Below are 46023 nucleotides of genomic sequence, written 5' to 3'. Positions count from 1 at the left end.
AAATATATCGAAAAACTTTTATGAATCGTCGGTTGACACTCTTAACGAGTGCCCACACAGATTGTCTTGTTATAAATTTTTAAAGAACAATGCTAAGAATTTTCTTAGCTGCTTCAGTGTTTCTCCCTGAAGCGGGACGCGCATTCTACGCGCTTCGTTTTCAGTGTCAACAACTTTTTGAATTTAATTTCGAATAGTTGCTTCTGAAAACTGCTTATTGAATTTAGCCCTAAGCCTTATTCTATAAGCACTTCGCGGTGTCTGTCAGTGACGTTCCCCGTCGAAGTGGTGCGCATTATAGGGAGTTCAGTTCGCACGTCAACGGTTATTTTCAAAAAACTGAAACAATTCATCTGAACGCTTATTTCTTATACTTTCACGCCTATAAAGCGAGCGATCACACGGGTATAGTACCGTTATTATTGATTATGAGAGCTTTACTATGCCTGTCAGAAAGTACAATTCTGTTTCCCCTTCTATTGCTGATAACTGTTATATCGATGACTCAAGCGTGCTTGTCGGAGATATCGCTATAGGATCAGATTCAAGTATATGGCCACTGGTTGCAGCCAGAGGCGATGTTAATTATATAAAGATAGGCGACCGCACAAATGTTCAGGACGGTTCAGTGCTTCACGTCACCAGGAAATCTGCCGGTAATCCTGAAGGTAACCCACTAATTATTGGTGATGATGTAACGATAGGACATAAATGCATGCTTCACGGATGCACACTGGGCAACCGTATACTCGTCGGTATGGGTGCCATTGTGATGGATGGTGCTGTTGTAGAAGATGATGTGTTTATCGGAGCAGGTACATTAGTCCCGCCAAACAAGCGCCTTGAGAGTGGCTACTTATATGTAGGCAATCCAATGGTGAAAAAGCGCCCGCTCAAAGAGAGTGAACAGGCCTTTCTTAAGATTTCGGCAGACAACTATGTCCGGCTGAAAGATGAATACCTTACACAAGGCTGAATCTGAACTACCGTTTAAGGACGAAGTTTCTGAATAACACCGGCAGTCTCCGGCCTTTTACCTGTCCAGATGGTGAATGCTGCAGCTGCCTGTTCCACCAGCATACCAAATCCGTCTTTGGTTCCTGCAGCCCCTTTCTCAGCAGCATACTGCATAAAGCGTGTTGGCTGACTACTGTATACCATGTCGTAAGCCAACTCGCATTTACCGAACATACTGTCGGACACAACTGGCAGATCGCCCGTCAAACTCGCTGACGTGCAATTAATAATAATATGGGCTTCAACGCTGACGAGCTCGTCAGCCGTTATCGCTTCAAACTTAGGGTTTGCTATATCTGACACAATCGCCTGTGCTTTGGCAAAAGTACGGTTAGCAATAAATAATGACTCCGGATTTTCTCTCAATAATGGCCCTGCTACACCGCGGGTAGCGCCACCGGCACCAATAAGTAAAATACGCTTTCCGCTTAAAGTTCCTATTGTACTGAGTAAGTCCGCAACCAGTCCCATGCCGTCAGTCGTATAACCATTCAGGCAGCCGTCTACTTTATGCAGGGTATTAACGGCTTTTGCGGTTGCCGCCTCTTCATTACAATTTGCTTCACTTAATTTGAACGCTCTTTCCTTGAACGGGACTGTAACATTACATCCCAAAGCCCGCTCATCAGCAAAAAAATTCGTAACTGTATCTTCGAAACCTTCAATGGGCGCTTCAATCTTTTCATATTGAATGGTCTCCCCGGTTAAATCAGCAAACATATGATGAATTGCAGGTGATAAACTCTGAGAAATCGGGTTTCCAAATACAGCGAATTTTTTCATGGGTCTCTTTAGCTTATTAAACAAATCAAAGAAAACGTCTTCAGACACAACCCCCTCCACACCCTATGAAGCAATCGGGGGAGAAGAAACGGTAAAACTTATTGCCAACCGATTCTATGACATCATGGAACAAGATCCTATGGCTGAAGAGTTACTTGCAATACATCCGCAACCAATGGACAGAATAAGACATGTCTTTTTTCTTTATTTAACCATGTGGCTTGGCGGTCCCAATGAGTTTGAAAAGCAATTTGGTCATCCCCGCTTGCGTGCCAGACACCTTGGTTTTGCTGTGACACCTGCACTGAAGCGTCAATGGATGTATTGCATGCGAAAGGCAATGTTGCAATCGGTTCACGACATTGCTCTTGCAGAGAAGTTACTGGAAGCACTGGATCAACTCGCAGAACATATGATTAATACGGAACAATAAAAAAGCCCTCCGGATAAGGAGGGCAAAAGGCAAGTGCGAAAAACGCATGGAAACTAAATGTCAGATGCTCAGAATGTGTAACCTACAGAAATAGTGTAAACCCAGGGATCAATCTGAATATCGTTTACGCTTCCCTGAGCTTCACCCACATTGAAGGTGGCTTCGGTATCAATATCAATCCACCTTACCGACGCATTAATGTGCCAGTCGTTATTCAGCATGTAATCCGCACCGATTTGTGCAGAAACACCAAAGGAGTTATCCAGATCTAAATCTGTCAGTCCTGCATCCCCGTTAGCTGAAGTGAATTCCTCGTCAAAAATGAATGTATAGTTCAGACCCGCACCGATATAAGGCTGGAACACTGCCGCGGGATCATTGAAGTAGTAATTAACGGTTAATGTAGGGGGTAAGTGTGTCACTTCTCCCAGCTTATCACCTGTGCCCAGCGGGTCAGACACACCAAAACTGACGTCATGGCTGAATGGTGTCGCTGCGAGTAATTCGATATTGATATTGTCGGTTATGAAATACGCAACATTCAGACCCAGTTGGGTATCGTTATCAACCGACAAATCTACGCCTAAATCTGCACCACCGGCAATAATGGTGGATGTTTCGTCGTCAGGTGCAACCGTTGTAAGACCGCCACGTACAACCCAGTCGCCTTTTTCATATGCTTGAGCGGCAGGAGCAGCAATGAGGGCTGCGAGGATAACAGTAGCCAGAGTGGTTGTTTTCATTTCGATTCTCTCGTGTGTTTAACGTTGATGTGCGTACTGTACGCCTTAGGAGAATCAAAATGTTGATCTGGAACAACAGAAAAAAATGGTTTTAAAATCAGCTTCCTGACCATTGATCTGAATCAATAGTCAGGATAAGCAGAGCTTACCAGTCTGTGGGTTTCAGCCAGTTAGCCAGCTTCGCTTCAGCGCTGCCTGCGGGCGCTTCGAAGCCATATTCCCAGCGGGCAAGGGGCGGCATGGACATCAGAATGGACTCTGTACGGCCACCGGTTTGTAACCCGAACAACGTGCCGCGGTCATACACCAGATTGAACTCGACATAACGTCCGCGACGATAAAGCTGAAATTGGCGTTCACGTTCTGAGTAAGACATGCCTTTACGGCGTTCAACGACCGGAACATATGCGTCCAGATAGCCATTACCTACTGACTGCATAAATTCGAAGCTTTTATCAAATCCCCATTCATTAAGGTCATCAAAAAAGAGACCGCCAACGCCACGGGTTTCGTCACGATGTTTCAGATAAAAATAGTCATCACACCATTTCTTATATCTGGCATAAATATCATCACCAAAAGGAGCACAGCACTTTTTAGCGGTGTCGTGCCAGTGCTGAACATCTTCTTTAAAGGGATAGAAAGGCGTGAGGTCAAAGCCACCACCAAACCACCAGATGGGTGTCTCTCCCGGCTTTTCAGCAATAAAAAAACGCACATTGGCATGAGAGGTGGGTACATAGGGGTTGTGGGGATGAATAACCAGAGACACCCCCATTGCCTGAAAACTTCTGCCGGCCAGCTCAGGACGTGATGCAGTTGCTGAAGCCGGCATGGCTCCGCCGAACACGTGACTGAAATTGACACCGCCCTGCTCTATCACCGCGCCGTTTTTAAGCACTCTTGAGCGGCCACCGCCCCCCAATTCTCTTTCCCAGCAGTCTTCTACGAACTGACCTTTGCCGTCAACCAGCTCCAGTGTCTGACAGATGTTATCCTGCAAGGCCAGCAGGAAAGCTTTAACTTTTTCTATTGCCTTGTTTGTGTCTTCAATATTCATTGTTTGCATTTTTTAATCTCTGATCACCCGGCCGGAATCGCAATCCCGGATTGTACTGGGCCTGTCCAGTCCGCCCACATCGCCGTCAATGTAGATAACACTGTCTGCAAAGTATGCTCTTGCTTCACCCTGTGTTCTTGCAGGTTCTTCACCGGAAGGATTGGCGCTGGTAGAAACCAGAGGCTTGCCCAGCTTTTCACACAATGCTTTCACTACCGGATGTGTTGTCACCCGAACCGCTATTTTTTCGTGAGAACCTGTGATCCAACCGGGCGCTGTTTTGGACTTCGGCAAAAGCCAGGTATTCGGCCCGGGCCATGATGAGAAAATTTGCGCTCTGCGATCAGGAGGAACAGCATTGTCATTAACGTAAGGCAGCAAACGGGAATAGGTATCAGCAATAAGGATCATGCCTTTTTCAACCGGACGTTGCTTCAGTTGTAATAGTTTGTGAACCGCCAGCTCATTATCAGGGTCGCACCCTATCCCCATTACCGCTTCGGTGGGATAAACAATTAACGCTCCCTGTTCAAACGCTTCTTTTACAGGGTCAATCTGTTGTTCATTACTCATTTTCGGGCTCTGCCTGATAATCGCATTTAACTTGCGGGCAGCACACTTTGCCTTTTTTATTGATCAAAAGGCCCCAGCCACAATCTGGACAGCTACCCGGAACGGGCGGGAAATTTACCACATACTTGCATTGAGGATAATGATTGCACGCATAAAAGCGCTTTCCGTATTTATTTGTGCGCTCAATGATGTGTCCGGTATTACATTGGGGACAAATGATCTGCGTGTCCTCCTGCTGTTTTACCGGCTCAATATGATGACATTCAGGAAAATTTGTACAGCCAATAAACATACCGTAGCGACCTTTTTTAATGGCCATCGTACTACCGCAGTCGGGACACATCGTGCCGGCGATTTCTTTTAACGTTGTGGTTTGTTGATCGTGTAACGGCTTACTGAAATGACATTCGGGATAAGCCGTACACCCAAGGAAAGGGCCACTCTTGCTATTTCGGATTTGAAGATGACTGCCGCATTCCGGGCAGTCACCGAAGGCGTGCTCAAGCGCATGCTCATGAGCACTGAATAAGGAATGATCTATTTTTGACATGAACCCCTGATACCTTAGAGCACAAATTCAGGAGGCATCCCGGGGACCATGCCGGTACTACTCCTGATTAATGCAGCGTACCATCAGATTCTTCAAACAGAAGATCTTCCATCTGTGCATACGCATTCTCTTTACCGGGCACGTTGAATAACACCATCAACACGACCCATTTTAAATCTTCAAGACAGAACTCAGGAGAGTCTATTTCCATCACTCTGTCGATAACCATTTCACGTGTAGAAGCGTCGAGTACACCAACCTGCTCTAAAAACAGCAGGAATCCCTGGCACTCCACATCCAGACGCATTTGCTCTTCCTGGGTATAAATGCGGCTGACGCCAGATGATATACGCTGACAGAAATACGGCTTGTTATCCGTTTCCTGGAGCGCAGCCAGTTTCTCCAGCCATGCTAACGCCTTATAGATTTCATCATGATGAAAGCCAGCGCGTATTAACTCATCCGTCAGTTCGTCCTGATCGACGCGGATTTCCGTTTCGCTATGAATGAAGTTCTCAAACAGATACATGAGGATGTCGAACATGGTTTATTTCCCCCTCAATTTGACGTAACCACCGGGAACGGGGGTTACGAGACCACGCAGTTCATATTCTAATAATGCCGCCATAACCGCTGATACAGGCAGTGCGCTGCGTTCGGCAATGATGTCAACGCCAGTTACATCAAAGTCCACACTATCTAATAATTTATCGGTTGCCAAGTTTTGATCTTCACTTTTTTGTTGTTGCTCAGCTGCGGCAGCAACGGGCGATCTGGCAAGATGGTTAAATTCCTCCAGGATGTGGTCTGCAGTTACCACAAGTTTAGCACCTTGCTGAATAAGTGCATGACAACCTTCTGTCTGCACATTTGCGATATTGCCCGGCACAGCGAACACTTCGCGTCCCAGATCTGCGGCCAGATTGGCAGTTATCAAGGTACCACTCTTTATTGTTGCTTCGACCACCAGCGTACCGGCTGAAATGGCAGCGATTAAGCGGTTTCTGCCAGGAAAGTGATGACGCTTCGGTGGTGTGCCGGGTGAAAACTCAGACACGAGCAATCCATTATGACTGACGATTTCCTCTGCCAGATGAATGTTCCGGCGGGGATAGATAACATCCGGCCCGCTTCCCAGAAAGGCTACCGTTCTGCCCTCTATGGCATTGGCAGCCTTATGGGCTGCGGCATCAATTCCGCTGGCAAGGCCGCTGGTCACAGTGACGCCGGCAGCGGCCAGCTGTGAGGCAAATAATGCAGCATTTGAAAGACCTGCCCGGGTAGCCATTCTGCTGCCGACAACCGCAATCTGCGGATCGCCAAGACGTGAAGTATTCCCTCTGGCAAACAAGAGTAATGGTGGTGATGTCAGACTACTGAACCCTGATGGCCAGTCCGGCATGTCCCGGGTAATGATCTGATTCGCCGGGTCTCTGTCCAGCCAGCGATAAGCCTGTTCATGAAGCTTGTCATTTGCAGATGTCCGTAACTGGCGAATCTGTGCCAGCTGTTCAGAAGTAAGAGGATGGTCAGGATTTGTCATCCACTCATCGGAATGGAGAAAGGCCCGGGCTGAAATGCTATATTTATTGAGTAGCGCATTCCATTTCGCTGTAGTCATGGCCGGCACTGATGCCAGTGTCAGCCAGGAATGTATTGAAGTGTTTTGATGATTTTTCCGCATACCGCAGCCCCTCAGCTACGGTATGGGTTATCCTGGTTAAGGATTAGCGACAATAGCGCCCGTCTTCACCAGTTCTCTGGCACGGGTAATGATGCCGTAGCTGGCTTTATCAAATGTTTTGAAAATGACGATTTCGCCGATTTTAATGGCCGGCTGATGCACCGTGCTGCCATCGTTAAACACGCTGTACATGGCATTATTTTCGCCAGCGTATTTGGGTAATTCACCGTCAATAATATCTGGCCCCTGAGAATAAAGTCCCATCACAGTGCCGGGAGACACTTGCTCAGAACCTAAATCTACAATGACCACATCGTCTTTACCCAGCAACTGATGCTGATGAAGGTTTCCTACCACAAAACCCCGCTGTTCAGGCGTTGCAGCCTGCAGCACGAGATCCTGCCGGTCTGTGAAATCTCCGTCATACAGCCGGTCGCCACGGGCTGCTTCAAAGTTTGATTTGGTGACTTTGACCAGCCACTGGAACGGCACGGTATCGTCAATCATATTGGCATCAGCAACATGATGAACCTGAATCCCGAGGATCTCTCCGTCCAGGTTTTCAATAGTAGATTGTCTGCGGACTACACGATACTGATCTGAAGATCGGCCGTAACTCCGGCTGATCACTAAATCGTCGGTAACAAAACGGATATCGCCGGTTTGATTACCGAGAATATGGGGCAGCTTTTCATAGACCTCTTCATCCAGTAATTCATTTTGATTGATGTAAGGAGCAATAACGGACCAGGGCAACATACTGATGGGGTCAGGCTTATTTTGTTTACGCAGGGACGGTCCGAGGGTGATGTGTTTTTTATCCCGCTGAACTACCAGTACCGGCTGACCGTCGACAATACGTATTACAAGAACGTCGCCGGGGTAAATCAAATGAGGATTGATAATTTGAGTATTGTTACGCCACAGCTCCGGCCATAGCCAGGGCTTGTCCAGAAACAGGCTGGCAATATCCCATAACGTATCATTGCGTTTCACTGTATAGGTTTGCGGGGCATCTTCTTTTAACGTGACTGCCTGAGCTAACCCTGTAAGGCAGCTTAAGATCACTGTCACTGCGGTCAGGGCAGCGGCAAAGCGCTTTCTAATCAATCCGGTTGTCATGTTTGCTCCAACCACTCCTGTTGAAATTTTCGACATTGACTCTATATCGGCCATGTATCCGCTATTTCCAGCAAAAAACTGCACGGCAGTTACCGTTATACGATAGAATAGTATCAGAAACCAATGTGTAAATAGCGCTGGCTATTGGATCGTATATTAATTCATACACGCAAGCGAAGCAGAACGACAGATGGCAATTTTAGACGTATTAAGTTTTCCTGACGAACGCCTACGTACCGTAGCGAAGCCCGTTGAGTCAGTAGATGAAGAAATTAAGCAACTGATCTCGGACATGTTCGAAACCATGCGCGATGAGAAAGGCATCGGCCTTGCCGCCACGCAGGTAGACAGACATGTACAGGTTGTAGTGATGGATGTATCTGAAAATCAGGATACGCCCAGAGTATTCGTGAACCCTGAAATCACAGCGAAAGATGGTTCCACCATCAGTGAGGAAGGCTGTTTATCGGTACCCGGTAATTACGCCAAAGTAGACCGTGCAGAACGGGTGACTGTTAAAGCACTGGACGGTGAAGGGAATCCTTTTGAGCTTGAAGCTGACGGTCTGCTGGCTATCTGTATTCAGCACGAACTGGATCATCTGAAAGGTAAATTGTTTATTGATTACCTGTCACCGCTGAAACGCCAGCGTATCCGGAAGAAGTTAGAAAAAGAAGCAAGACTGGCTGCTAAGGCCTAGGACTATTTGTGACCACACCACTACGAATCATTTTTGCCGGTACGCCGGATTTTGCTGCCGACCATTTACGCGCCCTGCTCGGTTCTGAGCATGAGGTTATTGCTGTTTATACGCAACCTGACCGTCCTGCCGGACGGGGCAAAAAGCTGACGCCCAGCCCTGTAAAAGTATTAGCTGAAGAAAATGGCATCGATGTTTATCAGCCTGCTTCTTTAAAAGCACGGGAAACTCAGGAAACGCTGAATGAGTTGAACGCTGATGTGATGGTAGTAGTGGCTTATGGTTTGTTACTGCCGCAGGCTGTTCTGGATATGCCCCGCTCAGGCTGCATAAACGTACATGGCTCTATTTTACCGAAATGGCGCGGAGCGGCACCTATTCAACGCTCTTTGTGGGCAGGCGATGAAGAAACCGGCGTGACCATTATGCAAATGGATGTTGGCTTAGATACCGGCGATATGTTGCATATTGCCAGGCTGCCTGTTGAACCGGAAGATACCAGTGCCACGCTCTACGATAAGCTTGCGAAGCTGGGGCCTGAGGCTCTGGTTAACGTGCTGAACGATTTGGAAAGCTATACTGCAAAAGCAGAAAAGCAGGATGATAATCTGGCCTCCTACGCGAAGAAGCTCAGTAAAGAAGAGGCTCTTATCGACTGGCAGGACAGCGCAGAGCAAATTGAAAGAAACATCCGTGCGTTTAATCCCTGGCCGGTGGCGTGGATGCAAATCGGCAAGGATAACGTGAAAGTATGGTCTGCACATGTGAGCGACAATACGTCAACACAACAACCGGGCACAGTGGTAAGTGCCAGTAAACACGGTATCGTTATTGCCACTGCCACGAAAGATTTAATCATCACCCAACTACAAATCCCCGGCAAAAAAGCGTTGCCGGCAGGCGATGTTGTGAATGCACGGCAGCAATGGTTTGTGGCCGGTAAACTGGTTGGCGGAGAAGCATAATGGCTTCGGTTCAGCCGGTTCCCCTTCCAAGACAAAAGAATTTACGCGCCGATACTGCCTGGGTAATTTTTCAGATCCTGGAAAACGGCAAATCCAGCAGAGAATGTCTTGCTAAAGTACAACGCCGGCATCACGGAAAGGATAACGCCTGGATTCAGGAAATGTCGCTGGGTGTCATGCGTCAACTACCAGTTCTCCAATTCTGGTTGCGGGGATTACTCGATAAGCCTCTGAAAGGGAATAAGAAGATCCTGGAGCACCTGATGCTGCTTGGTCTCTATCAACTGGCTTTCAGCCGGGTATCATCTCACGCAGCAGTAAGCGAAACAGTGAATGCTGCTTCTTATTTGGGTGGTATGTCTTTAAAGGGACTGGTTAACGCTATCCTGCGTAACTTCGAACGTCAGGGGCTGGCAGATAAGCCGGTAGACGATCCCATTATTACAAGCGGATTACCCAAATGGCTATTTAAACGCATTCAGGATGCTTACCCACAGGTGGCCGACCGCATTATTGAACAAACCAATGATCAGGCGCCTATCTGGTTAAGGGTGAATACGTGCCAGGTTTCACGTGAAACCTTTTGTGATGCCCTGACTGAAATGAACATCCCGTTTGAAACAGTGGCTTCCCACCCTCAGGCGGTAAGACTTATCACCCGCAGCGACATTACTGCACTGCCGGGTTACGACAAAGGCTGGTTTGCGGTGCAAGATGGCGCAGCTCAGCTTGCCGCACCTTACCTGGACCCGCAACCCGGTGAAACCATACTGGATTGTTGTGCTGCTCCGGGCGGCAAAACCGGTCATCTGTTTGAAGTTCAGCCTGAACTGGCCCGCTGTATTGCGATCGACAGCGATGCAATACGCCTTGAGCGGGTTAAAGAGAATATGACGCGGTTAAAGCATCATCCTGAAATTAAAACCGGTGATGCATTGCGTCCCGATCAATGGTGGGACGGGAAATTATTCGATCGCATTCTGCTGGATGCGCCCTGCTCTGCAACCGGCGTTATCCGTCGTCATCCTGACATTCGCTGGCTGAGAAAGCCGGCTGATATTGCAGCACTTGGTGCATTGCAGTCGGAAATTCTCGATGTTATGTGGTCATTGTTGAAGCCGGGTGGCACCTTGCTGTACGCCACCTGTTCCATTCTGCCTGACGAGAACCGTGAACAAATAAAGCAATTCCTGGCACGTACTACAGATGCGGAATTGTCTGAGCTTTGTGAGGGTGAAAGCAGAGATTTCCCGGGCCGGCAAATAGCAACCGGTGAGGAACAAATGGATGGTTTCTATTACGCGAGACTGATAAAGTCTTCTCATTAAACTAGTAAGAGTCTGAATTACATCAATGAAAATCATCATTCTTGGCGCGGGACAGGTTGGCGGTACTCTGGCAGAAAACCTGGTTGGTGAAAAGAACGAGATCACAGTAATTGATTCAGATCCCTCTATACTGCGAGCCCTTCAGGACCGCCTTGATCTTCAGGTAGTCGAAGGCGTGGGTTCCCACCCTGATATTCTCAAAAAAGCCGGCGCTGAAGACGCCGATATGCTGATCGCTGTTACAAATAGCGATGAAAGTAACATGCTTGCCTGTCAGGTTGCATACAGTCTGTTTAAAACCCCGACTAAAATTGCCCGCGTTCGCAGTGAGCAATACATCATTTATCAGGAACAGTTGTACCAGGAAAATAACATTCCTGTGGATCACATCATTGCGCCTGAGCAGTTGGTAACCACTGCAATTAAACGTCTTATTGATTATCCCGGTGCGCTTCAGGTGGTGGAATTTGCCGAAGGTAAAGCGAGCCTTGTTGCGGTTAAAGCCTACTATGGCGGTCTGCTGGTTGGACACGCCTTATCAGCCCTGAAAGAACATATGCCCAACGTGGAAACCCGTGTTGCGGCAATTTACCGTCGCGGCCGTCCAATCCGCCCGCTGGGCACGACGGTGATAGAGGCTGATGATGAAGTATTCTTCATTGCTGCCACCAAACATATCCGTGCGGTAATGAGTGAACTGCAGAAACTGGAATCCAGCTACAAACGCATTATGATTGCCGGCGGCGGTCTTATCGGTGCTGGCCTGGCAAAACGTCTCGAGCACAAACACAACGTGAAGCTGATTGAATTCAGCCCTGAACGCGCACAGTATTTATCTGCGAATCTGGATAAAACCATCGTATTTTGTGGTGATGCCTCTGATCCTGAATTACTGAATGAAGAGAGTATCGATCAGGTAGATGCCTTTATTGCTGTCACCAACGATGATGAAGCAAACATCATGTCAGCGATGCTGGCTAAGCGTATGGGTGCACAAAAGGCCATGGTGCTTATCCAGCGCAGTGCTTATGTGGACCTGGTACAGGGAGGTGAAATTGATATTGCATTCTCACCCCAGCAGGCTACGATTTCCGCATTGCTTACCCATATTCGACGCGGTGATATCGTTAACGTATATTCTCTGCGCCGTGGTGCCGCAGAGGCCATAGAAGCCATTGCCCACGGTGACGAAAACACTTCAAAAGTGGTGGGCCGTGAAATCGGCAATATCAAATTACCGCCCGGCACAACAATCGGAGCTGTCGTCAGGGAAGATACGGTAATCATTGCTCACAGTGATACGAAGATAGAAGCCAACGATCACGTGATTCTTTTTCTGGTAGATAAGAAATACATCAATGATGTAGAGAAGCTGTTCCAGCCAAGCGCATTCTTCTTCGGCTGATAACTAGTGATCTACTGATACCACGTTCCGCGCAGTGTGTTTGCGTCAGCTGCGCCAGAACGTAGGTGAAAACAATACCAGCAGTGAGAATACTTCCAGCCGCCCGAATACCATAGCCAGTACCAGCAGCCATTTACCGCCGTCACTCACCTCGGAATAAGTACCCGCTACGCTGCCCAGTCCGGGGCCAAGGTTATTCAATGATGCAGCGGTCGCCGTAAAAGCAGAAATGTTATCCAGACCCGTAGCAATCATACCAATCATGATCACCACAAACACAATGGCATAAGCAGAAAAGAATCCCCACACAGCCTCTACCACCCTGTCAGGCATCGCTCTTTCGCCCAGCTTTACCGAATAGACAGCTTTAGGATGAATGAGGCGGTCAACTTCACGTTTACCCTGCAGGAACAATAACAGTACCCGTACGACTTTCAGACCACCGCCTGTTGAGGACGCACAGCCGCCGATAAAACTGGAGAATATCAGCAAAATAGGCAGGAACGCCGGCCAGGATGAGAAGTCAGTGGTGGCAAAACCGGCAGTGGTACTGATAGACACCGCCTGAATCATAGCCTGATCCAGCGCTTCCTCTGCAGAGGTGTAATAGCCGGATAATGTAAGCACCAGAAAGCAAATCATGATCAGCGTAAACTGAATAAACAGAAATGCCTTAAATTCCGGATCCCGTAAATACCCTTTCAGGGAACGGGAACTTACTGCTGCGTAATGCAAAGAGAAATTCAGTGCCGCAATCAGCAGAAAGACAGAACAAATCACATTCACCATGGGACTATCGAAATAGCCCAGGCTGGCATCATGGGTCGAGAAACCACCTATCGCGACGGTGGCGAAGGAATGACATATCGCATCAAACCAGTCCATACCGGCCAGCCAGTAAGCCACCATGCAGGCAATGGTTAGGGATAAATAAATATACCAGAGATGCTTGGCAGTATCGGCTATACGGGGTGTCATCTTGGAATCTTTCACAGGACCCGGCGTTTCTGCACGGTACAACTGCATGCCCCCGACCCCCAGAATTGGCAGGATAGCCACCGCCAGTACAATGATACCCATACCGCCCAGCCACTGTAATTGCTGACGATAGAATTGAATTGAATGGGGTAGAAACTCTATACCTTCTATCACGGTGGCGCCCGTGGTAGTGAGACCGGAAAAAGATTCAAAAAATGCGTCGGTCACGGTCATGCTGGGCTGTTCAAGCAAGATAAACGGAATCGCACCGAAGCTTGCCAGTACTGTCCAGAACAGGACTACGATAAGAAATCCTTCTTTCGCACGCAGTTCTTTGCGGTGATAGCGGTTCGGATACCACATCATCATGCCCGTGCCCACACAAAGCAGGAATGCAATGATGAAAGGCAAGCCGCTTCCATCTTCAAACATCAGCGATATCAGTGCCGGTGGGATCATTGTCACGCTGAACAATGCAACAAGTAATCCGAGAATCCTTACGATTGCACGATAGTGCATGTGCCGTTGAACCTTATTGTTTTTTTCCCATGCCAGGCATGGTTGTGTGTACTACCCCAATAGCTGACATTATGCGGTGACAAGGGCGAAAGGGAAAGTCCCATTCGCCGATACTCCCCGCCTTGCGGGGAGGTTTTAATTCATTGCCAGTACAGTTTCGACCATTTTGTCAATCCCCGCCTTTGCTTCAAGGATGTCCCCGGCGAGCATATAAGCAGGCGTGGTTACCAGTTTGGCGTCGGTATCAATTACAATCTCATCTACTGCACAGTCAACGTGAACAGCACCCAGTGCATTAATACCTGCGGCAGCACCTTCATCATTGCCAATGGTCACCTTACGCTGACTGCCATAAACAGCTGCTGCCAGTGCCGGAGCAATACAAGCGTAACCGGCCGGTTTGCCCGCCTCTGCAAATGCTCTGCATACAGCGAGTACATCTTCATTCACAGAGCAGTCTGCACCATCAACTGCAAATGTACACAGATTCTTGGCCGCACCAAAACCACCTGGCAAGATGATGGCGTCAAAGTTGTCAGGCTGACATTCGGTAACAGGTTTAATTTCCCCTCTGGCGATACGGGCAGATTCAACCAGCACATTACGCTGTTCGTTTTCAGCCACTTCACCGGTAAGATGATTTACCACATGCATTTGCATGACATCCGGTGCGAAACATTGATATTCAGCGCCATTGCTGCGAATCGCCAATAAAGTAATCACTGCTTCATGTAATTCAGTGCCGTCGAATACACCACTTCCACTTAAAATCACTGCTACTTTTTTCACGTTTCACTCTCCTTTGCTCTGCAAGCCAGACACAGCAGGCGTTATGCCATTTGCGATTAAAAAACAAACAAAAACTATACAAAAATTATCAAACTCTGCTGTCACTGTTTGTTATCAGTATGCTACATTAACTGACCAACTTGGTTAAACAACAAATTCTTAATTCACCAAGTTATCCACACTATCAGGGAAGAATTCGTCAAGGTAATGACATCTCTTCGAATTCCTGCAAAACCTTATATATAAAGATCTACGGATTTTTTTGCCGTATCAGATCTGTGTGCCCGATCCAACTTCTTTTTATTTTGATCACAAAGTTATCCACAGGCGATCCGCTTTTGTGGATCGAACAGCTCCGCAGACGGTTATATGGCTTTAACAGGCGGCCTGTGGCATTCTGCTCACTTTACTAATGCCTGCAATTTAAGTTTCCTTATGTCTGAAAACAAAACTCCTCCCTTTATTCTGGTTGATGGATCTTCTTACCTGTTCCGCGCCTTCCATGGTTTACCTCCACTGACAAATTCTAAAGGTCAGGATACCGGTGCGATTTACGGTGTGATCAACATGCTGAGAAGCCTTATCCGTCAGTACAACCCCACTCACATGGCGGTAGTCTTCGATGCCAAGGGAAAAACCTTCCGCGACGACATGTATAAAGAATACAAGGCAAACCGTCCGCCGATGCCGGAAGAATTACGATCTCAGATTGCACCTTTGCATGACATTATCAGGGCAATGGGCTTGCCGATCATCGTGGAAGAAGGTGTAGAAGCCGATGATGTGATCGGAACCCTTTCACGTCAGGCCACCGAAAAAGGGATCGACACACTCATCAGTACAGGTGACAAAGATATGGCTCAGCTGGTCAATGAGCATGTCACGCTGATCAATACCATGAACAACCAGATCATGACGACTGAGGGTGTTAAGGAAAAATTCGGTATTCCTCCAGAGCTGGTTATTGATTTTCTGGCCCTTAAAGGGGACAAAGTCGATAACATTCCGGGCGTGCCGGGAGTAGGCGACAAAAGTGCACAGGCACTGCTGAACGGGATCGGTGGAATTAAAGCCATTTATGAGAATCTGGACGCTATCGCAGGCCTTTCATTCCGTGGCAGCAAAACCATGGCTGATAAAATGCGTGAGTATGAAGAGCAGGCGCGGTTATCTTATGATCTGGCAACAATAAAGCTGGATGTTGAGATGGATTTCCAGCCGGAAACACTGGTGCCTTTGGAAGCTGATAATACAAAGCTTGCCGCCCTGTTTGCCGAATATGAATTTAAGCGCTGGTTTTCTGAAGTCTCATCCGAATCAGCCGCAGAGGAATCTGCTACCAGCGCAAAAACTGACGAAAGTACCGGTGAAGACGACACTCCTGCACTATCAGACATCGACAAAAGCAAATACGAAACCGTTACAGATAAAGCTGCTTTTGAAAACTGGCTGAAGAAGCTGAAACAGGCACCACTTTTTGCATTTGATACTGAGACCACCAGTCTCGATTATATGGAAGCTGAAATTGTTGGTGTATCTTTCAGTACAGCACCCGGAGAAGCCGCTTACGTACCGGTAGCACATGACTATCCTGATGCACCGGAGCAACTTGACCGTGATTACGTGCTTGGTGCATTAAAGCCGTTGCTGGAGTCAGATTCAGTTAAAAAGGTTGGCCAGCATCTGAAGTACGACAAAAACGTCCTGGCCAATTACGACATCAATTTACAGGGCATTGCTTTTGACACCATGCTTGAGTCTTACGTGCTTAACAGCACGGCAACCCGCCATGACATGGACTCACTGGCGATGGCGTACCTGAATCACAAAACAATCCACTTTGAAGAGATTGCCGGTAAGGGAGCGAAGCAACTTACCTTTAATCAGATTGATTTGAACGAGGCCGCCCCCTATGCCGCCGAAGATGCAGACGTTACTTTAAGGTTGCATGAAGAAATCTGGCGCCGGCTGGAACAGCACGAACCACTGAAAAATTTATTACTGGATGTCGAAGTGCCACTGGCCAGCGTACTGTCCAGGATGGAACAGCTGGGCGTGCTGATAGATTCACAAAAGCTGAATCAGCAAAGCCAGGATCTGGCTAAGCGTATAACTGAACTGGAAGCCAGTGTGCATGAAGCCGCGGGTGAAACATTTAACTTAGGTTCAACTAAACAGCTGCAACAGATTCTGTTTGAGAAATTGTCTTTGCCTGTGATCAAGAAAACGCCCAAAGGCGCCCCGTCTACGTCGGAAGAAGTATTACAGGAACTGGCGCTGGACTACCCTATTCCTAAAATGATCATGGAATACCGTGGTCTGACAAAGCTTAAAAATACTTACACAGACAAGCTGCCAAAGATGATCAATCACCGTACAGGCCGTGTGCATACGTCTTATCATCAGGCAGTCACCGCAACGGGACGGTTGTCTTCCACAGATCCTAACCTGCAGAACATCCCTATCCGCACTGAAGAAGGCCGCAGAGTACGGCAAGCGTTCGTGCCACGGGACGGTTATAAGATTGTCGCCGCGGATTACTCTCAAATAGAGCTGCGTATTATGGCTCATCTTTCTGAAGATCAGGGTTTGCTTGATGCATTCTCGCAGGGCAAAGACATACATAAGGCCACAGCGTCTGAAGTATTTTCAGTGCCTCTTGAGGAAGTAACTGCAGATCAGCGCCGCAGCGCGAAAGCTATCAACTTCGGACTGATATACGGCATGTCAGCTTTTGGTTTGTCCAGACAACTGAATATTCCCCGTAACGACGCACAAAAATACATGGATTTGTATTTTGAACGTTATCCGGGCGTACTGCGCTATATGGATAAAACCCGTGAGCACGCGAAAGAAACCGGCTATGTTGAAACGGTATTCGGGCGCAGACTGTATCTGCCTGACATTAAAGCAAGTAACGGTGCCCGCCGGAAAGGTGCAGAACGTGCGGCAATTAATGCTCCTATGCAGGGTACAGCGGCTGACATCATCAAACTGGCAATGCTGCGTGTTGATGAGTGGATCCAAAAAGAAGCCGCCAGGGACGTATTTATGATGATGCAGGTTCACGATGAGCTGGTTTTTGAAATTAAAGAAGAAGTGGTGGAAGAACGCGTTGCCAGCATTGTAGCCCTGATGGAACAGGCTGCCGCCCTGTCAGTTCCTTTACAGGTTGAAGCCGGTACGGGAGAAAATTGGGACGAGGCACACTAAAACAGTAAGTAGATTACAGCATTTAGCGTATTTATCGTGACAATCACCGATATTTGGTAATTTTATTACAATTTCACTTGCCTTTTCAGCATTCTGTTGTACCCTAATGGATGTAGGGTACAGAGGTGAGAAAGCTGTTTTCAAACCTTTGCTTTAACCCCGGTAGTTTTACCGGGGTTTTTTTATGCCCTTAGAAAAGCCATTCCGAAAGCACCCAAGCAATTGTTTTTATTGGAAAATAAAATAAATCTCAAAAAAACTTCTATTTTTTTTCAATTAATTTGAACTAACCGGCTTAAGGGGCACTCTATATCTTCGGTTTTTATGTGTTTTCTCTCAGTCCTTTTCCCCGGCCACTTTGGTCGGGGATTTTTCTTTCAGCTACAAGAAAACCAAATAACGCCTAAGCGTCCTCTTCCTCATTCAGTTCAAACCACTTATCCAGAACAGCAGCCGCTTCGCTGACACCAATCTTTGATAAAGACGAGAATGCCTGAACAGTAACATCCCCGTTAAAGGCAAGTGCCGCATCTCTGGCAAACATAAATGCTTCTTTTCGTTTACCAGATTTTAACTTATCCGCTTTGGTTAGAAGTGCGAGAACAGGTAACCCTGCATCAACAGCCCAGTAAATAAGATCCTGATCGAGATCTTTAAACGGGTGACGGATATCCATCATGACGACCAGTCCCCGCAAGCTCTTCCGCTTTTGCAGATACTCACCCAGCGAGGCCTGCCACTTCTTTTTCATTGCAATAGGAACCTGCGCAAAGCCGTAGCCCGGCAAGTCAACCAGCCTGCGGGTTTCATCAAGTTCGAAGATATTGATAAGCTGGGTCCGGCCCGGTGTTTTACTGGTCCTCGCCAGGTTCTTTTGTCTTGTCAGTGTATTTAACGCGCTTGATTTTCCGGCGTTTGAACGGCCGGCAAAGGCGACTTCTATGCCCTCATCCTGCTTTAGATGGCGGATATCAGGCGCGCTCATCAGAAACTTAGCTTTTGTGTAATACGACATGTTGAATATCCGTCTATACTTTGCATTTAATTTTAATTTATTTGACACCTGTCAGAAAACGGTTATAAAACCATAGTTTTATTATGGAATAGGTTTTTCTGGCGTGCTAAATGTGTAAAATACAATGATATCACGTATATCGTCGAAGCCGTTTGGTCCTTTGTAGAGATTAGTTATGAAAAAACTGTGTTTAGTTGTTTGTATGACGTTAGGTTTCACCACAAATGCCATGGCGGCAGGCGACCCTGAAGCCGGTAAAGCGAAATCGGCCGTGTGCGCAGCTTGCCACGGAATGGACGGTAACTCTATGATTCCTATGAATCCGAAGATCGCCGGCCAGCATGCAGGGTATCTGCAAAAACAACTAAAAGAGTTCAAACTGGCTTCTCAGACCGGTGGTCAGGAAGGTCGGAACAACGCAGTCATGAATGGTATGGCAGCACCTCTCTCCGAACAGGACATGGCTGACTTAGCCGCCTATTTTGCCTCTCAGGAAGCAAAAGCCGGCGAAACGCCAGAAAATTATGTTGCTGCGGGTCAGGCTTTATATCGCGGCGGTGATGAGAAACGTGGGATCCCCTCCTGCAGCGCATGTCACGGTCCGGATGGTAATGGCATGGGTCTGGCCGGGTTTCCGGATATCAGTGGTCAACATACCGATTACGTAGCCGCACAGCTGAAAGGTTTCAGAGCGGGTCAGCGCGCCAACGATATGAACGCAATGATGCGGGATATAGCGATGAAACTTACAGATGAAGATATCGAAATACTGTCAAACTACCTGGCAGGCCTGCACTAAGTACTTGTTATACAAAGCTTGTTAATTAATTGTAAAAATCACCTTGTTTTTTGAAATTTGTTCTGTAGTATACAACTTCAAGTTTGGTGCTTTGCCTGAAAGCGCACCAGCTATACAACAATAATAAAAAGCAACAGTATAGGATTTTGGATAAAGTGTCAGGAAGACCTTGAACAATAATTCCAGCTCTGTGAAAAATAAGAATAAGGGGAGCACACCCTTGCACTTAGTGCAAATACGGGAGAGGTGTCATCAGACACTGATAAACGAGGTGATGGTTTAGGCCATCACCTTTTTTTCTTTCCGGCGCCTGTTACACTTCACAAATAGCATTCATCCTTTTTAATCCGATGCCAAAACTTACCTGCCCTCTTTGTCAGCATTCAGACATTCAGTTTTATCACGAAGATAAACGTCGTCAGTTTCATCAGTGCCAGCGGTGTGATCTGGTATTTGTTGACGGACGCTCTCTGCCCTCCGCAGAAAGAGAAAAGCAGGAATATGATCTCCATGACAACAACGCTGAAGATGAGGGCTACCGTCGATTTTTACAGCGAGCGATGGAGCCTGTAACGGCCACGGTCACCCCGCCGGCAAAGGGACTGGATTTCGGATGCGGGCCGGCCCCGGTGCTCGCCGGTATGTTAAGCGAATCCGGTTATCATATGTCGGTATACGACCCTTTTTATGCTGATGACAGCACTGCCCTTGAAACATCCGGGTACTATGATTTTATTACCTGTACGGAAGCCATAGAACATTTCCATACGCCGCACCGTGAGATTTCATTGTTAACCCGGTTGTTAGCCGCTAACGGTGTGCTTGTCATTATGACCAAGCGTGTTGAAAGCGCATTGAAATTTGCCAGCTGGCATTACAAAAACGACCTCACCCACGTATCATTTTTCTCTGATCAAACCTTCGCCTTTATTGGTAAACAATATGGGTATGACGTCACTCTTTATAGCAAAGACGTTGTTTTGTTGAAGAAGCATTCACAGATACCTGGTATAATCCGGTAATTAGTTTTTATTAGCAGGAGACACACTATGTCGTCCCGTTCGAAGAAGACCAGAAAAATTGGTCGCATTGGTGTCCGTAAAGATCCGGACTTCCGGAAAAAGAAGCCCGCCGGCTCAGAGAATTCCTCAAAGACAAACAAACATAAAGGTAATCCAGCGGGAAGCCGTAATGTTGTTGAGTCAAAACCAGAGCAAACGAAGGCGGTACGGGTGAACAAAGATCCCCGTCATGGCAGTAAAAAACCAGTGCAATTGATTAAAGCACCGGTAGCCCGTGCGGCAGTGAAAAAGTATGCAACACCGGCTGATGAACTGGCAGCTCTGGAAGCAGATAACCGTTTATCTGATTTGCTGGATAAACTGGATGAAGGACAAGCCATTTCAAAAGCTGAACAACAATACGTTGATGACAAAATGGCACGACATCGTATCCTGTGTGATCTGCTGGGTATTGCTGAAAGCGACGATGAAGATGATGACGATCCGATGGACAGTCTCGATGCCATGAGTATGGACGAATTTAAAGACTAAAGGTGTCAGGTTTTATGTGGTTAACCATTGCTATCATTGCCGGTTTAGTCATTATTCTCGGCCTCGGTTTTTACGCAGGCCGTTTGCTTTTCATGCTTAAACAACAAAATGAGCGGCATAAAGCGGCCCGCGACGTACGGATAGAAAATATTACAGAAAGCATTATTGTCATCAGCAAAGCGATGCAGCAACAACAATGTGAGTTATCTGAAGGTGCTATCCGGATCACGAAGCTGTTAAACACTTTACCACTGGAAACCCCGCCTGATTACCGCTCTGAGTTTCCTCACATTCATGCTTTGTACGTGGAAATCAGTGGCTTTGCTATTTTGGAAGAGCGCAAGCAGCTTCCGTTAAAAGAGCGTAAGAAGCAGGATGATGCACGGGAGCAGATTGAATCTGAATACGAATCCCGCGTTCTCAGGGAACTGGATGCGATAAGAAGCTGGAGCGAAAACCTCAGCCAACGTACTTCAGCATCGAAATAACTGATAACTCTCAGCGGCCGTATTTAACACGGCCGCAGCCCTGCAACGGCTAACGCCTCGCCTCCTCGCAACAAGCCTGGTAACAATGACAGGTGACCGTATGGTCGTTTACCATTCCCACCGCCTGCATGTAGGCATAGCAAATCGTTTCTCCGACAAATTTAAAACCAGCTTTTTTCAGTGTCTTTGCCATCAGTACGGACTCTGCTGAACTTACCGGAGCATCTTTATAATTCTGCCAGCTGTTAATAATGGTTTTATGGTCAGTAAACTGCCAAATGTAATCTCTGAATGAGATATTCTCTGTAATGGCCAGATATGCCTTTGCGTTCGCAATGATGCCTTTGATTTTTAGTCTGTTGCGGATGATACCGGGTTCCTGCATCAGACGTTCAACATCCTGCTCCCCCATTTGCGCTATTTTTTCCGGATCAAACTGATGAAACAGTGTTTCGTAATTTTTTTGTTTTTTCAGAATGGTGATCCAGGACAATCCGGCCTGCTGACCATCAAGACAAAGCTTCGCAAACAGTGAAATATCGTCCATTTCCGGCCGCCCCCAGTGCGTGTCATGATAAAGCTTATACTCCTCATCATCAGACACCCAACCGCAACGGTTAACATCAGGTGGCACTGTCATGGCGTTTCTCCTTTTAATTACGCGCTTTTTAATCAGTTTTCGCTGTTTCAGCCTACATTCATCAGCTTACAAATTGTATACTACTCCACCTTTACATTGGTCAGTTATAAGCAGCAAACATGCAGAAATACGATATTAAAACCTTTCAGGGTTTGATCCTCGCACTGCAGGATTACTGGGCACGCCAGGGTTGCGTGATTATCCAGCCTCTGGATATGGAAGTAGGTGCAGGTACATTTCATCCGATGACATTCCTGCGTTCTTTAGGTCCGGAGCCTATCAGCAGTGCTTATGTACAACCTTGCCGCCGTCCTACAGACGGCCGTTATGGCGAAAACCCCAATCGTCTGCAGCACTATTATCAGTTTCAGGTCATGCTGAAGCCGTCTCCTGACAATATTCAGGATTTATATCTGGGCTCACTAAAAGAGCTGGGCTTTGATCCGCTGGTGCATGATATCCGTTTCGTAGAAGATAACTGGGAATCCCCTACCCTGGGTGCATGGGGTCTGGGCTGGGAAGTCTGGTTAAACGGCATGGAAGTGACTCAGTTCACTTACTTCCAGCAAGTGGGTGGTCTGGAGTGCAAACCGGTTACCGGTGAAATCACCTACGGTCTGGAACGTCTCGCGATGTACGTTCAGGGCGTAGACAGTATCTACGATTTAGTCTGGACTGACGGTCCGATGGGCAAAGTAACTTACGGCGATGTATTCCACCAGAACGAAGTGGAACAGTCAGCCTATAACTTCGAATACGCCAACGTAGGCTTCCTGTTCAGGACTTTCGATGAATGTGAAGCAGCCAGCCAGTTACTGATTGAAAAGAATCTGCCATTGCCCGCCTACGAGCAGGTAATGAAGGCGTCGCACGCATTTAACTTGCTCGACGCCCGTCACGCCATCTCAGTGACGGAAAGACAGCGTTATATTTTGCGTGTCCGGACGCTGGCAAAAGCTTGTGCTGAAAGCTACTACCAGGCCCGCGAAGCCCTCGGCTTCCCATTGTGTAATAAGGAGCAGTAATCGTGCGCACTGAAAATCTTTTGGTAGAAATTGGTACAGAAGAATTGCCACCGAAAGCCCTTAAATCATTGGGTGAGAGCTTTGCTGCTAATCTACAGGCAGCACTGGATAACGCAGAACTGGCCTACTCAGGCATTCACTGGTTTGCAGCTCCCCGTCGTCTGGCAGTATCTGTATCTGATCTTGCCGGGTCGCAGGAAGATAAAGTGGTAGAAAAGCGTGGTCCTGCCGTGTCAGCAGCATTCGACGCCGACGGCAATCCGACTAAAGCGGCCATGGGCTGGGCACGGGGCAACGGCATTGAAGTTGCTGATGCAGAACGTATGGTCACAGATAAAGGCGAGTGGTTGTTGTACCGCGCCAGTGTCAAAGGACAAGGCATCGGTGAACTCATTGAAGGTCTGGTGAATCAGGCCATCAGTAAGCTACCTATACCTAAAGCGATGCGCTGGGGAAGCTCAACAACTCAGTTTATTCGTCCGGTACACACAGTTACTGCTTTGTACGGCGCCGAACTGTTACCTTTGACTGTTTTAGGTAAAGCCAGCAGTCGCGTAGTTCAGGGCCACCGCTTCCATGGTGAAGCTACGTTTGAACTTGACCATGCTGATAGCTACGCTGCAGCCATGAAGTCTCACTACGTTATAGCTGATTTTTCTGAGCGTGCTGAGTACATCCGTAACGAACTCGAAAAGGCCGCTGACTCTCTGGGCCTGAAAGCTGACTATGATGAAAGTCTGCTGGAAGAGATCGCCTCTCTCGTTGAATGGCCGGTAGTCATGCAGGCATCTTTTGAAGCGTCTTTCCTGGAAGTGCCCAAAGAAGCACTTATCTACACCATGAAAGATGATCAAAAGTATGTGCCTCTGTTATCAGCAGACGGTGCGCTGGATAACCGTTTCCTGTTCGTCAGTAATATTGAGTCTCAGGATCCTGTTCAGGTTATTTCAGGTAACGAAAAGGTTATCCGCCCCCGACTTGCTGACGCGGAATTCTTCTTCAACACTGATAAGAAGTCTTCGCTGGAGAGTCGTCTTGGCAGTCTCGAAACCGTGTTATTCCAGAAACAACTGGGTACGCTTAAAGATAAATCTGACCGCATCTCTGCGTTGTCAGCGTTTATCGCTGAGCAGACAGGTGATGACACTGAAGCAGCTGCGCGTGCCGGTTTACTGGCAAAAACGGATTTAATGACGCAGATGGTCATGGAGTTTCCGGACGTGCAGGGCGTCATGGGTAAGTACTACGCTATCAATGATGGTGAAGCCCCTCTTGTAGCTGACGCATTGTATGAACAATATATGCCCCGCTTTGCCGGCGATGAATTACCTGTCTCCGGTGTCAGCGCAGCAGTATCTCTTGCAGATAAACTGGATACGCTGGTGGGTATTTTTGGTATCGGTCAGTTACCTAAAGGTGATAAGGACCCCTTCGCACTTCGCCGCGCAGCAATTGGCGTACTACGTATCATCACTGAAAAGGACTTAGCACTGGATCTTGAAACTCTGGTGGCTAAATCTGTTGAAGTGTATGGCGATAAGCTTACCAATGCAGACACCGTAACGCAGGTCGTTGATTTCGTACTAGGACGCTTTGTTGCCCTGTTACAGGACCAGGGTGTCAGTATTGATGTTATTCAGGCCGTTGCAGCCCGTCGTCCTACCCGTCCTGCAGACTACGCAGCACGTGTTCAGGCGGTAGCCGCGTTTAAGGAACGGGAAGAGGCAGAAGCACTTGCAGCAGGCAATAAACGTGTTGCGAACATTCTCGCCAAGCAGGAAGGTAATCTTGCAGGGTCTGTAGATACCGCACTACTTCAGGAAGATGCTGAAAAGGCACTGTACGAAGCGCTGGAAGATGTTCAGGCTGAAGTGAAAGCTGGTGTTGCTTCACAGGATTATAATGCTGTGCTGAGCGCTCTGGCGACTCTCAGGGAAGCTGTTGATAACTTCTTTGATAATGTCATGGTAATGGCTGAAGATGAATCCGTACGGAACAACCGGCTGGCCTTGTTGTCTGTATTAAGACAGCAGTTCCTTGAAACCGCTGATATTTCGTTACTGACTAAACAGTAACTGGTATCGCCTTTTTAACGATGCCCGGCTACAACAATGTCGGGCATTTTTTTAGTGGAGTCACAGTGAATAAAAAGTTCGCTTTTTTATTAATGTTTGTCTTCCTTTCCGGGTGTAGCAGCCGGAGCGTAGTCAGTTTACCCGGCATCATGGAGCCGCCGGAAATTAAATTTGAGAACCTTTACCTGCGTGGTGTTTTTAACTGGTGGGAAGCCAATGCCAAATATCAGTTAAAGGAAGGTTCACAAGGCTGGTACGTAGATGTTGATTTGATTGCTGATGGTCAACCCTATGACTTCCGTTTATCTGACGGTTTCTGGACGCCGGTTCAAACTTGTGGTGCCCGCTACAAAGGTCAGGTTGTCATGATGCAATCTTCCATTTATATGGTCTGCGGCACCGAATCCGAAAACCTGCAGTTCACACCCGAGAAAACCGGTGTGTATCGTTTTACCTTCACCCCTGCCAGTGGCGGTGAGGTCATGCTGCTGGTTACACCGAAAGCGTAAACAAAAACGGCTTCATTACGAAGCCGTTTTTTTATCTCTCATTCTTACCCTTAATTACACCCACTCCGCCACTCTGACTTTCTCCCCGGCGAGTTGCTCTGCCCGACCTTTTAACTTTTCAGAGGGATTGATAAGCGTAATGCTTTCCGTGCATTTATCCATAACAGGCATGTCAGACAAGCTGTCTGTATAACCGTGCACCCATTGTTCAAAACATTCTTTTTTCTGTGTAGCCATCGTCAGTTTATTTTTGCCAAAGCAGTATTCTGAAGTAAACAGACCATAGAATGCATGTGTGAGACGCGAGCCGATGATCCTGTCAAAAGGAATACGGCATTGCCGTGCGATATATCTTGCCAGCCAGGATGGGGCTCCGGTAATGATAACAATCCGGTAGCCTTCCCTTTGTCTTATTAGTATCTCCTCCAATGCACTTTCATAAATCAGTACATCCTGCCTTTCAGATAGTTGCTGATAGTATTCACTCAATCTTAATTTGAGATCCTTACCTGTCACGCCCAACGTAGCCAACCAGCATACGAGGTGCAACGACATCAACCTGGTTTTTCTGAACGCAAATAGAATAAGCAACAGCGGGAATAAAAGAATAAACAGAACAACCTTCCTTTTGGATGCGCATATCAGATACCGGTAAAACAAATATCCGGAATCACCATTGAACAGGGTTTTATCGAAGTCAAAGACGACGGTTTTTTTCTTTGCCTGCCTACTATCAAGTAGTTTCAAATTCTGCTCCATCAGTATCTCAACGCTTCCTGTTCTGGTTATGACTCATTTTTACCGGACGCCGTCTAACTGAGTGTGCATCCACTAACCTTCTTAAATGCACACGGCATTTTATATTTACAATAAAAAAGGGTGACTAATGCCACCCTTGTATTGATTATCAGTAAACTACACGTCGAGGTTTTCTACCTTCAGTGCATTCTGCTCGATGAATGCTCTGCGTGGCTCAACCTGGTCTCCCATCAATGTTGTGAATAACTGGTCACAAGCGATGGCGTCTTCAACGGTAACCTGAAGCATACGGCGGCTGTCAGGGTCCATCGTTGTTTCCCACAACTGATCAGGGTTCATTTCACCCAGTCCTTTATAACGTTGAATATACTGACCGCGCTTAGCTTCACCCATCAGCCATTCAAGGGCATCTTTAAATGACTCTACCGGCTGTTTCTTCTCACCACGCTGAATGTATGCTGAGTCATTCATCATGTCGTTGATAGATTCATTCAGGTCACGAATTTTTGCGTAGTCAGTAGAATCGATGAACTCCTGGTTCAGTTTGTAGAAGTAGTCGATACCGTGCATACGCATGGTGATCTGAATAAAGAATTCGCTACCTTCTTCTTCTGGCAGGATGTCGTAACGATACGTTGCGCCATCATTCTCTTTTTCATTGAGGCTGTTTACGAAACTTTCTGCCACGGCGCTAAGCGTTGACTCGCTCTTCAGATCTTCGTGTCTCAATGTTGGAGAATATATTAAACGGTACAGAATCGCCGGCGGCATCAGACGGTGAAGACGCTTGATCATCTTCTCAACAGACTGGTATTGTTTCACAAGATTCTCAAGAGCAACACCGGAAATGCCCGGTGCATCTTCACTGGTAAACAGTGCTGAACCATCAATAGCAATATTTGTCAGGTAGTTAGTCAGTGCATCTTCGTCTTTCAGATACTGTTCCTGCTTACCCTTTTTCACTTTATAAAGTGGTGGTTGAGCAATATAGACGTATCCACGTTCGATGATTTCAGGCATCTGACGATAGAAGAATGTGAGCAGCAACGTACGGATGTGCGAGCCATCCACGTCCGCATCGGTCATGATAATAATGCTGTGGTAACGCAGTTTTTCAGGATCGTATTCGTCTCGACCGATACCACAACCTAATGCAGTAATAAGGGTAGCGACTTCCTGAGAAGACAACATTTTGTCGAAACGGGCTTTTTCTACGTTCAGGATTTTACCTTTCAATGGCAGAATAGCCTGATTTTTTCTGTTACGACCCTGCTTGGCGGAACCACCCGCAGAGTCACCCTCCACTATATACAGCTCAGATAGTGCAGGATCTTTTTCCTGACAATCAGCAAGTTTACCGGGAAGACCAGCCAGGTCCAATGCACCTTTACGACGCGTCATTTCACGAGCCCTGCGAGCAGCTTCACGAGCCCGTGCTGCATCGATAATTTTCGAAGCAATGATTTTACTTTCGTTGGGGTTCTCGAGCAGGAAGTCAGCCAGCTTTTCGTTCATCGTTGACTCAACCGCATTCTTCACTTCTGAAGAAACCAGTTTGTCTTTTGTCTGTGATGAAAACTTAGGATCAGGTACTTTAACAGAGATAACAGCCGTCAAGCCTTCACGGGCATCATCACCACTGGCATTAGTCTTAGCCTTTTTATTCAGGCCTTCTTTTTCCATGTAGTTGTTCAGTGTACGGGTGAGCGCACCACGGAAGCCGGCTAAGTGTGTACCACCGTCACGCTGCGGAATGTTATTCGTAAAGCAGAATATGCTCTCCTGGAAGCCATCGTTCCATTGCATTGCTACTTCTACAGAAATGCCGTCTTCACGCTCAGTGCTGAAGTGGAAAACCTTCTGGTGGACCGGAGTCTTATTTTGATTAAGGTACTGAACGAAAGCTTGGATACCACCTTCGTACATGAAGTGGTCTTCTTTTCCGTCACGCTCATCTTTAAGGCGAATGGACACACCTGAGTTCAGGAATGACAGTTCACGTAAACGTTTAGCCAAAATGTCATAGTGGAATAAGGTATCAGTGAAGGTATCGGAACTTGGCCAGAAACGAACAGAAGTACCGGTTTTGTCCGTATCGCCGGTTATTGCCAACGGTTCCTGTGGAACGCCATGGTGATATTCCTGCTCATGAACTTTGCCTTCACGACGAATTTTCAATTTCAGTTTGCTGGATAACGCGTTTACAACCGAAACACCTACGCCGTGAAGACCGCCCGATACTTTATAAGAGTTGTCATCAAATTTACCGCCGGCGTGCAGTACCGTCATGATGACTTCCGCCGCTGATACACCTTCTTCCGGGTGCATGGCGGTAGGAATACCACGACCATTATCTGAAACAGATACTGAACCGTCAGAGTGAATTTGAATCACAATTTCAGAGCAATAGCCTGCCAGCGCCTCGTCGATAGAGTTATCTACAACCTCAAATACCATGTGGTGCAAACCGGTTCCATCGTCTGTATCACCAATATACATACCCGGGCGTTTACGTACGGCATCCAATCCTTTCAGGACTTTAATACTGGACGAGTCGTAGTTGTTTTGCTCTGACATAGTCTAACCTTTACTCCTCGTTCACGTGGCCATGTTCCACGTGAAACATTTTTTTGTCTTTATATTTGCTTATAAACTCGAGTTGTTCACGCTCTATAGCAGTCACAAAAAGCTGCGTGTCCATCGCGACTAACCCGTCTATAAACCGCTCTCGCTTATCTAAATCAAGTTCAGCTCCAACATCATCAAGTAAAAAAATACTGCGTCTTGATGTTTCCTGTTGGAACAATGTTGTCTGTGACAACTGTAATGCAGCGACAGCCATTCTAAGTTGCCCTCTTGAGAGAACTTCCTGCGCCGCAGAACCATCCACTTTAAATCGTAAGTCTGATTTGTGTGGCCCTGAAGTTGTGTAACCTACCTTTGTATCGTAGTCACGTTTTCGCGTCAGGCTTTCAATCAAAGAAGCATCTTTATCCCACCCCTTATAATACGAGATTTCGAGAGAAAACTCAGGTAGAAATTCACTACAAATGGCATTAAATATTGGCTGTAACCGCCCTATGTAGTCTTTTCTCTTCTCACTAAGGTGTTCCCCTACGGTTTGGAATTGTTGCTCCCAATAATCGTTCTCGGGCGCACTCAGATTTGCTTGTCTCTTAAGTAATGTATTGCGTGTTTTTAGCAACTTTTGGAATGTTTGAAACAGCAAATTGAATTCATGTTCCACGTGGAACAATCCCCAATCGATGAAACGACGGCGTTCCCCGGGTGACCCGATAATGAGGTCAGTACTCTGAGGTGTAAATAATTGAACCGGTATAAGACTAACTAAGTCAGCGAGACGGTGTGAATGGTTGCCGTTTATTGAACAAACAAATTGCTCATGCCTGCTACGCTGTAATCCGATGTTTTTTACGTTGCCATCATCGCCCGCACAGCGGGTGAAAATGCTGAAACGGTCTGCATCATGACGAATAGCAGACTCATGCTTGTTTGTGCGAAATGAACGCCCATAACCAAGATAGTAAAGCGCTTCAATAAGAGATGACTTACCGCTGCCATTCTTACCACTTATCAGCGTTAAAGAACGAGACGGGATAAATGAAGCGTATTGAATATTTCGGAAATCAGTCAGCTGGACTTTGTCCAGTTTCATAGGCGTTGCCCGGGGGAAGTATAAAACAGAGAGACGAAAGCAAAGCCTTCGCCCCTGCTTAAAGATGGCCTACAGACGCATCGGCATGATGACATATAACGCAGCATCATCACCGGCATTTTGGATAAGAGCACTGGAGTTAGAATCAGATAAAGTTAGTTGCACTTCTTCTGTCGTCAGAGCATTAAGAACGTCAATTAAGTAAGCGACGTTAAAACCAATTTCTAAATCGTCGCCTTCATAGTTCACATCAACAATTTCTTCCGCTTCTTCCTGCTCAGGGTTGTTGGCTGTGATTTTGAGCTCACCACTGGAAAGGTTGAGTCTTACACCGCGGAATTTCTCGTTCGATAAAATTGCAGCACGGGCAAACGCATCTTTTAATACTGCCTTACTAGCAAGAATAGTTTTATCCCCGTCTTTCGGTAACACACGACGATAATCAGGGAACCGCCCGTCAACCAGTTTACTGGTGAAAATAAAATCGGAAGAGAAAAGACGAATATGGTTAGCACCTATTTGTACTTTAATAGACTTATCGTCATCTCCGATTAAGCGGGAAATTTCCAGTACACCTTTACGGGGTATGATCACCTGACGCGCCGGTAAGGATGCACTTTCATAATCCAGCCTGCATAAAGCAAGGCGGTGACCATCCGTAGCGACGGTACGGATAATATGTTCTTCGGTTTCCAGTGACATGCCGTTTAAATAATAACGCACATCCTGTTGCGCCATGGAGAAATGGGTACTGTTGATCAGGCGTTTGATGTCAACTGAAGAAAGCTCGAACTCAACCTCACCTTCCCAGTCTTCAAGATTTGGATAATCGCTGGCAGACAGCGTGGATAAAGTGTAGCGACCACGTCCTGCACGGATAAGCGCTTTGCTTCCATCGAGGCTGAACTGGATATCAGTACCGTCAGCAATACCACGGCAAATATCAAATAATTTCTTAGCAGGAACTGTAATTTCACCTTCTTCATACTCGCCTTCAAGACGGGTACTGGCGATGAGTTCTACCTCGAGATCCGTTCCGGTTAGCCAGAGTGCATCCTCACTAACTTTAATAAGTACGTTAGAAAGAATAGGTAATGTGTGTCTTCTTTCTACTGCACCGGAAACTAACTGTAACGGTTGAAGAAACTTTTCTCGACTAATGGTAAATTTCATTGATTTACTTTCCTGCCTGGAATGTCAAAGTTTTATGAGGACAAGGTTCTTATCAGGTTTTTATAGTCCTCTTTTATATCATGACTTTCCTCTCTAAGCTGCTCTATTTTTCGGCAAGCGTGCAGAACCGTAGTATGGTCTCTGCCACCGAAAGCGTTACCCAACTCAGGTAGACTGTGATTGGTCAATTCCTTAGCAAGCGCCATAGCTACCTGCCTTGGTCTTGCCACACTGCGGCTACGACGCTTAGAGAGAATGTCAGCAACCTTAATCTTATAATAATCTGCGACAGTTTTCTGGATGTTATCCACTGTAACGAGTTTTTCCTGTAAAGCTAACAGGTCACGTAATGCTTCACGGACGAAATCGATAGTAATAGGCCGACCGGTAAAATTCGCGTTAGCGATGACACGATTAAGTGCGCCTTCCAGCTCACGCACATTTGAACGTAATCGCTTGGCAATAAAGAACGCCACTTCATCAGGCAGGTGAATTTTATTTTCTGCCGCTTTACGCATAAGAATGGCCACCCTGGTTTCAAGTTCAGGGGGTTCTATCGCTATGGTCAGGCCCCAGCCAAACCGGGACTTGAGGCGATCCTCTACCCCGTCAATCTCTTTAGGGTAACGGTCTGACGTCAGTATGATTTGCTGGTTTCCTTCAAGCAATGCATTGAAGGTGTGGAAAAACTCTTCCTGTGAACGCTCTTTATTCGCAAAAAATTGAATATCATCGATGAGCAAGGCATCTACCGAGCGGTAAAACCGTTTAAAATCTTCAATAGCATTATTCTGAAGTGCTTTTACCATGTCCTGTACAAAGCGCTCTGAATGCATATACACAATTTTAGCACCCGGACGGTTTGCAATAATGCCATTACCTACTGCGTGCAGTAAGTGGGTCTTACCCAAACCGGTACCACCGTATATAAATAGCGGATTGTAGGAACCTCCCGGGTTATTAGCAACCTGAGTCGCAGCCGCTCTGGCCAGCTGGTTTGATTTACCTTCAACAAAATTATCAAACTGATAGGTCGGATTGATATTGCTTTTGTGCTTCATCGCTTCAGGGATGGGGACAACTGCTGGCCCACGTCCGGCAGGTATATTAGTCCCCGTCTGCTGATGAACAGGTTCAGGTTCGCGATATGCACCGGCACCAGAACTGGCTTTAGTGATGTTCGGGGCAGACAGGTTGTCATTTTGTTGTACATGTGGAACAGGCGCGGAGGCATTCACCTCCGGCCGTCCCATCCCTGTCTCTGCGGATGAAAACTGTGCAGGAGGTTGAGAACGGCTGAAAGTACCGGATTGAACAGGAGCCGGAGCCGGTCGACCTGAGGGGATACCGCTGGTGGGTCGGCCAGTACGGGTAGCAACATCTAAATGAAGTTGTGGGGAATCCTGCCCACAAAACTCGGTGAACAACTCTGTGATTTTGTCTCTGTACTTATCTCTTACCCAGTCCAGAACAAAACGATTCGGGGCAAATAACGTCAGAACGTCTGCATCTTCCTGAGCAGTAAGCGGACGTATCCACATACTATATTGTTGGGTCGGCAATTCCTGGCGTAGGCGCTCGAGGCACATATTCCACAGAGACATAATAATGTAGGCTCCAAAAGCTGCTGCAGACGCCAGTAAGACAAAAAACGGCGAAGAGAATACGTATTCCTGATTGAGAAAAAGGAAAAGCAATATTTATTCTGGGTAACAGCGGTGTATGTTGTATTCTAATTGTGATCGCTGTGGATTATCTGATCTTCTGTGGGTAAAGTAAATCACGATCTGGCTCGATCTTCCGGATCCAAAGATTAAACTATTGAAATTTATCCCTTATTTTATTTCGTTATATCTCTATCACAGATAATCGCTAAAACACTGTACGCTTGATCAGGCTGTGAGATCTGGGTAAAAAAGCCATGATCTTTACCGATCATCTATTGACTTGTGGATAAAATTATATTTGCAGACAATTTATTCACAGCAAAATTATCATGAATTGAAATATCTTTGCAGAGCTGAACAAAATTTCTGCACTATTTTATAAAATTTCTGCACTATTTTATAAAAAATATGCAGTATAAAGGCGTTTTGGATTGACATAAGGTGCCGGGATCTCTAGAATTCAGCGTCCTTTTTGGATGGGCGGCGTAACATGCTTATCAATGGACACAATGTTTTGTTGGTAAGACTGCTATTTTGCACGTCTGATATTTAACTAGAAAAGTGAGACTTTGGTCATGAAAAGAACATTTCAACCGAGCAACTTAAAGCGCAAGCGTTCTCACGGTTTTCGTGCTCGTATGGCGACTAAAAATGGTCGTAAAGTACTAGCAGCTCGCCGTGCTAAAGGTCGCGCTCGCCTTTCTGCTTAAGAGTACTACCCAAAAGTGGGTGAAAATAATTTTTCCAGGGAGTTACGTCTGTTAACTCCCTCCCACTTTACCCATGTGTTTAATGACGCAACTCCTGCTGTATCCCCTGCTTTTACCTTACTTGCCCGCAAAAACGAATTAGCACATGCCCGTGTCGGGATTACTATTGCTAAGAAACGCGTGCGAAAAGCCCATGACCGCAACAGACTGAAACGTATCATCAGAGAAAGTTTTCGTCACCGTCGTCACGCACTGCCTGCAGTCGACATTATTGTGGTTGGCAAATCCGGCGCAGATAAACTCACCAATGACGAAATATTTTCTATGTTGGATAAGCAATGGAAAAAGTTAGCAAAACGCTGCGCAAAATAACCATCGCTCTTCCTCTGCTACTGGTTAAATGCTATCAGTGGTTCATTTCGCCGGTTTTGGGACAACGGTGCAGATTTCACCCGACTTGCTCATATTATGCAATTGAAGCATTAAATTCGCATGGATTGCTAATTGGCGGTTGGTTATCGATTAAACGCATATTAAAATGCCACCCTTTCAATCCGGGCGGAAACGACCCCGTGCCGGAATCACGGAATAATAAACACTCAGAATAAAGAGACCTCTATGGAATCGCAACGTAGTTTTCTGTTAATCGGCCTTGCCCTTGTGAGCTTCTTACTATGGCAACAATGGCAACAAGATTATGGCCCGCAACCTGTTCAGCCCGCCGCATCTGAACAAAGTAGCACGAATGCCGGTAGTAACGGTGTACCGTCCTCTCTGCCAGGCAGCGATGATGTGCCGGTTGCTTCTCAGGACGACGTGCCCGGCATGGTGCAGGAAGCTAAGCCTGAATCTGCACGTACAGTTCACGTACTTACTGACACGCTGGATCTGAAAATTGATTTAGTCGGCGGTGACGTAGTTAAAGCGAATCTGGTGAAATTTCCGTTAACTCAGGAATCATCAGAAAACTACAGCCTGCTGCGCCCTCAGGATGGTTTGTATATAGCACAAAGCGGTCTGGTTGGTCGTGATGGTCCTGACGGAAACCGTTCAGGGCGTCCGCGTTATGATACTTCACAACAAGAATTTGTCATGCAGGGCGATACCTTGTCTGTGCCTCTGACCTGGCAAAATGCAGATGGCGTGAAAATTACCAAAACCTTTAATTTTACTAAAGGCAGCCACGACATCGCCCTGACCTATACCATCGAGAATAACTCGGGCAATACGACAACTTACCAGCAGTATGCACAGCTTAAACAAACCACTCAGGTACCTGATGGCGGAAACATGTTCATGCCAACTTACCGTGGTGCAGCATACGGTAGCGAGGAAGATCGTTATGAGAAGTACACGTTCGACGACATTGAAGATAAAAATCTGAAAGTGTCTACGGAAGCCGGATGGGTTGGTATGCTCGAACATTACTTTGTTTCAGCCTGGATCCCGCCTGCTTCTCAGGTAAATAACCTTTATACCAAACTGGTTCAGAATCAGTACGCCATTATCGGTTTCACCGGTACGCCGGTAAATGTAGCCAGTGGTGAAACTGCGACAATCGGTGCAGAGCTGTATCTGGGCCCTAAAGATCAGGACAACCTCGCGCAGCTGGCAAATGGTCTGGACCTGACAGTGGACTACGGCATTTTATGGTGGTTATCACAGCCATTATTCGCACTGCTTCAATTCCTGCACAGCCTGGTAGGTAACTGGGGTGTCGCCATTATTCTCATCACTGTTATCGTTAAGGGTGCTATGTATCCGCTGACGAAGAAACAGTATGAATCCATGGCCCGCATGCGAAATCTCGCACCTAAGATGCAGCAACTGAAAGATCGCTTTGGTGATGATCGTCAGAAAATGTCTCAGGCGATGATGGAACTGTATCGCAAAGAGAAAGTAAACCCGATGGGCGGTTGTCTGCCAATCATCCTGCAGATGCCAATTTTCCTCGCGCTTTACTGGGTATTACTGGAAAGTGTTGAATTACGTCACGCAGATTTCTTCCTGTGGATCACAGACCTTTCTGTGAAAGACCCGTATTTCGTGCTGCCGGTACTGACCGGTGCGAGTATGTGGTTACTGCAAAAGCTGCAACCCACAACCGTAACCGACCCAATGCAACAGAAGATCATGCAGTTCATGCCTGTGGCCATGAGTGTGTTCTTCCTGTGGTTCCCGGCCGGTCTGGTACTTTATTGGTTAGTCAGTAATATAATCACCCTCATCCAGGCAAAACTGATTTATGCCGCAATGGAAAAGAAAGGGCTAAAATCTAAGTAACTATCCCATCATTATCAGCCCGCTATAGCGGGCTGATTCATCTAAGAGAGGTCAAATAATGCCATCTTTCGACATCGTATCTGAAATCAATATCGAAGAAGTCCGTAATGCAACGGAAAACACCCAGCGGGAACTGGCTACCCGTTTTGATTTTCGCGGCGTAGAAGCCAGCATCGAATTTAAAGAAAAAGCCGTGACCATGAAAGCTGAGGGTGAATTTCAGGTTCAGCAGCTTGAGTCAATGTTCCGTAACGCCTGCTCCAAACGCAATCTGGATACCAGTATTCTGGATTTAAAAGATTACGATCACCGCGGCAAAACGGTGACCCAGGTCATTACGTTCAAAGAAGGTATCGAGCAGGATACTGCCAAGAAAATTGTAAAGCTTATCAAAGACAATAAAATCAAAGTGCAGACAGCCATCCAGGGTGATCAACTTCGGGTCACCGGTAAGAAGCGTGATGACTTACAGCAGGTTATTGCACTGGTGCGCAGCTCCGATTTAGGCCAGCCGTTCCAATTTAAGAATATGAAAGACTGATATGCACCCTATTGCCTCCTCACAAGATACCATCGTCGCACAAGCTACAGCACCTGGCCGTGGCGGTGTGGGTATTGTGCGTGTATCAGGGCCCGCAGCAATGGAGATTGCGCAGGCACTGGTACCTGTCACACTGGCTCCGCGCTCAGCGACTTATACGCCTTTTCATAATCAAAAGGGCGATGTGATCGATCAGGGAATAGCACTTTATTTTAAAGGGCCGAATTCCTTTACCGGTGAGGATGTGCTTGAACTCCAGGGCCATGGCGGACAAATCGTCATGGATATGCTCATTGATGCTATCCTGGCCTGCGGGAACGTACGCCTGGCAAGGCCCGGGGAATTTAGTGAACAGGCATTCTTGAATGATAAGCTGGATCTCGCTCAGGCCGAAGCCATAGCAGACTTGATTGATGCCAGCTCTAAACAGGCTGCGAAAAGTGCTCTGCGCTCATTGCAGGGAGAGTTCTCCCGCACAATAACCGCTTTATCTGAGCAAATCATTCATCTTCGCATGTATGTAGAAGCGGCTATCGACTTTCCTGATGAAGAAATCGATTTTCTGTCAGATGGTAAAGTCGCCGGGGATCTGGCTGATATTGTTGAATCCCTTGCAGCGGTACAGCAAAAAGCCAGACAAGGCTCGCTTTTAAGAGAAGGCATGCAGGTGGTTATTGCCGGTCGTCCTAACGCAGGCAAATCAAGCTTACTGAATGCGCTGGCGGGTCGCGAAAGCGCTATCGTCACAGATATCGCCGGTACTACCCGTGATGTCTTAAAAGAACATATCGACATTAACGGCATGCCGGTGCATATCATCGATACAGCCGGCTTACGGGAAAGTCCGGATAAAGTTGAGCAGATCGGTATTGAGCGTGCGTGGAAAGCGATTGCGGAAGCAGACCGCGTGTTATTTGTCGTCGACAGTACAGACACCGCTGTAATCGACCCGTATGAGATCTGGCCTGAGTTCATGGCACGACTGCCTGAAAACATACCCACGACAGTAATCCGCAATAAGGCCGATTTATCAGCAGAGACTGTGGGCATTCAACAGCTCACCACACAACATGGCAACGTCAGCGTGATCGGCCTGTCTGCCAGCACCGGTGAGGGTGTGGAATTACTGCGTCAGCACCTTGCCGATACCATGGGTCTGGACACCACCACAGAAGGACAGTTCATTGCCCGCCGCCGTCACCTTGACGCACTGGCGCAGGCAGCAGAACATGTGGATAACGGCCAGCAACAATTGCTCTCACATCTGGCCGGAGAATTACTGGCCGAAGAGTTACGTCTTGCTCATCAGGCACTCACTGAAATTACCGGTGAATTCACTTCAGACGACTTACTGGGTCGTATTTTTTCTTCATTTTGTATCGGTAAATAATTATGTCTAAACATCTGTCAATCATCGTCGGATCTGTACTGGGTGCATCAGAGTACGTTGCTGAAGCGCTGGAGCAGGTAGCGCAGTCTGCCGGATTCGCTACCACACTGCAGTTCGAGCCGGATCTGGATGCACTGGAAAAAAAGGGGTCATGGTTAATTTGCACCTCAACACATGGAGCCGGCGAGCTTCCACAGAATATTCAGCCTTTTGCGAAGGCTCTGGAAGAAACCGATCTGAGTGGTATTGACGCCTGGGTAGTCGGGCTGGGCGACAGCAGCTATGACACCTTCTGTTATGGTGCCATGGAAATGGAAAAGCGCTTAACTGACGCCGGTGCAACGTTAATCGCGCCGCCTTTGCATATTGATGTACTTAACCATCCTATCCCTGAAGATGTAGCGGTAGAATGGTTTGAACAACAAGTTAAGCAATAACGTTTTATGTTTACCGAAGCAGAATATCACGCCCTCACCTCGCCGCTCTCTAACGACAGCAGAGTGTTATATTGCCTCGGTCTGAAGCCGACAGCCGATCTGAACGCCGCCCGTTCAGATGTCCTCAATTATAAGTTTCTTATCACCCTGTTAAACGGCAACGATCAGCAGGAAGACACCTATACCCGTGGCCAGCAAATCAATACGCTGCTCAGCGAACTGGATCAGGCCGGCCTTATCGCCCTTGAGGGAGAGGCAACCTTTGAGACTTCTCTGAGCGGCCAGCACGTGTTGTTGCCACTGTGTCGTCACGCACAGGATGACTTCACCCATCTTCACAGACAATACACAGCAATCCACGGACGCTGGCGTCCTGATCCTGCGCTGTTTGAAGAAATGGCAAACCTTATCGGGCTTATCGATCGTGAATTCGGTGATGAAGATATCGGTGAATTTGTATCCTACTGGCTGGGCCGGCCGGATGCTGTTTTCAGCCACTTCCAGTGGACACAGAAATTTGCTTATGCCATCAAGAGAAAACGGATGACGACCGGCCATACTACAACCAAAAAAGTGGGAAGTCAGACTGTACCCGTTGCAGCAGGCATAGAAGCAGACGATAATGCCAGAAAGCTGGTGGAAAAATACGCCTCACAAAAGAAGAGCTGAATGTCATGCAATCGTTAAAAGATAAGCTTAATCAGTTGGCCCGCGCCATGGGCAAACCGGAAGTTAAGGACGGTTTTACAGAATACGAAACACTCAGAAAAGAGTATGAGCGTAAGGCGAATGAGGAAGTCCGCCAGTTACAGCAGGACAGTAAAAAACAACGCATCACAGATCTGCACGGCCGCTCTGATCTGAATCCCCGCTGGACCTTCGCAAACCTGATTGAAGACAGTGAAGACGTGATTGAAGCGGTAAGCATCGCCCAGTCATTTATTGCTGCGCACAGTGACAGAGAGTGGCGTCAGGCCGGTTCTCACATGATGTTATTCTACGGTGACTATGGCCGCGGAAAATCACACATCGCCGGGGCTATTGCCCACGAACTCATTGAGCAGTACGAGATAACGGTGTTATACCGTCAGCTGTCCACACTGATGGAAATGCGTCATTTCTCCTTCGATTTCGGTTCACAGGATAATATAGGTCAGCGCTTCCGCGAAGCCCACCAGGAATTGCTGGATGTGGACTTGCTGATCCTTGATGAAGTCTGTGTGAATGAAAGTATGCTCAAGAAAAACCAGCAAAGCTGGCTCGGTAATCTGCTCAGACAGCGCCTGGTGAATAAGAAAAACTGTATCTTGATCACCAACCATAATCTGACAGAGCTCGAGCTGGCATTAGGTAAGTACTGTTTTGAGTCGATTAAAGAGTATGACACCTATAAGGTGCGTTTTTCCGGCCCCAGCCGCCGTGACGGTCTGGTTAATGATGAACAGCCTTCTGAGACGCAGCAGACGCGTTATCAGCCTAATCAGGTACGCTGAGGCGAACTGACCGTACTAAGTTTTCCAGGAAAAGCGTCATAATGACGCTTTTTTTATTTCTTTTTGCCTGCGGGTTACTAATCGAAACAGAAAAAAGGATCGTGGATAAGTGTGCGATCATGTGATCTTGTGGAAAAGATCTAATCACAGGAAGATCACCCTTCAAACACACGTAAAACAGGGATATATGCGATCATTAAGTGATCGTTGCCGACAAGTTATCCCCAATCGGATCACATCTTGATCACGCCTGTGGATAGGATCCTGTAAACCACTGTGCATAAGCTCTGATCACGAAAAGAATAACTTTTCTCAAGATTTGGATTGTGGATAATATACCTGGTTATGCACATGATCCCGGGTGGGTTATGATCGGCTCTGTACCGAACTTATTCTTTCTGTAAGATCATGATCTAAAGAACGAAAAAGCACTTACTCACAGATCTTCGCGATCCTAATAAATATAAAAATAAAGATCTTAAAAGAGATCTTATATTCTATAAGCCGGTAGCCTTTTCCGGATCCAAAGTAAATTGCAGAAAATTTAACCATTTTAATCAGGCAATAAGTCAGCTAAAATACGCGCCCTTTTTCTGACAGCCCGTAAAGCCAAAGAAATATACGATTAACTACATTCCCCGTGTTATGTGAGGTTCAACATGTTTTATCAGGAAGCATTCGATGTCATCGTTGTGGGTGGTGGTCATGCCGGCACCGAAGCAGCATTAGCATCTGCCCGTATGGGTGCAAAAACCCTGTTATTGACACATAACATGGAAACCATCGGACAAATGTCCTGTAATCCTGCTATCGGCGGGATCGGAAAAGGCCATCTGGTTAAAGAGATCGATGCCTTAGGTGGTGCAATGGCACTGGCAATTGATCAGGGCGGGATCCAGTTCAGAACTCTGAATTCAAGTAAAGGCCCTGCTGTGCGTGCAACCCGCGCCCAGGCTGACCGGGCACTGTATCGTCAGGCTATCCGTAATGTGGTAGAAAACCAGCCAAATCTGTCGGTTTTCCAGCAAAGCTGTGATGACCTGATCGTAGAGAACGATCGCGTGGCCGGTGTGGTTACCCAGATGGGTCTTAAATTTAAAGCCAAAACGGTTGTTCTGACAGTGGGCACATTCCTTGGCGGTACCATTCACATTGGTCTTGAGAACTATCGAGGTGGCCGTGCAGGTGATCCGCCGTCACTGGCTCTGGCAGAACGTCTGCGTGCATTACCCTTCAGAGTGGATCGCCTGAAAACCGGTACCCCTGCCCGTCTTGATGCCAGGACGCTGGATTTCAGCGTTATGCAAGCACAACCCGGCGACACCCCTGTACCGGTATTCTCGTTTATGGGTAACCGTGAAATGCATCCGCAGCAGATCAGCTGCTACATCACCCATACTAACGAAAAAACCCATGATATCATTCGTGGAGGTCTGGATCGCTCACCCATGTTTACCGGTGTCATTGAAGGTGTTGGCCCGCGTTACTGTCCGAGTATTGAAGATAAGATCACCCGTTTTGCTGATAAGGACTCGCACCAGATCTTTGTGGAGCCGGAAGGGCTTAACAGTATCGAGGTATATCCTAACGGTATTTCAACCAGTCTGCCCTTTGACGTTCAACAGGCGCTTATTCACTCGATCCGTGGATTTGAAAATGCCCATATCATCCGTCCCGGTTATGCCATCGAATATGATTTCTTTGATCCGCGGGATCTGAAGCAAACGCTGGAAACTAAATTTATCGGCGGACTTTTCTTTGCCGGACAAATTAACGGCACTACCGGTTACGAAGAAGCCGGTGCACAGGGACTTATGGCGGGAGCTAACGCAGCACTGCAGGTTCAACAGAAAGATCCGATGATTTTACGTCGTGATCAGGCTTACATGGGTGTACTGGTAGATGATCTTGCGACCATGGGAACCAAAGAACCTTACCGCATGTTTACCAGCCGTGCTGAATATCGTCTGCTGTTACGGGAAGATAACGCAGACAGTCGTCTGACAGCGCTTGGCCGTGAAATCGGACTGGTTGATGACGCACGCTGGGCAGCGTTTAACACGAAGATGGAAGCCGTTGAACTCGAGCTGCAACGTCTGCGTGGCCAGTGGGTGCATCCTGATCACAAAGCAGTGCCGGAGCTCAACACGCTGCTTAAAAATCCGGTGAGCCGTGAACACTCATTTGAAGAGCTTATCCGGCGTCCGGAAATGACGTATAACGCGCTGATGAACATTGACGGTATCGGCCCCGGTATTGACGATCCTGTTGCAGCTGAGCAAGTGGAAATTCAAATCAAGTATGCCGGTTATATCGCCCGGCAGCTGGATGAGATCGCAAAAGCGCAACGCCATGAAAATACGTTGCTGCCAATGGACTTTGATTACAGTAAAATATCCGGTCTTTCGAACGAAGTGGTTGCCAAGCTTACCGAAGCCAGACCGGAAACCATCGGAAAGGCATCGCGGATCTCGGGTATTACGCCCGCGGCTATCTCGTTGTTGCTGGTGTATCTGAAAAAGCATGGCATGTTACGTAAACAGGAATTAAAGACAGCGTGAGTAACGTCGATACTGTAAAACTCAATGAAATTTTGTTGCAGGGCTGCGAAAAGTTAGCGCTGAACATCACTACTGAACAGGCTGAAAAGCTCACCGGATATGTTCAGCGTATCGATAAATGGAATAAAGCCTACAACCTTACCTCGGTGCGCGATCCTGAGCAGATGATGGTAAAACATATTCTTGACTCACTGGCCGTTACCCGGTTTGTCAGTGGTAAGCGGGTTATCGATGTGGGCACCGGACCGGGTCTGCCCGGCATGCCTCTGGCTATTATGTTGCCGGATATTGAATTCACGTTACTGGATAGTTTAGGCAAACGTGTCCGGTTTATGAAACAATGTGCATTCGAACTTGGTCTGACAAACGTCACTCCTGTGCACAGTCGCGTAGAAGAGCATGAACCTGCACAACCTTACGATATTGTGTTGAGCCGTGCTTTTGCGTCGTTGAAAGATATGTTGCACTGGTGCCAGCATCTGGTAGATTCATCAGGAGTCTTTTTTGCTCTGAAGGGACAATTTCCTCAAAGTGAGATAGACGAAGTAAGTGATCACTTCCAGATCGGGTCTGTAGAGGCGTTATCCGTGCCGGATCTGACCGGAGAGCGTCATTTAGTAACTATTCGAAAAGTCTGACGGGTGCACAGTGGCGAAGGTAATCGCAATAGCGAATCAAAAAGGTGGTGTGGGCAAAACAACCACAGCAGTGAATGTTGCGGCGTCTATGGCTGCGACCAAACGTAAAGTGCTGCTTATCGATCTGGATCCTCAGGGCAATGCCACCATGGCCAGCGGTGTTGATAAATACGAAGCAGAATGCACGTGTTTTGAATTACTGATTGAAGAAAAGCCTGTTGATGAAGTCATCATCAAAGATACGTCAGGAAAATACGATCTTATTGCCGCAAACGGTGATGTCACGGCAGCTGAAATCAAACTGATGGAAATGTTTGCCCGTGAAGTCCGTCTGCGTAATTCACTCAAGCCGGTGATGGATTATTACGATTTCGTTTTTATTGACTGCCCGCCCTCTCTTAACCAGCTTACCGTTAATGCGCTGGCTGCGGCTGATTCAGTACTGGTACCCATGCAGTGTGAATACTATGCCCTTGAAGGTTTAACGGCGCTGATGGATACCATTCAGAAACTGGCGTCGGTGGTAAACCCTGAACTGAAAATTGAGGGCGTACTGCGCACCATGTACGATCCCCGAAACCGTCTGGCCAATGATGTGTCTGAGCAACTGAAACGTCATTTTGGCGAACAGGTTTACCGCACGGTCATTCCCCGCAACGTGAGACTGGCCGAAGCGCCTAGTTTCAGCATGCCCGCCATGTACTATGATAAGTCATCGGCAGGCGCAAAAGCGTACCTGTCTCTGGCCGGTGAAATTCTTCGCCGCCGTGAGAAGACATTACAGCCCGCAAAAGCAAGTTAATCTGTTAAACTAGCCAAAAATCGGTTTGTCTTAATCGCTTGAGTCATTGAGGAAAATATGTCTGCTAAGAAAAGAGGACTCGGTCGGGGCCTGGATGCATTGCTGGCGACCAGTCAGTCTTCCGCTGCCCGTCGTGAACAGGAAACTGACAGCACTGCGGCATCGCAAAGTGAACTGAGCAAGCTGCCGGTCGAATTTTTGAAGCCGGGGAAATATCAGCCCCGTAAAGACATGTCTCCAGAAGCGCTTGAAGAACTGGCGTCTTCTATCCGTTCCCAGGGCGTTATTCAGCCGATTGTGGTGCGTACACTGGGTAAAGATCAGTACGAAATTATTGCCGGTGAACGACGCTGGCGGGCTGCCCAGCTTGCGCAACTCGACGTTGTGCCTTGTCTCATCAAAGACGTGCCGGATGAAGCCGCTGTTGCCATTGCACTGATTGAAAATATTCAGCGTGAAGATCTAAACGCCATGGAAGAGGCACAGGCCCTTGAGCGTTTAATGAACGAGTTTGAACTTACCCATGCACAAACCGCCGAGGCGGTGGGTAAATCCCGGGCGACGGTAACAAATTTACTGCGCCTGAATAACCTCAATGATGATGTCAAAACCTTGCTTGAGCACGGCGATATTGAAATGGGTCATGCCCGGGCGCTGCTCGGACTCACCGGCGGTCAGCAATCTGAAGTGGCTCAGGTCGTATCCGGAAAAGGTTTAACGGTAAGAGACACAGAAAAATTAGTACGCAAATGTCTGGAACCGGCGAAGCCAAAACCGGAAAAAACCGTTGATCCGGATGTGCAGAGTCTGATGACCCGCCTGTCTGATAACCTTGGTGCGCCGGTCGTGATTGACCATAACGCTAAAGGAAAAGGTAAAATCACTATCAACTTCAATGATTTAGAACAGCTGGACGGTATCCTTTCTAAAATACACTAATCCACTTTACGGCCATAGTTAGCAAAATGTTAACGGTGGTCGTTATTCCCGCACTTTTCGCGTACAATGCGTTTCGTCCTGTTATTCGATAAGAAAATTTTCAGAATAACTTTCAAAACGCGATGTATGGTTGAAAATTATCGGTAAAACAGTATACTTCTGACGCTTTTTATTTGGGCTCAAATAAGCATAAAACAATGGTGAACAGAGATTTGGCAGGGGCCGGTAAAAAACTTGCCAGACATGCCCTGCAGATTCAGGTAATTGTCATGACTCTGCTGGTCATCATCAGCGCCTGGGCGATGTCCGTTGAAGTAGCGAAATCAGCTGCTATTGGCGCGTTAATCAGCATTCTGCCCAACGCGATTTTTGCGTTATTCGCATTTCGTTACTCCGGTGCCAGTAAAAATGAACTGGTAGTACGGAGCTTCAGCCAGGGAGCCAAACTGCGCCTGGTTTTAGCAGTTATTTTATTTGTGGTGGCTTTTAAATTTTTGCATGCGATACCCGAAGCGGTTTTTGCAGCATTCGCCGTCACAACTGTCAGCTATTGGCTGGCAATGTTTCGTCAACAAAAACGATAACAAAAAGACAGAGTGATACCTTGGTAGCAAGACCAGGGTCTTACAGACGAAACGCCGGAAAGTTTTTACACTTTAATTTTTTTAGGTTGAAACATGGCATCTGAGATTACAACACAAGAGTATATTCTCCACCATTTGACCAATGCCACCATGTGCGTCACAGACGACGGGGTGAAATTTAGTCACGGTGAAGAACTGCATAATGTCGCTGAAGTATGTGCTGAAGCGGGTTTCTGGGTTTGGAACATCGATACGATGGGCTGGTCTATCGGTCTGGGTATTTTGTTCCTGTGGTTATTCCGTAAAGTGGCTAAATCAGCTACTTCCGGCGTACCGGGCAAAACCCAGGCGTTTATCGAGCTGGTTGTTGAGTTCGTAAACGACAACGTTCGTGACACCTTCCA

Annotated in this window: 46 protein-coding genes (1 of these 46 only partly in view); 29 read left to right on the top strand and 17 right to left on the bottom strand. The window is 47.2% G+C overall.

Going from position 1 to position 46023, the window contains the following annotated elements; all coding sequences use genetic code 11:
- Positions 1 to 442 precede the first annotated feature (442 nt).
- Entirely contained in the window at positions 443 to 976 is a 534-nt protein-coding gene (locus ACXAGR_RS06455; protein ID WP_474848798.1) for a gamma carbonic anhydrase family protein, read from the top strand.
- 14 nt (positions 977 to 990) lie between these two features.
- Here ACXAGR_RS06455 and aroE read toward each other — a convergent pair whose 3' ends face one another.
- Positions 991 to 1800, bottom strand: coding sequence for a shikimate dehydrogenase (gene aroE, locus ACXAGR_RS06450; protein ID WP_474848796.1), 810 nt, complete (start codon positions 1798 to 1800; stop codon positions 991 to 993).
- Here aroE and ACXAGR_RS06445 point away from each other — a divergent pair.
- Positions 1799 to 2233 (top strand): group II truncated hemoglobin, encoded by a 435-nt coding sequence (locus ACXAGR_RS06445; protein ID WP_474848794.1) that lies wholly within the window; start codon positions 1799 to 1801, stop codon positions 2231 to 2233. The two genes, aroE and ACXAGR_RS06445, sit on opposite strands and share 2 nt — an antisense overlap.
- A gap of 68 nt (positions 2234 to 2301) precedes the next feature.
- On the opposite strand, the gene ACXAGR_RS06440 is transcribed toward ACXAGR_RS06445, so the two are convergent.
- The 7 genes from ACXAGR_RS06440 to ACXAGR_RS06410 all read right to left on the bottom strand — a co-directional run bounded on the left by ACXAGR_RS06440 (position 2302) and on the right by ACXAGR_RS06410 (position 8049).
- Positions 2302 to 2976, bottom strand: a complete 675-nt coding sequence (locus ACXAGR_RS06440; protein WP_474848792.1) for an OmpW/AlkL family protein — start codon at positions 2974 to 2976, stop codon at positions 2302 to 2304.
- A 145-nt stretch (positions 2977 to 3121) separates the two neighbouring features.
- Positions 3122 to 4045 carry an oxygen-dependent coproporphyrinogen oxidase gene (gene hemF, locus ACXAGR_RS06435; RefSeq protein WP_474848790.1) on the bottom strand — a complete coding sequence of 308 codons (924 nt, stop codon included), beginning with the start codon at positions 4043 to 4045 and terminating at the stop codon, positions 3122 to 3124.
- A gap of 3 nt (positions 4046 to 4048) precedes the next feature.
- Positions 4049 to 4609, bottom strand: coding sequence for an L-threonylcarbamoyladenylate synthase type 1 TsaC (gene tsaC, locus ACXAGR_RS06430; RefSeq protein ID WP_474842351.1), 561 nt, complete (start codon positions 4607 to 4609; stop codon positions 4049 to 4051).
- On the bottom strand, positions 4602 to 5159 hold the full coding sequence (locus tag ACXAGR_RS06425; RefSeq protein WP_474848788.1) for a DNA topoisomerase family protein: 558 nt from the start codon (positions 5157 to 5159) through the stop codon (positions 4602 to 4604). Before ACXAGR_RS06425 ends, tsaC begins: the two co-directional genes overlap by 8 nt.
- 67 nt (positions 5160 to 5226) lie before the next feature.
- Positions 5227 to 5703, bottom strand: coding sequence for a DUF494 family protein (locus ACXAGR_RS06420; protein WP_119499443.1), 477 nt, complete (start codon positions 5701 to 5703; stop codon positions 5227 to 5229).
- 3 nt (positions 5704 to 5706) lie between these two features.
- Positions 5707 to 6843: a DNA-processing protein DprA gene (gene dprA, locus ACXAGR_RS06415; protein ID WP_474848786.1), complete on the bottom strand. Its 1137-nt coding sequence runs from the start codon at positions 6841 to 6843 to the stop codon at positions 5707 to 5709.
- A gap of 36 nt (positions 6844 to 6879) precedes the next feature.
- Positions 6880 to 8049: a LysM peptidoglycan-binding domain-containing protein gene (locus ACXAGR_RS06410; RefSeq protein WP_474848784.1), complete on the bottom strand. Its 1170-nt coding sequence runs from the start codon at positions 8047 to 8049 to the stop codon at positions 6880 to 6882.
- Between the two features lie 106 nt (positions 8050 to 8155).
- Here ACXAGR_RS06410 and def point away from each other — a divergent pair, with 106 nt between their 5' ends.
- Genes def through trkA form a run of 4 tightly spaced genes read left to right on the top strand, consistent with a single transcriptional unit; the run spans position 8156 to position 12363 of the window.
- Positions 8156 to 8665 carry a peptide deformylase gene (gene def, locus ACXAGR_RS06405; protein WP_119499442.1) on the top strand — a complete coding sequence of 170 codons (510 nt, stop codon included), beginning with the start codon at positions 8156 to 8158 and terminating at the stop codon, positions 8663 to 8665.
- A gap of 8 nt (positions 8666 to 8673) precedes the next feature.
- Complete coding sequence (gene fmt / locus ACXAGR_RS06400; protein ID WP_474848782.1) at positions 8674 to 9630, top strand: methionyl-tRNA formyltransferase; 957 nt, start codon at positions 8674 to 8676, stop codon at positions 9628 to 9630.
- A complete protein-coding gene (gene rsmB / locus ACXAGR_RS06395; protein WP_474848780.1) occupies positions 9630 to 10958 on the top strand; it encodes a 16S rRNA (cytosine(967)-C(5))-methyltransferase RsmB in 1329 nt (442 codons plus the stop codon). The genes fmt and rsmB overlap by 1 nt, the downstream gene beginning before the upstream one ends.
- Before the next feature lie 25 nt (positions 10959 to 10983).
- The gene (trkA, locus tag ACXAGR_RS06390; protein ID WP_474848778.1) at positions 10984 to 12363 is read left to right on the top strand and encodes a Trk system potassium transporter TrkA; all 1380 of its coding nucleotides are present in this window, start codon (positions 10984 to 10986) and stop codon (positions 12361 to 12363) included.
- Between the two features lie 45 nt (positions 12364 to 12408).
- Here trkA and ACXAGR_RS06385 read toward each other — a convergent pair whose 3' ends face one another.
- Together ACXAGR_RS06385 and elbB are read right to left on the bottom strand one after the other, a co-directional pair.
- Positions 12409 to 13860, bottom strand: coding sequence for a TrkH family potassium uptake protein (locus ACXAGR_RS06385; RefSeq protein ID WP_119499438.1), 1452 nt, complete (start codon positions 13858 to 13860; stop codon positions 12409 to 12411).
- A 135-nt stretch (positions 13861 to 13995) separates the two neighbouring features.
- Entirely contained in the window at positions 13996 to 14649 is a 654-nt protein-coding gene (gene elbB / locus ACXAGR_RS06380; RefSeq protein ID WP_474848776.1) for an isoprenoid biosynthesis glyoxalase ElbB, read from the bottom strand.
- A gap of 435 nt (positions 14650 to 15084) precedes the next feature.
- On the opposite strand from elbB, the gene polA reads away from it, so the two are divergent.
- Positions 15085 to 17862, top strand: coding sequence for a DNA polymerase I (gene polA, locus ACXAGR_RS06375; protein WP_474848774.1), 2778 nt, complete (start codon positions 15085 to 15087; stop codon positions 17860 to 17862).
- Positions 17863 to 18265: 403 nt separating this feature from the next.
- Here the strand turns inward: polA and yihA are convergent, their stop codons facing one another.
- Positions 18266 to 18877: a ribosome biogenesis GTP-binding protein YihA/YsxC gene (gene yihA / locus ACXAGR_RS06370; RefSeq protein ID WP_119499436.1), complete on the bottom strand. Its 612-nt coding sequence runs from the start codon at positions 18875 to 18877 to the stop codon at positions 18266 to 18268.
- A gap of 175 nt (positions 18878 to 19052) precedes the next feature.
- Here yihA and ACXAGR_RS06365 point away from each other — a divergent pair, with 175 nt between their 5' ends.
- The 4 genes from ACXAGR_RS06365 (at position 19053) to ACXAGR_RS06350 (ending at position 21717) form a co-directional block, all read left to right on the top strand.
- The gene (locus tag ACXAGR_RS06365) at positions 19053 to 19676 is read left to right on the top strand and encodes a c-type cytochrome (RefSeq protein WP_474848772.1); all 624 of its coding nucleotides are present in this window, start codon (positions 19053 to 19055) and stop codon (positions 19674 to 19676) included.
- Positions 19677 to 20026: 350 nt separating this feature from the next.
- Positions 20027 to 20698, top strand: a complete 672-nt coding sequence (locus tag ACXAGR_RS06360; RefSeq protein WP_474848770.1) for a class I SAM-dependent methyltransferase — start codon at positions 20027 to 20029, stop codon at positions 20696 to 20698.
- A 27-nt stretch (positions 20699 to 20725) separates the two neighbouring features.
- Entirely contained in the window at positions 20726 to 21229 is a 504-nt protein-coding gene (yihI, locus tag ACXAGR_RS06355; RefSeq protein ID WP_303572558.1) for a Der GTPase-activating protein YihI, read from the top strand.
- 14 nt (positions 21230 to 21243) lie between these two features.
- Positions 21244 to 21717 carry a DUF2489 domain-containing protein gene (locus ACXAGR_RS06350; protein WP_474848768.1) on the top strand — a complete coding sequence of 158 codons (474 nt, stop codon included), beginning with the start codon at positions 21244 to 21246 and terminating at the stop codon, positions 21715 to 21717.
- 49 nt (positions 21718 to 21766) lie between these two features.
- Here ACXAGR_RS06350 and ACXAGR_RS06345 read toward each other — a convergent pair whose 3' ends face one another.
- On the bottom strand, positions 21767 to 22357 hold the full coding sequence (locus tag ACXAGR_RS06345; protein WP_474848766.1) for a DNA-3-methyladenine glycosylase I: 591 nt from the start codon (positions 22355 to 22357) through the stop codon (positions 21767 to 21769).
- A 119-nt stretch (positions 22358 to 22476) separates the two neighbouring features.
- Here ACXAGR_RS06345 and glyQ point away from each other — a divergent pair, with 119 nt between their 5' ends.
- The 3 genes from glyQ (at position 22477) to ACXAGR_RS06330 (ending at position 25966) form a co-directional block, all read left to right on the top strand.
- On the top strand, positions 22477 to 23382 hold the full coding sequence (gene glyQ, locus ACXAGR_RS06340; protein ID WP_474848764.1) for a glycine--tRNA ligase subunit alpha: 906 nt from the start codon (positions 22477 to 22479) through the stop codon (positions 23380 to 23382).
- A gap of 2 nt (positions 23383 to 23384) precedes the next feature.
- Positions 23385 to 25457: a glycine--tRNA ligase subunit beta gene (gene glyS / locus ACXAGR_RS06335; protein ID WP_474848762.1), complete on the top strand. Its 2073-nt coding sequence runs from the start codon at positions 23385 to 23387 to the stop codon at positions 25455 to 25457.
- A 65-nt stretch (positions 25458 to 25522) separates the two neighbouring features.
- Positions 25523 to 25966, top strand: a complete 444-nt coding sequence (locus ACXAGR_RS06330) for a hypothetical protein (RefSeq protein WP_474848760.1) — start codon at positions 25523 to 25525, stop codon at positions 25964 to 25966.
- Between the two features lie 54 nt (positions 25967 to 26020).
- Here ACXAGR_RS06330 and ACXAGR_RS06325 read toward each other — a convergent pair whose 3' ends face one another.
- From ACXAGR_RS06325 to dnaA, 5 genes are all read right to left on the bottom strand, one after another.
- Complete coding sequence (locus ACXAGR_RS06325; RefSeq protein ID WP_474848758.1) at positions 26021 to 26713, bottom strand: HAD family hydrolase; 693 nt, start codon at positions 26711 to 26713, stop codon at positions 26021 to 26023.
- A 168-nt stretch (positions 26714 to 26881) separates the two neighbouring features.
- Positions 26882 to 29302, bottom strand: coding sequence for a DNA topoisomerase (ATP-hydrolyzing) subunit B (gene gyrB, locus ACXAGR_RS06320; RefSeq protein WP_474848756.1), 2421 nt, complete (start codon positions 29300 to 29302; stop codon positions 26882 to 26884).
- A gap of 10 nt (positions 29303 to 29312) precedes the next feature.
- Positions 29313 to 30401, bottom strand: a complete 1089-nt coding sequence (gene recF / locus ACXAGR_RS06315; RefSeq protein ID WP_474848754.1) for a DNA replication/repair protein RecF — start codon at positions 30399 to 30401, stop codon at positions 29313 to 29315.
- Between the two features lie 69 nt (positions 30402 to 30470).
- The gene (gene dnaN / locus ACXAGR_RS06310; protein WP_474842322.1) at positions 30471 to 31574 is read right to left on the bottom strand and encodes a DNA polymerase III subunit beta; all 1104 of its coding nucleotides are present in this window, start codon (positions 31572 to 31574) and stop codon (positions 30471 to 30473) included.
- A 32-nt stretch (positions 31575 to 31606) separates the two neighbouring features.
- Positions 31607 to 33178, bottom strand: coding sequence for a chromosomal replication initiator protein DnaA (dnaA, locus tag ACXAGR_RS06305; RefSeq protein ID WP_474848752.1), 1572 nt, complete (start codon positions 33176 to 33178; stop codon positions 31607 to 31609).
- A 638-nt stretch (positions 33179 to 33816) separates the two neighbouring features.
- Between dnaA and rpmH the strand changes: the two genes are divergently transcribed.
- The 15 genes from rpmH to atpB form a co-directional block, all read left to right on the top strand.
- On the top strand, positions 33817 to 33951 hold the full coding sequence (gene rpmH, locus ACXAGR_RS06300) for a 50S ribosomal protein L34 (RefSeq protein ID WP_014290886.1): 135 nt from the start codon (positions 33817 to 33819) through the stop codon (positions 33949 to 33951).
- A gap of 15 nt (positions 33952 to 33966) precedes the next feature.
- Positions 33967 to 34323: a ribonuclease P protein component gene (rnpA, locus tag ACXAGR_RS06295; protein ID WP_119503225.1), complete on the top strand. Its 357-nt coding sequence runs from the start codon at positions 33967 to 33969 to the stop codon at positions 34321 to 34323.
- Entirely contained in the window at positions 34311 to 34559 is a 249-nt protein-coding gene (gene yidD, locus ACXAGR_RS06290; protein ID WP_119503569.1) for a membrane protein insertion efficiency factor YidD, read from the top strand. The genes rnpA and yidD overlap by 13 nt, the downstream gene beginning before the upstream one ends.
- Before the next feature lie 10 nt (positions 34560 to 34569).
- Positions 34570 to 36234 (top strand): membrane protein insertase YidC, encoded by a 1665-nt coding sequence (gene yidC / locus ACXAGR_RS06285; protein ID WP_474842317.1) that lies wholly within the window; start codon positions 34570 to 34572, stop codon positions 36232 to 36234.
- Between the two features lie 58 nt (positions 36235 to 36292).
- On the top strand, positions 36293 to 36775 hold the full coding sequence (locus tag ACXAGR_RS06280; protein ID WP_303572547.1) for a YajQ family cyclic di-GMP-binding protein: 483 nt from the start codon (positions 36293 to 36295) through the stop codon (positions 36773 to 36775).
- 1 nt (position 36776) lies between these two features.
- Positions 36777 to 38165, top strand: a complete 1389-nt coding sequence (mnmE, locus tag ACXAGR_RS06275) for a tRNA uridine-5-carboxymethylaminomethyl(34) synthesis GTPase MnmE (RefSeq protein ID WP_474848750.1) — start codon at positions 36777 to 36779, stop codon at positions 38163 to 38165.
- A gap of 2 nt (positions 38166 to 38167) precedes the next feature.
- Positions 38168 to 38602 (top strand): FMN-binding protein MioC, encoded by a 435-nt coding sequence (gene mioC, locus ACXAGR_RS06270; protein ID WP_474848748.1) that lies wholly within the window; start codon positions 38168 to 38170, stop codon positions 38600 to 38602.
- A 6-nt stretch (positions 38603 to 38608) separates the two neighbouring features.
- Positions 38609 to 39271 (top strand): DnaT-like ssDNA-binding domain-containing protein, encoded by a 663-nt coding sequence (locus ACXAGR_RS06265; protein ID WP_474848746.1) that lies wholly within the window; start codon positions 38609 to 38611, stop codon positions 39269 to 39271.
- 5 nt (positions 39272 to 39276) lie between these two features.
- On the top strand, positions 39277 to 40095 hold the full coding sequence (locus ACXAGR_RS06260) for an ATP-binding protein (RefSeq protein ID WP_119503219.1): 819 nt from the start codon (positions 39277 to 39279) through the stop codon (positions 40093 to 40095).
- Between the two features lie 659 nt (positions 40096 to 40754).
- Positions 40755 to 42656 carry a tRNA uridine-5-carboxymethylaminomethyl(34) synthesis enzyme MnmG gene (gene mnmG / locus ACXAGR_RS06255; protein ID WP_474848744.1) on the top strand — a complete coding sequence of 634 codons (1902 nt, stop codon included), beginning with the start codon at positions 40755 to 40757 and terminating at the stop codon, positions 42654 to 42656.
- On the top strand, positions 42653 to 43294 hold the full coding sequence (gene rsmG / locus ACXAGR_RS06250; RefSeq protein WP_474848742.1) for a 16S rRNA (guanine(527)-N(7))-methyltransferase RsmG: 642 nt from the start codon (positions 42653 to 42655) through the stop codon (positions 43292 to 43294). Before mnmG ends, rsmG begins: the two co-directional genes overlap by 4 nt.
- Positions 43295 to 43304: 10 nt before the next feature.
- Positions 43305 to 44096: a ParA family protein gene (locus ACXAGR_RS06245; RefSeq protein ID WP_474842305.1), complete on the top strand. Its 792-nt coding sequence runs from the start codon at positions 43305 to 43307 to the stop codon at positions 44094 to 44096.
- Positions 44097 to 44153: 57 nt separating this feature from the next.
- Positions 44154 to 45035 (top strand): ParB/RepB/Spo0J family partition protein, encoded by an 882-nt coding sequence (locus ACXAGR_RS06240; RefSeq protein WP_119503215.1) that lies wholly within the window; start codon positions 44154 to 44156, stop codon positions 45033 to 45035.
- A 302-nt stretch (positions 45036 to 45337) separates the two neighbouring features.
- Entirely contained in the window at positions 45338 to 45619 is a 282-nt protein-coding gene (locus tag ACXAGR_RS06235) for an ATP synthase subunit I (protein WP_474848837.1), read from the top strand.
- Between the two features lie 93 nt (positions 45620 to 45712).
- On the top strand, positions 45713 to 46023 hold the 5' portion of the coding sequence (gene atpB / locus ACXAGR_RS06230) for a F0F1 ATP synthase subunit A (RefSeq protein ID WP_119503213.1). 550 nt of this gene lie beyond the right edge of the window; 311 of the gene's 861 nt are visible here — the first part of the coding sequence; its start codon is at positions 45713 to 45715; the stop codon falls past the right edge of the window.

The organism is Alteromonas sp. ABH4_457 (assembly GCF_056160625.1).
This window is presented reverse-complemented; position numbering and strand designations above follow the sequence as displayed.

What these genes read in the sequence shown, in the direction of transcription:
- ACXAGR_RS06455 (WP_474848798.1), top strand. Translation starts at nt 443, where the DNA reads ATGCCTGTCAGAAAGTACAATTCTGTTTCCCCTTCTATTGCTGATAAC.
- ACXAGR_RS06445 (WP_474848794.1), top strand. Translation starts at nt 1,799, where the DNA reads ATGGGTCTCTTTAGCTTATTAAACAAATCAAAGAAAACGTCTTCAGAC.
- aroE (WP_474848796.1), bottom strand. Translation starts at nt 1,800, where the DNA reads ATGAAAAAATTCGCTGTATTTGGAAACCCGATTTCTCAGAGTTTATCA.
- ACXAGR_RS06440 (WP_474848792.1), bottom strand. Translation starts at nt 2,976, where the DNA reads ATGAAAACAACCACTCTGGCTACTGTTATCCTCGCAGCCCTCATTGCT.
- hemF (WP_474848790.1), bottom strand. Translation starts at nt 4,045, where the DNA reads ATGCAAACAATGAATATTGAAGACACAAACAAGGCAATAGAAAAAGTT.
- tsaC (WP_474842351.1), bottom strand. Translation starts at nt 4,609, where the DNA reads ATGAGTAATGAACAACAGATTGACCCTGTAAAAGAAGCGTTTGAACAG.
- ACXAGR_RS06425 (WP_474848788.1), bottom strand. Translation starts at nt 5,159, where the DNA reads ATGTCAAAAATAGATCATTCCTTATTCAGTGCTCATGAGCATGCGCTT.
- ACXAGR_RS06420 (WP_119499443.1), bottom strand. Translation starts at nt 5,703, where the DNA reads ATGTTCGACATCCTCATGTATCTGTTTGAGAACTTCATTCATAGCGAA.
- dprA (WP_474848786.1), bottom strand. Translation starts at nt 6,843, where the DNA reads ATGCGGAAAAATCATCAAAACACTTCAATACATTCCTGGCTGACACTG.
- def (WP_119499442.1), top strand. Translation starts at nt 8,156, where the DNA reads ATGGCAATTTTAGACGTATTAAGTTTTCCTGACGAACGCCTACGTACC.
- rsmB (WP_474848780.1), top strand. Translation starts at nt 9,630, where the DNA reads ATGGCTTCGGTTCAGCCGGTTCCCCTTCCAAGACAAAAGAATTTACGC.
- trkA (WP_474848778.1), top strand. Translation starts at nt 10,984, where the DNA reads ATGAAAATCATCATTCTTGGCGCGGGACAGGTTGGCGGTACTCTGGCA.
- ACXAGR_RS06385 (WP_119499438.1), bottom strand. Translation starts at nt 13,860, where the DNA reads ATGCACTATCGTGCAATCGTAAGGATTCTCGGATTACTTGTTGCATTG.
- polA (WP_474848774.1), top strand. Translation starts at nt 15,085, where the DNA reads ATGTCTGAAAACAAAACTCCTCCCTTTATTCTGGTTGATGGATCTTCT.
- yihA (WP_119499436.1), bottom strand. Translation starts at nt 18,877, where the DNA reads ATGTCGTATTACACAAAAGCTAAGTTTCTGATGAGCGCGCCTGATATC.
- ACXAGR_RS06365 (WP_474848772.1), top strand. Translation starts at nt 19,053, where the DNA reads ATGAAAAAACTGTGTTTAGTTGTTTGTATGACGTTAGGTTTCACCACA.
- ACXAGR_RS06360 (WP_474848770.1), top strand. Translation starts at nt 20,027, where the DNA reads ATGCCAAAACTTACCTGCCCTCTTTGTCAGCATTCAGACATTCAGTTT.
- yihI (WP_303572558.1), top strand. Translation starts at nt 20,726, where the DNA reads ATGTCGTCCCGTTCGAAGAAGACCAGAAAAATTGGTCGCATTGGTGTC.
- ACXAGR_RS06350 (WP_474848768.1), top strand. Translation starts at nt 21,244, where the DNA reads ATGTGGTTAACCATTGCTATCATTGCCGGTTTAGTCATTATTCTCGGC.
- ACXAGR_RS06345 (WP_474848766.1), bottom strand. Translation starts at nt 22,357, where the DNA reads ATGACAGTGCCACCTGATGTTAACCGTTGCGGTTGGGTGTCTGATGAT.
- glyQ (WP_474848764.1), top strand. Translation starts at nt 22,477, where the DNA reads ATGCAGAAATACGATATTAAAACCTTTCAGGGTTTGATCCTCGCACTG.
- gyrB (WP_474848756.1), bottom strand. Translation starts at nt 29,302, where the DNA reads ATGTCAGAGCAAAACAACTACGACTCGTCCAGTATTAAAGTCCTGAAA.
- recF (WP_474848754.1), bottom strand. Translation starts at nt 30,401, where the DNA reads ATGAAACTGGACAAAGTCCAGCTGACTGATTTCCGAAATATTCAATAC.
- dnaN (WP_474842322.1), bottom strand. Translation starts at nt 31,574, where the DNA reads ATGAAATTTACCATTAGTCGAGAAAAGTTTCTTCAACCGTTACAGTTA.
- dnaA (WP_474848752.1), bottom strand. Translation starts at nt 33,178, where the DNA reads ATGTCTCTGTGGAATATGTGCCTCGAGCGCCTACGCCAGGAATTGCCG.
- rpmH (WP_014290886.1), top strand. Translation starts at nt 33,817, where the DNA reads ATGAAAAGAACATTTCAACCGAGCAACTTAAAGCGCAAGCGTTCTCAC.
- yidC (WP_474842317.1), top strand. Translation starts at nt 34,570, where the DNA reads ATGGAATCGCAACGTAGTTTTCTGTTAATCGGCCTTGCCCTTGTGAGC.
- ACXAGR_RS06280 (WP_303572547.1), top strand. Translation starts at nt 36,293, where the DNA reads ATGCCATCTTTCGACATCGTATCTGAAATCAATATCGAAGAAGTCCGT.
- mnmE (WP_474848750.1), top strand. Translation starts at nt 36,777, where the DNA reads ATGCACCCTATTGCCTCCTCACAAGATACCATCGTCGCACAAGCTACA.
- mioC (WP_474848748.1), top strand. Translation starts at nt 38,168, where the DNA reads ATGTCTAAACATCTGTCAATCATCGTCGGATCTGTACTGGGTGCATCA.
- ACXAGR_RS06265 (WP_474848746.1), top strand. Translation starts at nt 38,609, where the DNA reads ATGTTTACCGAAGCAGAATATCACGCCCTCACCTCGCCGCTCTCTAAC.
- ACXAGR_RS06260 (WP_119503219.1), top strand. Translation starts at nt 39,277, where the DNA reads ATGCAATCGTTAAAAGATAAGCTTAATCAGTTGGCCCGCGCCATGGGC.
- mnmG (WP_474848744.1), top strand. Translation starts at nt 40,755, where the DNA reads ATGTTTTATCAGGAAGCATTCGATGTCATCGTTGTGGGTGGTGGTCAT.
- ACXAGR_RS06240 (WP_119503215.1), top strand. Translation starts at nt 44,154, where the DNA reads ATGTCTGCTAAGAAAAGAGGACTCGGTCGGGGCCTGGATGCATTGCTG.
- ACXAGR_RS06235 (WP_474848837.1), top strand. Translation starts at nt 45,338, where the DNA reads ATGTCCGTTGAAGTAGCGAAATCAGCTGCTATTGGCGCGTTAATCAGC.